Origin of the sequence: Microbispora sp. GKU 823 (genome assembly GCF_002027145.1) — a bacterium.
Lineage (GTDB): Bacteria > Actinomycetota > Actinomycetes > Streptosporangiales > Streptosporangiaceae > Microbispora > Microbispora siamensis.
On record NZ_MWJN01000049.1, the window covers coordinates 1 to 57546 of the forward strand.

The following is a 57546-nucleotide window of genomic DNA, read 5'->3' on the forward strand; positions in this document are numbered from 1 at the left end:
TGCCCCCTACCCGCCACCATGTGCCAGATCGACCACGCCGACAACTGGAGCACCGGCGGCCTCACCGACCTGAAACTGCTCGGACCCGCCTGCCAGTTCCACAACCGCGACCGCTACCGCCACCCCGACCGCTACACCCGCCGCAAGGAAGGCACCGACCGCTGGGCCTTCACCTACCACCGGACCCGCACGAGGCGGCTGCGGGAGTGAGGCGGCAGGGCGGCGCACGGACAGCCACGGCCCGCGCGCCGGGCTCTGCGCGGGCAGGTGCCAGGGCGGGAGCAGGTGCGGGGCGTGGGCAAGTGCTGGGGAGCGGGTGCGGGGGAGCTCAGATGTCGAGGCGGTGGTCGCTGACAAGGATGCCGTCCTCGTCGCTGTAGAGCCACTCCTCCGGGGCGAAGGTCACGTCCCCGAAGGTCACCGGGACGTCTACCTCCCCAAGGCCGGTCTTGGCGCTCTTTCTAGGGTTGGTGCCGAGCGCCTTGACGCCGAGGTCGAGCCCGGCCAGCGCGGCCGTGTCCCGTACCGCGCCGTGGATCACTACGCCGGCCCAGCCGTTCTCCACCGCCGAGGTCGCGATCATGTCGCCGAGTAGCGCCGTACGCAGCGATCCGCCGCCGTCGACCACCAGCACCCGGCCCTCGCCCGGCGTCGCGAGCACCTGCTTGACGAGCGCGTTGTCCTCCAGGCAGCGGATTGTGGAGATCTGACCGGAGAATCGCGCGCGTGAGCCGTACGAGCGGAACTGGGTGACACAACTGCGCAGCGCGTCGCCATGGGCGTCGTAGAGATCAGCGGTCGCGAAGCTCATACCCGCATTGTGTCAGGGCCGCCGAGACCGCTGCCGCCGCCCGAAAGCACGCGATTCGTCAGGCCCTGTGCGCGAGAAGGTCGTTCCGGCGGCATCTGCGGACGCGACTGGCCAATGCCGCGACGTGCTTGGAGAGCGACCGTAGCCGCCCTCCCGCAAGCGCACCATCCCGGCGCCATCCAGTTAGAGCAGCGTACGGCTCTCGCCCACGGCGAGGTCCCACAGGTCGGCGGGGTCGAGGCCGCGTGACTCCCACACGGCGCGGGCCTCGCGCACGGGCTCCAGCAGCGGTTCGCCCGACAGCACGAACGTCCCCCAGTGCATGGTGGCCATCCGCCGCGCACCCACGTCGAGGCAGCCCTGTACGGCCTGGGCGGGGTCGACGTGGGACACCTTCATGAACCAGCGCGGCTCGTAGGCGCCGACCGGCATGAGAGCGAGGTCGATGCCCGGGTAACGCTCGCCGATCTGGGCGAACCGTTCCCCGTAGGCCGTGTCACCGGCGAAGTAGACCCGGTGCTCCGGAGAGGTGAGCACCCATCCGCCCCACAGGGTGCGGCAGGTGTCCCAGAGCGTACGGCGGCTCCAGTGGTGGGCCGGGACGAAGTCGAACGTCACGTCGCCGAGGCGGGCCGACTCCCACCAGTCCAGTTCGGTCACGTCGCGGAAGCCGCGCCGCCGGAACCATCCTCCGAGCTTGGCCGGTACGAAGACGGCCGTGTCCCTCGGCAGACGGCGGATCGTCGGCGCGTCCAGGTGGTCGTAGTGGTTGTGGCTGATCACGACCGCGTCGACCTCGGGCAGGTCGGACCAGGCGACGCCGGGAGGGGTCAGCCGCTGGCGCACGCCGGGGATCTTGCGGGACCACACCGGATCGGTCAGCACGGTCAGTCCGCCGATCTGGAGAACGAACGTCGCATGGCCGACCCAGGTCACCACGGTCTCGGTGGCGGCGGCGCGGGGCAGGCCGACACGGTGGACGGGAATCTGGTCGCTGTCACCGATGTCGGGCCGCAGCTGCCCGTGCCACATGACACTGGTGACCTCGCGGAAGTCCGGGAGAGGGGCGGTCAGCCTGTCGGCGAAACTGGACGGCCACCGGCGGGGTCCGGTCGGCCGGACAGTCGGCGCACTCGGCGCCTTCGGAACGGGAGAAACGGGGATTTCTGGGGCCTCAGGGCTTTCCGGTTGAATCGTCTGCGACATGGGGAACTCCCTTCCGCTCTCCATGATCCCCGCAGAGCCGAAAATATTCCTCCTACGACCGGTCGATTCCCGCCATGTTTCCTCCGCCCTCAGGGGGAAGGCGACCTACTCCCCCTTCTCCTCCACCACGGATGCACCTGGGGATAACCGCCGTCGTCCAGGCCGGCCATGCGCTCGAAAAGGTTCCACGAGGCCGGATGGCCGCAGACGGCGTACGAGACGGCCGATGCGAGCACGTACAGCACCAGCATGGGCAGGCCGACGCAGAACGCGTACTGCGTGGCATGGCGGGACTCGTGGTCGAGCAGGCAGCCGGTGAGATAGCCCTCCCCGTGCTTGGTCAGGATCACGTTGCCCACGGTGAACGCCCCGGCGACCGGGAACGGGATGCGATACCCGTGCGCGTAGACGAGGCCCCGCTCCCCTCTGCGGGTGCGGGCTCCGCCGATCCGCGCGATCAGCAGCCCGAGGGGCGTGGAGAGGTTGACGTAGTTGATGACCTGCCGGACCCGGTGCGACCGCCGCATGTCCCCAGGATCCGCGACCACTCCCGCCCAGACAACCTCACAGACGGCCGTACGACCGCAGCAGCCACGAACCGGCGGACCGCGTGACGACCACGGCCGCCGCGACGGCGACGGCGCCGCCGTACAGGTACCAGTAGCCGGCGGAGTTGCCCGCGATGGCGAGGTCGCCGGCCCGCTGCGGCGTGGCCAGCAGGAACGACACGAGGAGCCAGCCGGCGGCGGGGACGAGCGCGCCCAGCTTGCCGCCCATCAGCCTGCCCATGGCGTACGGCACGGCGAACAGGACGGCCAGCCAGGCGATCGCGGCGACCGGCACCTGCCCGGCGTACCACCCGTGCTGGAAGCCCCCGACGACGCCGAGCACCGCGCCCAGCAGGAAGAGCACGCCGTATGCCGCGCCGGTCACGGCCCCGGCCAGCGGGCCGGGATCGTCCTCGGTCTCGACGGCGACGTGCGTCTCCTGGGTCATGCCACTCAACCTATCCGACGCCGGCGAACAGGTCGGTCTCGCGGTCGTACGGCTCGCCGAGGCCGCCGACCTCGGGCGGAGCGCCGATGCCGGGCCGGCCGGGGACCCCCGCGCGCAGGATGAAGTGCTCGACCCCGAGGGCCTGCTGGCCGACGTTGTTCGACAGCGCGAACCACGGCGCGTCCACGGCGATCTGCGTCGCGTGCGCCCGCATCGCGTCGAGCTTGGCCTCCACATAGGGCCGGGCGTCGATCTCCGTCGTCACGTCCTCGTCGGCACATCCCGGCATGTCGTCGATCGACTCCGGCACCCAGAAGTCGACGTCCGCCTCGCGCATGGTCTCGATGGTCCGCCGCAGCACCGACTTGGGCATGGCGGTGTGGTAGAACTTCGCGATCCGCCACGGCTCCCCGCCGGGGAACGCGGGGTCGGCGGCCAGTTCGAAGGCCCGCCAGGAGACGCGGTGCGCCTGGATGTGGTCGGGATGCCCGTAGAAGCCGTTCTCGTCGTAGGTCACCAGGACCTGGGGCCTGACCTCGCGGATCACCTTGACCAGCTCGCCCGCGGCCTCGTCGAGGTCGGCCCGCCAGAAGCAGCCGGGGCGGTCGTTGGTCGCCGCGCCCATCATGCCCGAGTCGCGCCAGCGGCCGGCCCCGCCGAGGAAGCGGTGATCGGTGACGCCGAGCGCCTTGCACGCGGAGGCCAGCTCGCCGATGCGGTACTGACCGAGCGTGTCGTCCCTGTCGGCCGCGTGGTGGGCCAGCTCCGGGGGGATGACCTCGCCTTCCTCTCCCAGTGTGCAGGTCACGAGCGTCACGTGCGCACCCTCGGCGGCGTACTTGGCCATGATCGCGCCGGTGCCGATGGACTCGTCGTCGGGGTGGGCGTGCACGAGCAGCAAGCGACGGTCAGTCATGCCTCCGAGGGTAGTGCCCTCGTGCTGGCAGTATGAGGAGCTATGACGGAGAGCTTCCCGCGGTTGCATGCCAGGACCCGGCGGTTCACCCTCGGGGTGCCGCGCAACTTCACGATCTCCCCTGACGGCGGTCGGGTGACCTTCCTCAGGACGAGGTCGGGCACCGATCCGGTGACCTGCCTGTGGGAGCTGGACGTCGCGTCCGGAGCCGAGCGGCTCGTCGTCGATCCCCTCGCCCTGGGCGCCGCCGACGAGGACCTGCCGCCGGAGGAGCGCGCCCGCCGCGAGCGGACGCGGGAGTCGGCGGGCGGCGTGGTGGCGTACGCCACCGACCGGGAGGTGCGGCAGGCGGTCTTCGCGCTGTCGGGCGACCTCTACCTGGCCGACCTCGCCTCGGGCGAGGTGCGGCGGCTCCCGGCGGCCGGGCCGGTCATCGACCCCCGGCTCGATCCCACCGGCGCGCGGGTCGCGTACGTCACGGGCGGCGCCCTGCACGTGCTGGAGCTCGCCACCGGCGCGGATGCCACACTCGCAGAGCCGGAAGGCGACCTGGTCACCTACGGCCTCGCGGAGTTCATCGCGGCCGAGGAGATGGACCGGATGCGCGGCTACTGGTGGTCGCCCTCCGGTGACCGCCTGCTCGTGTCCCGCGTGGACGAGTCGCCGGTGTCCCTGTGGCACATCGCCGACCCGGCCAACCCCGATCGTCAGCCCGTCCCGCAGCGCTACCCCGCCGCCGGCACGGCCAACGCCGAGGTCACGCTGCACGTCATCGGCCTGGACGGCGCGCGTACGGCGGTGCCGTTCGAGCAGGAGTACCTGGTGACGGCGGCCTGGGACGGCCACGGCCTCGCGATCGTCACGCTCTCGCGCGACCAGCGGACCATGCGCCTGCTGGCGGCCGACCCGGACACGGGCGAGACGACGCTCCTGCGCGAGGACACCGACCCCGCCTGGGTGGACATCGTCACCGGCGTCCCGGCCCGCCTGTCGGACGGGACGCTCGTGTGGGTGGCCGACGCCGACGGCGGCCACCGTCTCATAATCGGCGACGAGCCGGTCACGCCGCCGTCCCTGCAGGTTCGCGCGGTGCTCGACGTCGACGGCGACACCGTGCTCTTCCAGGCGAGCGGCGAGCCCACCGAGATCCACCTGTGGACCTACTCGGCGGGCACCATCAGCGCCGTCACGACCGAACCGGGCGTGCACTCGGGCCGCCGGGCGGGCGGGGTGACGCTCGTCGCCCGGCAGAGCCTCGACACCGAGGGCACGACGGTTTCCGTCGGGTCGGTGTCGATCAAGTCCCTCGCCGAGCGGCCCGGACTGGAGCCGCGCGTGTCGCTCGTCCGGGCGGGCTCGCGCGAGCTGTCCACGGCCGTCCTGCTGCCCTCGTGGCACGTGCCCGGCTCGGGCCCGCTGCCCGTCCTGATGGACCCGTACGGCGGCCCGCACGCCCAGCGGGTGCTGTCGGCCCGGCGGATGTTCCTGGAGTCCCAGTGGTGGGCCGAGCAGGGCTTCGCGGTGATCGTGGCCGACGGGCGGGGCACGCCGGGACGCGGCCCGGCCTTCGAACGCGAGATGCTGCACGACTTCACGATCTCGCTGCAGGACCAGGTGGACGCCCTGCAGGGCGTGGCGGCCCTGCACCCGGGCGACCTCGACCTGTCGCGGGTGGCGATCCGGGGCTGGTCGTTCGGCGGCTACCTCGCCGCGCTCGCCGTGCTGCGCCGCCCCGACGTGTTCCACGCCGCCGTCGCCGGGGCGCCGGTGACCGACTGGCGGCTGTACGACACCTGCTACACCGAGCGCTACCTCGGCCACCCCGACGAGGGGCACTACGAGCACTCGTCCCTCCTCGGCGATGCCGAGAAGGGAGACGCGGAGAAGCTGGAGCGACCGCTGCTGCTGATCCACGGCCTGGCCGACGACAACGTCGTCGCCGCGCACACGCTGCGGCTGTCGTCGGCCCTGCTCGCGGCCGGCCGCCCGCACACCGTGCTCCCGCTGTCGGGCGTCACCCACATGACGCCGCAGGAGGTCGTCGCGGAGAACCTGCTGCTCCTGCAGCTCGACTTCCTCAGGAAGTCGCTGAACATCACCGGCTGAACCGGCTGACGGGACTACCGGGCGGTGCCGTGCCAGCTGTCCCACAGCGCGGCATAGGCACCGCCCGCGGCCACCAGGTCGTCGTGGGAGCCCAGCTCGCTGATCCGGCCGTCCTCCACCACGGCCACCCGGTCGGCGTCGTGCGCCGTGTACAGCCGGTGGGCGATGGCGATCACCGTACGGCCCTCCAGCACGGCCGCGAGCGACCGCTCCAGATGGCGGGCGGCCCGCGGGTCGATCAGCGAGGTCGCCTCGTCCAGGACGAGCGTGTGCGGGTCGGCCAGCACCAGCCGGGCGAGCGCGAGCTGCTGCGCCTGGGCCGGGGAGATCGCCGCGCCGCCCGAGCCGACCGCGGTGTCCAGCGCCTCGTCGGATCCATGACTCAGCGCCGCCACCCACTCCCAGGCGTCCACGGCCTCCAGCGCGCGGCGCACGTCGGCGTCCGAGGCGTCGGGCCTGGCGATCAGGAGGTTGTCGCGCAGCGTCCCCCGGAACACGTGGTGCTCCTGGGTGACCAGGGCGACGTGCCCGCGCAGTTCGTCGAGCGGCAGCTCGACCAGCGGCACCCCGCCGACCGTGACCGACCCGCTCCCCGGCGCGTGCACCCCGGCGATGAGGCGGCCCAGCGTCGACTTGCCGGCCCCGGAGGGCCCGACCATGGCCAGGCGTTCTCCCTGGCGTACGTCGAGGTCGATGCCGTGCAGCACGTCGTGGCCCTCGCGGTAGGCGTACCGGACGCCGCTCACCTTCAGCTCGTCCCCCACCGGCCGGCCTCGCCCGCGACCCTGTCGTCGGGCACGTTGGCCACGCCCAGCAGCCGGGCCATCGAGGCCCCGCCGACCTGGAGCTCGTCCACCCACGACAGCAGCCGGTCGAGCGGGTCGATGAGCTGCTGGACGTAGAGCGTCGCGGTCGTCACCTGGGCCACCGTCACCCAGCCTTCGATGGAGAACAGCCCGCCGATGAGCAGGGTCGCCACGACCGGCACCACGTAGCCGAACTCGACGGCCGGGAACCACACCATGCGCAGGCCCAGGGTGTACCGCTCGGCGGCGAACGACCGGGCGATGTCCCGGTCCGTACGGTCCCTGCGGCGGTCCTCCAGCCCCAGCGCCTCGATCGTGCGCGCGCCCTCGACGGTCTCGGCCAGGCCCTCGGTCATGTCGGCGTACGCCGCGTTCTCCCGCAGGTAGCCGTCCCTGGCGCGGTTGAGGTACCACCGGGTGGCGCCCCACAGCAGCGGCACGGCGACCAGCGACGGCACCGCCATCACCGGGCCGACGAGGATCACCGCGCCGACGACGAAGGTTCCCGTCACGACCGCGATCAGCGTCTCGGGCACGGCGTGCCGCACGCTCCGGGACAGCGCGTCCACGTCCCTGGACGTACGGGTGATGAGGTCGCCGGAACCGGCCCGCTCGACCGTCGAGAGCGGCAGCGCGAGCACGCGGCCGACGAAGTCCTCCCTCAGCTCGGCCAGCACCTTCTCGCCCAGCCGTGACGACGCGTACACCGCGAACCTGACCAGCACGGCCTGCGCGGCCACGAAGGCGGCGATGGCCAGGGCGACGGCGTCCACGCGCAGGTCGGTCCGGCCCTTGGCCAGGCCCTCCACGAGGTCGCCGAGCATGCGGGGCGCGACAAGCCCGGCGACCGCCGCCAGCGCGTGCAGGGCCAGTGCGAGGCCGAGCTCACGCGGATACTTCAGCGTCAGCCGCCGTGCGTAGGCACGCACCTGCGCCCGGTCGGCGACCGGCAGGATCTCGCGGGCCATGGTCAGTCTTCTCCCCGAAGCAACTCGCGTGTCACGGTCGAGCGGTACGCCGGCACCGTCTCCAACAGCGCCCGGTGGGTGCCCTCGGCTCGCACCACGCCGCCCTCGACGTACAGCACGTGGTCGGCCCGGTCGAGCACGAGCGGGCTGGTCGTGCAGACCAGGGTCGCCCGGCCCGCCCGCGCCTTGCCCAGCCGCTCGGCGACGCGCGCCTCCGTGTGCGCGTCGACGGCGCTGGTGGGCTCGACCAGGATCAGAATCTCCGCGTCGGCGAGCAGCACCCGGGCCAGCCGCAGCCGCTGCTGCTGGCCGCCGGAGAACTCGCGGCCCGACTCGGCCACGTGCGCGTCCAGGCCCTCGGGCAGCGCCGCCACGATGTCCTCGGCGCACGAGGCGTGCAACGCCTGGCGTACGTCCTCGTCGGTGGCCGTGCCCCGCACGTCCAGCTCGTCGCGCAGCCGTCCGCTGAACAGCCGCGCGCCGTTGTCGGCCACCAGGATGTGCCGCCTGACCTCGGTGAGCGGCAGCTCCGCCAGCGGCGCGCCGCCGAGCGTGACGTCGCCGGGGGCGAACCTGCCCAGGCGGTCGGCGATGGCGATGGCGTCCTCCGGCGCGGCCGCCGCGAGCGCCGTGAACCGGCCGCGCCGGACCTCGACGCCCGACTCGCCGTCGCGGAGTGTTCCTGCTCCGGTGAACACGCGGCCGTCGCCGCCGGTGATCTCGGATTCCAGCGACAGGATGCGGCAGACGCGGCGCGCCGCCACGTGCCCCTTGGTGAGCTTGTCGGCGGCCTCGGTCAGCGTACGCAGGGGCGCGATCAGGAAGACCGCGTAGCCGTAGAACGCGACGAGCTGACCGGGCGTGATGCGCCCGTCGAGCGCGAAGTGCGCGCCGAGCCAGGTCACGCACGCGATCAGCACGCCGGGCAGCAGGATCTGGGCGCCCTCCAGCAGGGACTCCACCGAGGCCACCCGCACGCCCGCCTGCCGTACGCGTTGCGACTCCGCCCGGTAGCGCGCGGCGAAGACCTGCTCGCCGCCGACGCCGCGCAGCACCCGCAGACCGGCCACGATGTCGGCGGCCCGGGTGGCCAGGTCGCCCTGCAGGTCGCGCTGCTCGTGCTGGCGCCGGTGCAGCGGCTTGAGCAGAGGACCCACCGCGGCCGCCATCAGCGGCACCCCGATCAGCACCACCAGGCCCAGCGGGACCGAGGTGGCGAGGAGGATCACGGTCACCGCGACGATCGCGACGGCCGCGCCGCCGCCCCGCAGGAGGATGTCCATGGCGTTGCCGATGTGCGCGATGTCGGAGTTGCCCACGCTGACGACCTCGCCCGTCGAGAGGCGCTTCGGCAGCGTCGCCCCGAGTCTGGCCGCCTGCCGTACGGTGACCTGCACGGTGCGGTAGGCCGCCGACAGCCATGCGAAGGTCGCGAAGCGGTGACGTGTGACGCCCGCGACCGCCTGGACCACGCCGAGACCGAGCACCACCAGCGACCAATTGATCAGCGTGCCGGCGTCCGCCGCGGCCATCGCGTCGATCGCCTTGCCCAGGGCCGCCGGCACGAGCGCCTGTCCCAGCCACCACAGCACCGCCAGGCCGACTCCGGCCAGCATCGAGCCGGCCTGGCCGCGCGCCACCCACCACAGGTAGCGCAGCGGCCCGCGGGCGTCGGGAGTACCGGGATCGGCCACAGGAAGAGAGCGCATGGTCGTTCCAGGCTCGCAAAAACGCAGGTTGAGGGGCAAATCGTTTTCCGGCGTCAACCAAGGTTGACACGGACGGGTTTGTCAACCTATGTTGACGACATGAGCGATACGGCACAGCTGGCGAGCGACGCCGGCAGCCGCGATCCGGCCGTCGGCCTGCGGGCCGTACGGGCCCTGCGGCTCCTGGTGGAACGGCTCGAAGCGCTGCAGGTGGAGAACGCGCGCACCGCGGGGTGGTCGTGGCAGGACATCGCGCTCCTGCTCGGGGTGTCCCGGCAGGCGGTGCACAAGAAGTACGCCGGTGGGCGAGGACTGCTGAGACGGGAGAAGTAAATGTTCGAACGGTTCACCGACGACGCCCGGCAGGTCGTCAAGCACGCGGTGGAGCAGGCGCGGGAGCTCCGGCACGAGCAGGCGGGCACCGAGCACATCCTGCTCGGTCTGCTGACCCCGCAGACGCCGTCCGCGCGCCTTCTCGCGGCCCACGGGATCGACCACGCGGGGGTGCGCGCGGAGATTGTCCGCATGCGCGGCGACCTGACCGGCGAGGGCATCGACGCCGAGGCCCTGGAGTCGATCGGCATCGATCTGTCGGCCGTGCGGGAGAAGGTCGAGGGCGTCTTCGGGCCCGGCGCCCTGGACCGTGCCCCGCAGCGCGACCGCCGAGGGGTCCTCGTCAGCGGCTGGCGCGTTCCGTTCGGGCCACGGGCCAGGAAGGTGCTCGAACTCTCGCTGCGCGAGGCTCTCGCGATGAAGAGCAGGAGCATCCGGGACGGGCACATCCTCCTCGGCGTCATCCGGGAGGGCGAGGGCCTGGGCGTACGCATCCTGACCGACGCCGGGATCGACCTGTCCGAACTCCGGGAGGAGGTCAAGAGCGGCCTGTGACGGCCGTCAGTCGTGCAGGGCCGCCAGGGCGTCCGCGACGGTCTCGTAGATGGGGAACGCGGCGTGCAGCCCGGTCACCGTGAGGATCCTCCGGAAGACGCCCCGAACGCCGGCGAGCTTCATGAACCCGCCCGCCTCGACGGCGCGGTCGTGCGCCTCCAGCAGGAGCCGCAGGCCCATGGAGTCGCAGAAGGTCAGCTCGGAGGTGTCCACCACCAGCCGGGTGCCGCCCTCCTCACGCAGCTTGCCGAGCACGGTGCGCAGCCGCTCGCCGGAGATCACGTCCAGCTCGCCGGTCAGGGTGACGAGAGTGTGCGTCGCCTCATGGCTCACCGTGACGCCAAGTCTCGTCGTCATCGCCTGTCCTCATCCTGAGAGATCTTCCTCTTGAAAGATCTACAGAGAAGTTACACCTCTACTTACCCCGGCAGGCAGAGGGAGGCAAGGAGGACAGGGCGGCGGAGGCCGGCACCGCTCAGCGGTCCCCGGCGGTCTCGTACAACCCGCCGGAATCGGAGTCGGAGTCCGGCCGCCGGCGGCGGGGGTTGCGCGGACCGGCGTCGGCCGCGTGGCCGAGCGCCTCCGCGACGGTCGGGTGCTGCTCGAACACGTTCCGCAGGCCGGTGATCGTCAGCACCCGGCGCAACACGCCCTGTACGCCGCTCAGTATCAACCGGACGTTCAGGGCCTGGCCGCGCTGCAATGCGGAGATCAGCTCGCTCAGCCCCCGCGAGTCGCAGAACATGAGCTCGGCGACATCGAGCACGAGGACGGACGTCCCGGGCGACTCCCAGACCCGGTCCAACTCGTCATGGAGCAGGTGAACGGTCCCTGCGTCGAGATCGCCTTCCACACGTACGACGACGGCCGCGCCATGGACTGCGGACGCGACCTTCAAGGTGGAACGTGGACCGGTCACGGGCATGCTCACTCCCTCGCCTGCGGGGACACGGCAGGCGTGTTACGCCAACACAAATCACACGTTACCCGGGAGGAGAGGTGATTATGTTCCGGCTGACCGGTCCACGTCACTCGTCTGCTACTTCGAGGCGGCCTTGAGGTAGTCGGCGTTCATCTGAGCGATCGTGTCGAACGGGATGCCCTTCGGGCACACCGCCGTGCACTCGCCGGTGTTGGTGCAGCCGCCGAAGCCCTCGGCGTCCATCTGCTCGACCATCGCCCTGGCGCGCGACTCGCGCTCCGGCTGACCCTGCGGCAGCAGGCTCAGGTGGGTGATCTTCGCCGCGGTGAACAGCGAGGCCGAGCCGTTGGGGCAGGCCGCGACACAGGCGCCGCAGCCGATGCAGGTCGCGGCGTCGAAGGCGGCGTCGGCGTCGGCCTTCGGCACCGGGACGGAGTGCGCCTCCGGGGCGGACCCGGCGGGAACGGAGATGAAGCCGCCCGCCTGGATGATCCGGTCGAACGCCGACCTGTCCACGACGAGGTCCTTGATCACCGGGAACGCGGCGGCCCGCCACGGCTCGATCGTGATGACGTCGCCGTCCTTGAAGTGCCGCATGTGCAGCTGGCAGGTCGTGGTGAGCTTCTGCTCGCCGTGCGCGACGCCGTTGATGACCATGCCGCACATGCCGCAGATGCCCTCGCGGCAGTCGTGGTCGAAGGCGACCGGGTCGTCGCCCTCCAGGATCAGCCGCTCGTTGAGGACGTCGAGCATTTCCAGGAACGACATGTCGGGAGAGACGTCTTCGACCCGGTAGGTCACCATCCGTCCCTTGTCCGACGAGCCCTTCTGCCGCCAGATCTTGAGGGTCAGGTTCACTTGTAGCTCCGCTGGGTCATCTTGACGTACTCGTAGTTCAGCTCTTCCTTGTGCAGGACCGGGCCCTCCGGAGTCCACTCCCACGCGGCGACGTAGGCGAAGTGCTCGTCGTCGCGCAGCGCCTCGCCGTCCTCGTCCTGCGACTCGGCCCGGAAGTGGCCGCCGCACGACTCCGTACGGTGCAGCGCGTCGATGCACATCAGCTCGGCGAGCTCGAAGAAGTCGGCCACCCGGCCGGCGCGTTCGAGCGCCTGGTTGAGCCCCTCGGCGTCGCCCGGCACCTTGACGTTGTTCCAGAACTCCTCGCGCAGCTCGGGAATGCGCTCCAGCGCCTTGCGCAGCGATTCCTCGGTGCGCTCCATGCCGCAGTAGTCCCACATGATCCGGCCGAGCTCGCGGTGGTAGGAGTCGGCGGTGCGGTTTCCGTTCACGGACAGGAGCTTGTCGATCTTGTCCTGGACGGCCTTCCTGGCCTCCGCGACGTCCGCGTCCTCGACCGGCCCGAACGAGCCGGCCCCGGCGAGGTAGTCGCCGATCGTCGTCGGCAGCACGAAGTAGCCGTCCGCCAGGCCCTGCATGAGGGCCGAGGCGCCCAGGCGGTTCGCGCCGTGGTCGGAGAAGTTGGCCTCGCCGATCACGAACAGCCCGGGGATCGTGGACTGCAGGTCGTAGTCCACCCACAGCCCGCCCATCGTGTAGTGGACGGCCGGGTAGATGCGCATCGGCACCTCGTACGGGTTCTCGCCGGTGATGCGCTCGTACATCTCGAAGAGGTTGCCGTACTTCTTCTCGACGGCCTCCCGGCCCATGCGCCTGATGGCGTCGGCGAAGTCGAGGTAGACGCCGAGCCCGCCGGGACCGACGCCGCGGCCCTCGTCGCAGACGTTCTTGGCGGCGCGGCTGGCGATGTCACGCGGCACGAGGTTGCCGAACGCCGGGTAGATGCGCTCCAGGTAGTAGTCGCGCTCGTCCTCGGGGATGTCGCCCGGCGCGCGGTTGTCGCCCTTGCGCTTGGGCACCCAGACGCGGCCGTCGTTGCGCAGCGACTCCGACATCAGCGTCAGCTTCGACTGGTGGTCGCCGCTCTGCGGGATGCAGGTCGGGTGGATCTGCGTGTAGCAGGGGTTGCCGAAGTAGGCGCCCTTCTTGTGCGCCCGCCAGATCGCCGTGGTGTTGCAGCCCTTGGCGTTGGTGGACAGGTAGAACACGTTGCCGTAGCCGCCGCTGGCGAGCACGACCGCGTCGGCGAGGTGGGTCTCGATCTCGCCGGTGACCATGTCGCGGACCACGATGCCCCGGGCCCGGCCGCCGCTGACGATGAGCTCCAGCATCTCGTGGCGGGTGTGGACCTCCACGTTCCCCGCCGCGACCTGCCGCTCCAGGGCCTGGTACGCGCCGAGCAGGAGCTGCTGGCCCGTCTGGCCGCGGGCGTAGAAGGTGCGCGACACCTGGGTGCCGCCGAACGACCGGGTGTCGAGCAGGCCGCCGTACTCGCGGGCGAACGGCACGCCCTGCGCCACGGCCTGGTCGATGATGTTCACGCTGACCTGGGCGAGGCGGTAGACGTTCGACTCGCGGGCGCGGTAGTCGCCGCCCTTCACCGTGTCGTAGAACAGCCGGTAGACGCTGTCGCCGTCGCCGCGGTAGTTCTTGGCGGCGTTGATGCCGCCCTGCGCGGCGATGGAGTGGGCCCGCCGGGGCGAGTCCTGGTAGCAGAACGACTTGACCTTGTAGCCCAGCTCGCCGAGCGTGGCCGCGGCGGAGCCGCCGGCGAGGCCGGTGCCGACGACGATGACAGTGAGCTTGCGCTTGTTGACCGGGTTGACCAGCTTGGCCTGGAAACGGCGCTTGTCCCAGCGGTCCTCGATCGGGCCCGCCGGCGCCTTGGTGTCCTGGATGGGCTCACCCACCCGGTAATACCCGACGATGGCCGGCTCCGCTGTGCCCCGGCTCTCCTGCCGGCTCTCCTGCTGGTTCTCGTGCTGGTTCTCTTGCTGGGCGCGGCGACGGAACTTCACTTGACCACTCCGATCAGAATGCAGACGGGCGCGGCGACGAACCCGAGCACCAGCACCGCGGAGACCGCGACGGCGATCGTCTGCAGCGTGCTGCGGACGCGGGGGCGGCGGGTCAGACCGAGCGACTGGAACGCGCTCCACAGGCCGTGACGCAGGTGCAGGCCGACCATCACCATGGCGACCAGGTAGAACAGCGCCACCCACCAGCGGTCGGGCTGGAAGCCGGCGATCATCCGGTCGTACGGCGTGGCGTCGCCGCCCTTGGGGTTCACCGTGCCGAAGGTCATGTCCAGCAGGTGCCAGATCACGAACAACACGATGATCACGCCGCCGTACCGCATGGTGTGCGTGGCATACCCGTTGGCCTGTGACTTCCGCTTGGCCGCGTACTTCACGGGCCGCGCCTTGGCCGCCCTGCGGGCGAGCGACACCGCCGCCCACATGTGCAGCGCGACGCAGACCACGAGCACGATCTCGGTGATCGTCAACAACGTCCGGTTCGGCAGTGCGGGCGAGCCCACGGTGCGCAACCAGTCGGCATAGTGGTTGAAGGAGTCGGCACCCAGGAAGATCTTGAGGTTGCCCAGCATGTGGCCGATCAGGAAGAGCACGAGAACGGCGCCCGTGACGGCCATGACGGCCTTCCTGCCGGCCGAGGTGCCGAGCAGGCCGCGACGGGCGGGCGTACGCGGCGCGGGCCCGGCGGGCTTGTGAGGTGCGTTATGCGTGGGAACCGGAGCGGTCGCCGAGCCCCTGTCCACAGAAGCAGAGTCCACAGAGTGGTCAACAGTGGCAGTCACGAATGCACACGCTAGGTTCGCGCTGTTCAGACGTCCAAGTCATGACAGGTCTGGTTTCGATAGCCCCCGGCTATGTGCTCTGTCCCACACGGTTTCCCAGAGTCGAAGGTCCCTGGGGTGTGCGACGAAACTCACACCCCGTTCACACGGATCCACACCACGGGGGGCGCATCGAGCCGGTTTCGGCGATAGCCCTAGGCTATTGAGGTGTGCAGCTCCAGCAACTGGCCTACTTCATGGCCGTGGCCGAGACGCGGCACTTCACCCAGGCCGCGGAGCGTATGCGGGTCGCCCAGCCGTCGCTGAGCAAGCAGATCAAGAGCCTCGAGACCGAGCTGGGAGCGCCCCTGTTCAGCCGGGCCCGGGGCAACGTCACGCTCACCCCGGCGGGTGAGGCGCTGCTCCCGCTCGCGCGCCGCATGCTCGCCGACGCCGAGACCGCCCGGCGCGAGGTCGCCGAACTCGCCGGGCTGCGGCGGGGGCGGGTGCGCCTCGGCGCGACCCCGTCGCTGTGCGCCGGGCTGCTGGCCGACGTGCTGGCCCGCTTCCACCGCGACTATCCCGGGGTGGAGCTGAAGGTCGAGGAGGGCGGGTCCCGCGACCTCGTCCGCGACCTCGCCCGGGGCCAGCTCGACCTGGCGCTGATCATCCTGCCGCTGCAGAGCAGCGACCCGTCCCTGGTGACCCAGGAGATCCTGAGAGAGAACCTCGTCGTGGCCTCCACGTCGCCCCGGGGGCGTAGATCGTACCTGCGGATCGAGGACCTGCGCGGACGGCCCATGGTCATGTTCCGCAGGGGCTACGACGTGCGCGAGGCGACGCTGGCGGCCTGCCGGCAGGCGGGGTTCGAGCCGCGCTTCGCGGTGGAGGGCGGGGAGATGGACGCGGTGCTGCGGTTCGTCGAGGCGGGGCTGGGCATCGCGGTGGTGCCTTCGATGGTGCTGGAGAACCGGCCGAGGCTGACGGGCACGCCGTTGCTGCCCGGGCTGCGCCGTACGGTCGCCCTCGCCCACCGCAAGGACGTGGAGCCGACTCGGGCGGCTCAGGCCTTCCGTGGGACGCTGTTGTCGTTCCTCGGCGAGGCCGCGCGTGATGGGACGCTTCCCCAGGGAATAGAGGCGCTCGTTGACGTGTGAGCCCTAACCGAGCAATCCCCAGACGATAGGTTTGTGCACACGATGCTGCACGACGATGATGCCGACGCTGACGAGAGGCGTTCGTGACCCCGGTCTCCCCTGATCTGCCCGATCCGCTCACCCTCCTGCTGATCGAGGACGACGCCGGTGACGCGTTTCTCGTCGAGGAGTTGCTGGCGGGCGCAGAGAGGCCGCCGAAGATCACCTGGGCGCGGACGCTCGCCGAGGGACGCGCACGGCTCACCGACGACGTGCAGTGCGTGCTCGTCGACCTCTCCCTTCCCGACGCCTCCGGGCTCGAGGCGCTGCAGCAGGTCCTCGCCATGGCCACGGACACGGCGGTGCTCGTCCTCACCGGGCTCGGCGACGCGCACGTCGGCATCGAGGCGGTCGCCGCCGGAGCCCAGGATTTCCTGGTCAAGCAGGACGTCGACGCCCGGCTGCTGATCCGCGCCATCCGCTACGCCATCGAGCGCAAGCGCGCCGACCTCGCCATGCGCGAACTCCTGCAGGAACGCATCGTCAGCAAGGAGAACTCCCGGCTCGAACGCGGCCTGCTGCCCGTCCCCCTGCTCGACCCCACGCTCCTCCACCACCAGGCCCGCTACCTTCCCGGACGTTCGGGCGGGCTGCTGGCCGGTGACTTCTGGGACACCGTGCAGACCCCCGACGGCGCGGTGCACGTGCTGATCGGCGACGTGTGCGGGCACGGGCCCGACGAGGCCGCCCTCGGCACGGCGCTGCGCATCGCCTGGCGCACGCTGGTGCTGGCCGGGCAGACCGGCAACGACGTGCTGCGCACGCTCGACACGCTGCTGCGGCACGAGCGCAAGTCGCCCGAGATCTTCACCACGATGTGCACCGCGACCATCGCCCCCGACCTGACCAGCGCCCGCCTGCACGTGATCGGCCACCCACCGCCGCTGCTGCTGCGCGACGGCGTGCTCGGCGTGGTCACCGAGACGCCGTCGGGCCCGCCGCTCGGGATCTTCCCGGACATCGTGTGGACCCCCATCGACGTCACCCTGGGCGAGCGGTGGTCGCTGTTGCTCTACACCGACGGCCTGATCGAGGCGACGGTCGGCGAGAACCGCGACCTGCTCGGCACCGAGGGGCTCGCGAACCTGATCCGCGCCCAGGCGGGGATCGACCTCGACCGCATCATCGCCAGTCTCGACGGCGCCATGCACGACGACGTCGCGGCCGTCCTCGTGTCCCGTGGTGACGACCAGTGAGCTCGCCGGCCCCGCTGCCCCCGCTGCCGCCGTCCGCGCGGGGCTCCCGCCTGCGGCTCAGCCGGTGGTTCGTGCTCGCAGGAGCGGGCGTCCTGCTCATCTTCGTGATCGCGGTCAGCGCCATCCTGCTCGCGCTCTCCTCGACGCACGAGGCCAGGCAGACCCTCGTCGACGCGGTCGATCCCGCCGCCCTGCAGACGCTGCGCGTCGCCCGGGCGGTGCAGGCGCAGGAGGGCGCGATCCGCGGATACGGGCTCACCGGCGAGCAGCAGTACCTCGACACCTACCGGCAGGGGGTCTCCGAGGAGCGGTCGGCGACCGACGCGATCGCCAGGCTCGTCCCCGAGTTGCCCCAGGGGTACGGCGTCCGCCGCCAGATCCGCGCGATCAGCGATGCCACGACCGCGTGGCGGCGCGACTACGCCGAACCCGTGGTCGAGCGGACACTCAAGAGCGGCCCCGGCCCGCTCACCGACCTGGCCAAGAGCAACCTCCAGCGCTTCTCCGCGGTCAGGAGCGCGCTCGACACGCAGCAGGCCCTGCTGGGGCGGCTGCACGATGTCGCGAGGGATCGGCTCTACTCCGGCTGGAACACCATCTATATGGCGGTCGCGGCGCTGGTCGGCGTGATGGTGCTGGCGATCGTGTTCTGCGCGCTGATCGTGCGCCGCGCGGTCGTGAACCCGATCGCGCGGCTGACCCGGCAGGTGCGGGCGGTGGCGGCGGGCGACTTCGACCACGAGCTCGGGGTCGAGCGGCCGGCCGAGCTGTGGGAGCTGTCGGGCCACATCGACGGCATGCGCCGCCGGATCATGACCGAGTGGCAGTCGTCCGCCGAGGCCCGCCAGCAGCTCGCCGAGCAGGCCGAGGAGCTCAAGCGCTCCAACCGCGAGCTGGAGCAGTTCGCCTACGTGGCCAGCCACGACCTGCAGGAGCCGCTGCGCAAGGTGGCGAGCTTCACCCAGATGCTGGAGCAGCGCTACGCCGACCGGCTCGACGACCGCGCCCGGCAGTACATCGGCTTCGCGGTCGACGGCGCCCGCCGCATGCAGCTGCTCATCAACGACCTGCTCGACTTCTCGCGGGTGGGCCGGGTCGGCGGTGAACCGGAGGAGATGGACACGGGCGACGCGCTGGCCGGCGCGCTGCGCAACCTCGACGCCCGGCTGTCGGAGACCGGCGCGACGGTCACCCACGACGACCTGCCCAAGGTCGTCGGCAACCGCACGCTGCTGACCCAGCTCTTCCAGAACCTCGTCAGCAACGCGCTCAAGTTCCGGGGCGAGGAGCCTCCCCGCGTCCACATCGGCGTACGGCGGGACGGCGACATGTGGGAGTTCAGCTGCTCGGACAACGGGATCGGCGTCGATCCGAAGTACGCCGACCGCATCTTCCTGATCTTCCAGCGCCTGCACCCGAGGGACGTCTATCCCGGGACGGGCATCGGGCTGGCCCTGTGCCGCAAAATCGTGGAATATCATGGCGGCCGGATCTGGCTCGACACGAACGAGGACGCCGGAGCCACGTTCCGCTGGACCCTGCCGGCCCTGGGAGACCCCGATGAGTGAGCGCCGATGAACGAGTTCCGCCCCATCGAGGTCCTCCTGGTCGAGGACGATCCGGGCGACGTCCTGCTCTGCCAGGAGGCGTTCTCCTACAACAAGGTCGGCAACAACCTCCACGTGGTCAACGACGGCGAGCAGGCGCTGGCCTTCCTGCGGGCCGAGGGGCCGTACTCCTCGGCGGTCCGGCCCGACCTGGTGCTGCTCGACCTCAACCTGCCCCGTGTGAACGGTTTCGAGGTGCTGGAGGAGGTCAAGAAGGACCCCTCGCTGCGGACCATCCCCGTTGTGATCCTCACCACATCGGAGGCCGAGCAGGATATCCTGCGGGGATACAACCTGCACGCCAACGCGTACATCACCAAACCCGTGGATTTCGACCAGTTCACCCGGGTAGTACGGCAGATCGATGAATTCTTCGTGACCGTGGTCAAACTGCCGGGGAAGTGACCGAGATCACAGCGGGGAGGAGTGACGCTCCTCACACTTCGTGATGTGCTCGTCGTAATGTGTGCCCCACCAATAACGCGCACGGCCTGAGCAGTACGGCGCGGTCGCTCCGGCGTGCGCGGAGTCAGTGAGGGTGGAAGGTCTCCGATGACCCAGACAACGGCCGAGAGCGCGGCAAGGAAACAACGCGCACAGATCAGGGTGCGCACTCTACGAACCGACCGATGGTGGCTGGCTCCGGCGTTCACGTTCGCCGGACTCCTGTTGTTCTTGATTTACGGACTTTGGGCGATCTTCGACAAGAGCTACTTCGTCGACCCGTACATCGCGCCCTTCTCGTCGCCGTGTCTGGCGACGTCCTGTCCCGAGGGGGCCCGGTTGTTCGGGCTCGCCCCGTTCGGCGACTGGTACACGTTGCCGCCCGGGATACTGATCCTCGGCCTGCCGGGTGGTTTCCGGCTCACCTGCTACTACTACCGCAAGGCTTACTACCGGTCGTTCTGGCTGTCGCCGCCGGCGTGCGCCGTGGCCGAGCCGCACGGGAAGTACACCGGTGAGACGCGTCTGCCGCTGATCCTGCAGAACATCCACCGCTACTTCTTCTACTTCGCCATCGTCATCGGCCTGATCCTGACGTACGACGCGGTGCTCGCGCTGGTGCACAAGCCCGCCGGGCTGGGCAGCTGGATTCTGCTCGCGAACGCGGTCCTGATTCTCTGCTACACCTTCGGCTGCCACTCGTGCCGTCACATCACCGCCGGGCGCCTGAACCACTTCTCCAGGCACCCGCTGCGCTACAAGGCGTGGACCCTGGTCTCGAAGCTCAACGCCAGGCACCAGCAGTTCGCCTGGGCCTCGCTGTTCTCGGTCATGATCGCCGACCTGTACGTCCGGCTCGTCGCCATGGGCGTCATCAACTTCCCGTTCGCATAAGGATTTCAAGTGGAGCGTCACGAATACGACGTCGTCGTCATCGGAGCCGGTGGAGCGGGGCTCCGTGCGGCGATCGAGGCGCGGCAGCAGGGCAAGCGGACGGCGATCGTCTGCAAGTCGTTGTTCGGCAAGGCCCACACGGTCATGGCCGAGGGCGGTGCCGCCGCCGCGATGGGCAACGTCAACCCGAGCGACAACTGGATGGTGCACTTCCGCGACACCATGCGCGGAGGCAAGTTCCTCAACAACTGGCGCATGGCGGAGTTGCACGCCAAGGAGGCCCCGGACCGTGTCTGGGAGCTGGAGGCCTGGGGCGCGCTGTTCGACCGCACCAAGGACGGCAAGATCAGCCAGCGCAACTTCGGCGGCCACGAATACCCGCGCCTCGCGCACGTCGGCGACCGTACCGGCCTGGAGCTGATCCGCACCCTCCAGCAGCGCGTCGTCGCCCTGCAGCAGGAGGACGAGAAGCTGCACGGCGACCCCGAGGCGTACATCAAGGTCTTCGCCGAGTGCACGATCACCCGGCTGCTGAAGGACGGGGACGCCATCTCCGGGGCCTTCGGCTACTGGCGCGAGACGGGCGACTTCATCGTCTTCGACGCCCCCGCCGTGGTCCTGGCCACCGGCGGCATCGGCAAGTCGTACGTCGTCACGTCGAACTCCTGGGAGTACACCGGTGACGGTCACGCGCTGGCCCTGCTCGCCGGCGCGAAGCTCATCAACATGGAGTTCATCCAGTTCCACCCGACGGGCATGGTCTGGCCTCCGTCGGTGCGCGGCATCCTGGTGACCGAGTCGGTGCGCGGCGACGGCGGCGTCCTGCGCAACTCCGAGGGCCGCCGCTTCATGTTCGACTACATCCCGGACGTGTTCAAGGACAAGTACGCCACGACCGAGGAGGAGGCGGACCGCTGGTACAACGACCAGGCCAACAACCGACGTCCGCCGGAGCTGCTGCCCCGTGACGAGGTGGCCAGGGCGATCAACGCCGAGGTGAAGGCCGGGCGCGGCTCACCGCAGGGCGGCGTGTTCCTCGACGTGTCCAGCCGCCTGCCCGCCGCCGAGATCATCAAGCGGCTGCCGTCGATGCACCACCAGTTCAAGGAGCTGGCGGACGTCGACATCACCAAGGAGCCCATGCAGGTCGGCCCGACCTGCCACTACATCATGGGCGGCGTCGAGGTGGACGCCGACACCGGCGCGGCGTCGGTCCCCGGCCTGTTCGCGGCCGGCGAGGTCTCCGGCGGCATGCACGGCTCCAACCGCCTCGGCGGCAACTCGCTGTCCGACCTGCTGGTGTTCGGCCGGCGGGCCGGCGCCGGAGCCGCGGCGTACGTGGACGGGCTGCCCAAGCGGCCGACCGTGACCGGCGTCGAGGAGGCCAAGGCCGAGGCCCTGGCCCCGCTGGAGCGGACCGGCGGGGAGAACCCGTACGAGGTCCACCACGAGCTGCAGCGCACGATGAACGACCTGGTCGGCATCATCCGCAAGTCCGAGGAGATCAGCGAGGCCCTCGAAGTCATCGAGAAGCTCAAGGAGCGGGCCAGGAACACCGCCTCCTCGGGCAGCCGGATCTACAACCCCGGCTGGCACCTCGCGCTCGACCTGCGCAACATGCTGCTGGTCAGCGAGTGCGTGGCGAAGGCCGCGCTGATGCGGGAGGAGAGCCGCGGCGGCCACACCCGCGACGACTTCCCCGGGATGTCGGCCGAGTGGCGGCGCAAGCTGCTGGTCTGCTCCGCCGAGCCGGACGGTACGTCCATCACGGTCGAGGAGAGGGTCCAGCAGTCCATGCGGGGCGACCTCATCAGCCTGTTCGAGCGCTCCGAGCTGGAGAAGTACCTCACCGAGGAAGAGCTGGCGGAATACGACGCCGCGGTCAAGGAGTCGTGATGGGATACAAGGCGAAGTTCCGCGTCTGGCGCGGTGAGGGCGGCGAGGGCCGCCTGGAGGACTTCACCGTCGAGGTGAACGAGGGCGAGGTCGTCCTCGACGTCATCCACCGGCTCCAGGCCACGCAGGCCCCCGACCTCGCGGTCCGCTGGAACTGCAAGGCCGGCAAGTGCGGCTCGTGCTCGATGGAGATCAACGGCAAGCCCCGGCTGGGCTGCATGACCCGGATGTCCACCTTCGAGGAGAGCGAGACCATCACGGTCACGCCGCTGCGGACGTTCCCGGTCATCAAGGACCTGGTGACGGACGTGTCGTTCAACTACCAGAAGGCCCGCGAGATCCCGTCCTTCACGCCGCCCGCCGACGTGAAGCCGGGCGAGTACCGCATGCAGCAGGTCGACGTCGAGCGCTCGCAGGAGTTCCGCAAGTGCATCGAGTGCTTCATGTGCCAGAACGTCTGCCACGTGATCCGCGACCATGAGGAGAACAAGCCGAACTTCGCCGGCCCGCGCTACCTCATGCGGATCGCCGAGCTCGACATGCACCCGTACGACGTGGCGGAGCGCAAGGAGTCGGCGCAGGAGGAGCACGGCCTGGGCTACTGCAACATCACCAAGTGTTGCACCGAGGTCTGCCCGGAGCACATCAAGATCACCGACAACGCGCTGATCCCGATGAAGGAGCGCGTGGTCGACCGGAAGTACGACCCGCTGGTCTGGCTGGGCTCGAAGATCTTCAAGCGCCAGCGCTGAGCCCATGGAAAGGCGCCGATCGGTCCGTCCGATCGGCGCCTTTCTGTTCGTCTCCGTGTCTCTGTTCGTCAGCGCCGGGTGGTCGGGTCCTCGCCCGGGGGCTGCTGCGGGAGATGGCCGGGCCGGGTGGCCTCGGTCCAGACCCCGGCCTGGGCCTCGCCGACCGCCTGGCTCCAGGGGTCGGCCACTCCCTGCTGCGTCTGCATCTGGGCGGGGTCGGCCACCGGGTATCCGTACGGCTGGGGCTGGGCGTAGCCGTACGGCACCGGATAGCCGTAGGGCTGCTGCGGATAGCCCATGGTGTAGGGCTGCATGGGCACGAAGCCGACCATCGGGGCGTAGCCGGGGGTGGCCGCCGGGTATGCCGCCGCCTCGGGAGCCGGCGTCCGCGCCGCGGCCGGGCCGCCCCGCCGTATGGCGGCGGCGTGCGCCATCCTCCGCAGCCGTCCCTCGAAGACCAGCCAGGCGATCAGCGCGATGCCCACGAGCACCGCCGCGGGGATCGCGAGCCGGTGGGCCAGCGTCGGCTTGTCGTACTCGGGGGACGCGTTGCGGATCTCGATCGGCACCGTCTGGGGATCGGGCTGCTCGAACGACACGCCCGCGCTGGGGGTCTGCTGCGCCACGTCGGGCGACGGCTCGGTCGACGCGGTGGGCAGGACCACCTGCCCGTTGTCCTCCGGGGTCGGGCTGGGACTCGTCGTGGGGAGCTCGGGCGTGGGGATCGTCTGCGTGTTCTGCGGCGGCGGGTTCTGCTCCGTCGTGGACGCGGGCGGAGCGGTCGTCGTCGTGGCCGGCTTGGGCGCCTTGGTCTTGGTCTGCTTCGGCGTCGGCGTGATGGTGACGGTCTTGGTCACCACGGGCTCGGCGCTGGGGCTCGCGTCCCCCGAGGAGGAGGCCGGCGGCGTCTGCGTGACGGTGACCGTGACGACCGCGCACTGGGGGTCCGTAACGGGGTCGCACGGCTCCACCGGGTCGGCGCTGGCGCCGATCACCGGGCCCACGGCCAAAATCGCCAGCGTGGCGATGGCCACCGACGCGACAGCCGAGGACGCGGCTCTCATGTACGCGCGTCCGATCACCGCTCGCCTCCCGTCGGCCCGGCTTCGAGGTCAGAACCGATTGTAGTTTGGTAAAAGCAGGAGCAAAGCCCGATCTTGCGAACGATTCGGCGACTATCCGCCCGATTTATGTGCCGGAGGAGCCGGGCAGCAGCTTCTCGATCGCGGCGACGACCGGCAGGTCCGCCGGAAGCCACGGGACGTCGTACAACTCGTGCGGCTCCAGCCAGCGCAGCGCGAGGTGCTCCAGCGGGCGGGGCACCCCCGCTACGACGGTGGCGAGCCACACGCGCATCATGTAGCCGCTCTGCAGGGGCCAGTCCCCGCCGACGCGGTCTCCGAGGACGACCCGGACGCCGAGCTCCTCGGCGCACTCGCGCACCAGCGCCGCGCGCTCGTCCTCCCCCGGGTCGACCTTCCCGCCGGGGAACTCCCAGCCGCCGCGCAGCGCCGGAGGTCCGGACCGCTGGGCGGCCAGGAGGCGGCCGCCCTCGACGATCGCGGCCCCGACGACGAGCTGCGTGTCCGTCATGTCTGTGCCCGCTTCAGTTGCTCGATGACGGCCTCGTTCTCCAGTGGCCGCGTGAAACCCACGATGTTCGGCCGGTCGCGGTACGTCGTGACCTTGATGGGCCCGCACAGGGTGCACCGCGCCTCGATCATCTTTCCGGGCGACACGATCATCCCGACATGCCCCGGACTGTCCTTGGACGTGCCGGGGCCGGCGTTGAAGAAGACGAGGTCACCGGGTTGCTCCTTGCCTTCCTCGATCTTCACTCCGAAGGGCCACTGGCCGAAGGTCGTGCGGGGAATGGTCAGACCCGCGTTGCGGTAGGCCATGTAGATGATCCCCGAGCAGTCGAAGGCGTCCGGGCCCGTGCCGCCCCACCGGTACGGCTTGCCCCGCTGTGCCAGAGCGTACTCGAGGATCTTGCGTACGACGTCGTCGGGGGCACTGTCGACGTAGCCGGAGTCGCAGGCCGGGTCGGCCTCGGGCGGCACGACGATGTCCCCGGTCGCCGCGTAGCGCTTGGCGATCTCCAGCACCTGGTCGACATACCAGGTGGCCCGGTTGTAGACGAAGATCGCCCTTCTGAGGTCGTCGGGGGCGCCGTTGCGCTTGAGCATCTTGGCCGCGCCGAGGATGGCGTCCGCCGGGTTGTAGACGTCGCCGTAGCCGTCCCCGTCGCCGTCGGAGGCGTAGCCGTTGATGCCCGGCTCGATCTTCATCCTGGCCTGGCCGCCCCAGGTGCTGATGAGGAACTGCATCGGCCCGGCGGCCCCCGCGTAGTTGGTGCCGCTGCGCACCCCCGGCAGCGTCGAGCGGCCGTGGTTCGTCTCCCGCTTGCCGATGGCGGCCAGGACGTTCCACTGCACGCCGATCTGCTTGCCGAACTTCTTGTAGAGCTCCAGGTAGTCGGCCGGGATGTCGCCCTGGGCGGTCTGGGACACGTCGGCGGCGCCGGCGGCGGACTCCCCCGTCGCCGCCTCGGCGCAGTTCTCGGCCGCGCCGCCGCCGAAGAGGATCGACGGGCTGGGGGTCATCAGGATGATCGAGCCGAACAGCGTGGCCGGCACGATCAGGACGAGGGCCACGGCGATCACCCGCCAGTCCCGCCCCGCCGACGCGAGCCCGCGTACGACGCGCGTCGAGACGGTCATGGCGAGGTGTCCCCGTCCTGACCGGCGTCGGCCAGTTGCAGGTCGTACACCCGCCAGTCGGTCCCCGCCTTGACCACGGTCACGGCGAACTGCTCGGGCACGTCCTTCTGGCCGTTCTTGTCCGTCACGTGGCGGACCGAGCCCACGACGAACACCACCTGGTCGGCCGTCATGTCGCGAATCGTCGTCACCTTGGCCGACCCCTTGGAGGTCACCTGGTCGGCCTCGTTCTGCTGCACCACCGCGGGGTCGGTGACGGTCCTGGTGAGCTGGCCGGCGAACTCGTCGGTCGCGAACCGCTTCAGCCGGTCGGCCCGCGCCGCCGGCTCCTCACCCGGAGAGAAGGTGCCGTACGCCTCGGTGAAGCGGCGTGCAAGGTCGGCCGCCGCGCCGATCTCCTCCCTCGACAACGGCAGGTACGCGTACACGTCGAAGGCGCCGGGAGTCGTGGCCACCGGGCTGGGCTCCCGGACCGCTGCCGTCGCCCGCGGGGTGGCCACGACGGACTGCTCCCTCGTCTGCTCGTCGCCCCCGGAGGAGGAACCCGGGCTCATCGTGAGGTAGACGCCGACGGCGGCGAGCACCACGACGGCCGCCGCGAAGGCGAGGCCCTTCCCCCGATCACTGTTCCGGCTTCTCATCAGTCGCCGGAGTCGCGGTCGGCGGGCTTGGCCCAGAACGGGGTCGGCGCGTCGCCGTCACGGCGCGTGCCCTCTCCCCTGCTCGGCAGCCAGAGCGGGGGCGGCTCGGCCGAACGGGAACGGCTGGACGACGAGCCGCCGGACGAACCGGAGTCACGCGGCGGGGCGGGCCGGGAACGGCCGCCGTCGCCCCGACGGGACGAACCGCCGAACAGGCCGCCGGACGAACCACCGGACGACCTGTTGGAGGACCTGCCGGAGGAGCCGCCGAACAGGCCACCCGAGCCGCCCGAGCCGCCCGACCTGCTCGACCCGCCCGACGAGCCGCGCGAACCGCCGAAGAACCCGCCCGAGCTCCCGCCGGACGGCCGGGTGGACGACGGCCGGGAGGCCCAGCCACCACCGGACCTGCCGCCGAACCAGCCGCCGCCGGATCCTCCGCTGGAACCACTGCCGGAACCGCCGCTCGATCCGCCGCTCGGGCGGCCGCGGGACGGTGCGGGCTGTGCAGGCTGTGCAGGCTGTGTGGCAGACGGCGCGGGCGCGGCGGAGGCGCCGGTGACCCGCTGCGGCGGAGCCGCCGGGCTCCCCGCCGACGACGCCCCCGGCCTTCGCAATGGACTGTGCGGTGGACGCCATGGACGCCCGTACGGACCCGGCGGGCCGCACGCCCGACAGGTTGAGCGGCGGGGCCGTTCCCGGGCGTGAGGCGGTGACCCCGGCCTTACGGCGACCGGCCCCCTGCGCGTCGGCGTCGAGCGGCGCGGGTTGGGCCCCCCGCACGCGCTCCGGCCTGGGCGGGGACGTTGCCCGCGCCCTCCTCGCCGCGCACGCGGCCCTGCGCCACACCCGCCGCGGCGGCCGCCGCCGTGCCCGCGCCGGACGCCATCGCGGCCGCGCTGATGACGGCTCGGCCTTGCGCAGGCCCCACCGGCCCGCCCGGGCCGCCGCCACCGGCGGCAGCACGTTGGCCGCCCGCGAGAGAGTCGGCGCGGTGGCGGCCTCGCCGAGCATCCGGGTGGTGATCGTGTGCCCGTCCATCGAGGCGAACAGGTGCTGGAACGGCCGTCTGTAGAAGAAGACCGCGATCGTCAGCAGCGCCATGAACAGGATCTGCATACCCCAGGGCAGGCTGGTCGAGATGATCAGCGCGTAGCCGTACACGAGGACGCCGAGCACCAGAGCCAGCACGGCCTGGCGCAGCAGGGTGCCGACCAGCATCTCCACCCAGCGCATGGCGATGATGCGGCCGGACCCCGGATGCACGCCGATCAACAGGAAGATCGGCCCGAGCATCAGCAGCAGCAGGAAGCCGACCTTCAGGACGAGCAGCGACACCGCGACGAGGAAGATGAGCAGACCGGCGACCATCGCCGCGATGAACGCGCCGATCGCGATGCCCAGGCGGCTGGTCCAGTCCTTGCCCTGGAACAGGAAGTACGCCGGGGTGCTCTGCATCGGCTTGGCGACCTCCTCCTCGAACCGCTGCTGGTGCGAGTCGGAGGCCGGCGTCTGATCGGCGGCCTGCTCCGCGGCGTCGATCGCCTGGAGGTTGAGCAGCTTGGCGCCCAGGCCCTTCACGAGACCGGAGTCGGGGTCGGCCGTGCCGAACTCGCCCATCAGCCACGGCTTGCAGACCAGGACCGACCACAGGGCATCGGCGTTCTGCTCCACGCCGGGCGTGCCCTGGCGGCCGTAGCCGCCGGCCGTGGGCGCGCTCGGCACCTCGCCCGGCGCGGTCTCCTTCATCGGCAGGCAGGACGCGCCGCCCGCCCCCGGCAGCCCGGAGAACGCCGAGTTCACGATCTCGCCGGTCTTGTCGGTCACGGTCTTGCCGAGGCTCGTGAAGTCGCCAGGGCGGCTGAAGAACCAGATCGCGACCGTGACCGCGAGGACCATCCAGATGACGCCCTCGGTGGTCGTCGTCGCGCGCTTGCGGATCAGGCCGTACCACGCCAGCCAGATCGCGCCGAGGATGACGATCGGCCGCAGGTAGGGCCAGTACATCGCGTTGGCGAGGTTGGTGACGATCTCGTCGGCGACGTCCTTGATGGGCTGCAGCGGGCCCTCGGTGGCCGCCGCCTGGTAGGTGCTGATCGTCAGCCGGTCGACGGCCTTGGCCCACGAGAAGACCGTGTTGGCCCACGCGTTGCCCAGCACGGCCGTGACGTCGGAACATCCGAGGTCGTAGGTGTGCCAGAACTGGCCGGCCATGCCGTACCGCTCGTAGTTGGTCTGCGGCTCCTTCGGCGCCTGGGTGGTGTTCTGCCCGGTGTTCTGCCCAGCGGCCTGACCGGTCGCCGCCTCTTCGGTCGACGGCGGCTGGACCAGCCCGTCGACACCGCCGCCCACGATCTCGGGGGCGAGGGCGGGCGACAGGTCACAGGGCCCGACCGCGCTCGCCGTACCGGTGGGGAAGACCAGCGGCAACGTCACGAACGCCGCGAACGCGACGAACAGCAGTGCCAGGCTCCGGCGAATCCTCCTGCCGCGTCTGGCACCCTCCCTGGTGCGACCCTTCGGACCGTTCCTGCGCACGCTCACGATCGCACCTCCTGCGCGACCCCCGACCGACCGGAGCCCCCGTCAAGAAGATCATGCACGTTCTCGTTGGGTTTGTCGTGTGTCGGATTGGTGTCAAGCCAGCGCAGCAGCTCCTCCGAGATAAGGTCCACCCCGATACGGCCGGCCCGGCCGTCCAGATCCCGGAAGACGCACTCCCCGTTGCCCAGGGAGCGCAGCACCGCCTTGTGCTCCTCCGACGGGTCCACGCCGAGGAGCTCCATCACGTGCTCGACCTCCACGCGTTCCGTCGAACGGAACGCGAAGACCGACGACAGACAGTTGGTCACCTGTTCGTTGAGCAGGTCACCGGCGTTCTGCGAGACCAGGACGAGCGCCGTGTTGCGTGAGCGGCCCATCCGGGAGACCTCCGGCACGAGCTTGGCGCCCTCGGGGGTGGACGTGATCGCCCACGCCTCGTCGAGGAAGATCGCCTTCGGCGTACGCCGGTCGAGCCCGTTCATGAGGCGGCGCGCGAACTGCGACACGAGGTAGAGCAACGCGACCGACAGCCGCTGCTCGTAGGAGTAGTCGTCCCTGACCGTCATCACGTCGGGCAGCGTGAGGCCGCCGAGCGTGAAGACTGTCGTCCAGCCCTCGGTGTCGATCTGCTCGCCGCCCGAGGCGTCGAAGCACAGCCGGGCCAGGTGCATCTCCGACATCGACCGCAGCACGGCGCCGAGGTTCTTGGACGCCGGGTCGGTGGACTGCTCCAGGTGGTCCACCACCTTGCCCAGTGAGGGATCGGGCTCGTTGGAGACCGCGGCGACCGCCTGGATCATGGCGGACTCGCGCTCCTCCGACATCCTCGGCAGCAGCAGCCGCAGGGTCTCGGTCGCCATCGTCTTCTTCGTCGCGATGTCGTCGCCGAACGAGAACGGGTCGAGCAGCCCCGGCGCGGCCGACCCCAGCGGGATGACCCGCGCCTTGCGGCCCCGGTTGCGCAGCAGCCGTACGAGCGACTCGGCGTCGCCCTTGGGGTCGATGACCGCGATCGTGACGCCCCGCAGCGCCATCTGGTAGATCAGCAGCAGCGCGAGCGTCGTCTTGCCGCCGCCCGGCTCGCCGGTGATCGCGATGGCCGTCGGGCGGTTGCGCGCCGCCGCGACGAGCGGGTCGAAGTGCACGATGCTGCGCGCCCGTCCCAGGGTCTCCCCGACGTACGGCCCGATCCAGCCGGCGTTCGACTCGTCCACCCGGTCGCCGAGTTCGACGGTCGCGGTGGCCATGCCGCCCGCGATCGTGCGCAGCGGCTGCCGCTGGGCGTACGCGTTGACACGCAGCCGCTCCCCCGGAAGGGCCTCGCAGAACAGCGAGAACTGGTCACCGGTGGAGTTGACGACGTCGATGCCGATGTCACGGTAGTGCTCCACGACGGCCTCGACCCGCTGGATGCACATCTCCTCGGTCGGCGCGCTGACGCTCAGCCGGTGCCAGCCGTACACGAACGGCAGGCGTTCCTTGGTGATGCCGTGCTCCAGCATGCGGGCGGCGTCGATCTGCTCGGCCAGCGCGAGCGGCGCCTCGGCGCCCGCCTCACGGATGTGGATGTCCATGTCGCGGGCGTGGGCCAGCTTGCGCGCCACGTCCTTGCTCGCCCTGACCGGGGGGATCAGCCGCATCCGGCTGGAGACCTCCACCGGGAACGGCAACTGGTCGGCGAAGTGCAGCCACGGCTCGCCGTCGGGGAACGGCATGAGGTCGGGGAACCGGGCGAACGACAGGTGCGCGGTGTAGGAGTCCCCGGCCGGCTGCACGATCCGCAGCAGCGACCTGCCGTTGTGGATCTGCCCCTCGACCAGCGCCTCGATCTCGCCCTTGCCCCACCTGCGGCGCGGCGTGGCCGAGGCCAGCGGCTCGCCGAGGCCGCCCGCCGCCGCGTGCTGGAACAGCCAGGCGATCTCCGTGGAGGTGGCGTGGCGAGCGTACAGCGCGCTGGAGGCCAGGGCCCGGCCGAGCCGCTCGGCGGCCTCGGTCCACCGGGCGATCTCCTTGTCCGGCACGTGGTCGTCCTCGATGCCGAGCGCCTTCTCGCTGCGCTGGTAGAAGCCGAAGAGCTGGGCCAGCACGCCGGTGCCGAGCTGCGCGCCGCGCGGCCCGAGCCGCACGCCGAGGTAGACCTCCTTGCTCCAGAAGTCCTTGGCCCAGACGTGGCGGTACATCTCCTCCAGGTACTCCCGCCAGCCCGGGCCCTCGTCGGAGGTCGAGTTGAGCGCCATCGCCCAATCCGCCGCCGGGTAGGCCCGGTGCGCGATCCGCAGGTGCACCTCGGCGTCGGGCATCCTGATCGCGGCCAGCGCGATCGTGATGTTGGTGGCCAGCGCCTCGCGCTCCTCGGGGGTGAGGAACTCGTAGCTCACCGTCGGCAGCCGGAAGTAGGCCCAGGCCGCCGAGTCGGTGAGGAGAACGCGATCGTCGAAGTAACGCACCGCGAGGCGACTGCGCGCCCTGCTCATCGACCTCTCACCAGCTTCCTCGCTCGCCCCTCATCTGGCCACCTCCTGCTTGGCCTGGACAGCCGCCAGGCCGCTCACGATCACACCCGCAAGCGCAACGTACGCCCTGCGGCCGCCCATTCGGAGGTGATTGACGTCGACCGGTCCCGGCCGCCCGGGGGCCAGCTCGTCCTCCCACGGCACCCGGACGATCGCCCTGCAGCGGCCGCTGGCCACCGCCTCGGCCTGCTCCACGTCGGGGAGGCTGCGGCGGCTCACGCCGTTGATCACCATCACGGCGCGACGCCGCAGGTCGGAGCAGCCGTGCCCGTCGAGCCACTCGTAGGTCATCGCCACCGCCTCGGAGGCGTCCTCGCTCGCGGGGGCGACCAGCACGAGCTGGTCGGCGTACGGCAGGAGCCGGGCCGCCAGCGCGGCCGCGGGGTCGATCACGGTAAGCCGGTAGTGCCGGTCGAGCGCGGCGAGCGTCCTGCGCCAGTCGGCCAGGAACGCGCGTTCCGCCAGGCGCTGCGTCACCCGGTCGTCGGTGTCCGCCCCGACGACCTCCAGTCCCGATTCGCAGCGCGTCGTGTACGCCCGCATGCCGAGGTAGCCGGTCACCTCTTCCGAGCCCTCGATGAGCGAGCTCAGCGTCTCGGGGGACTCGGCGGCGATCCTCGTCGTGAGCGTGTCCTCTCCGGTGTTCGCGTCGAGCGCGAGCACGCGGTCGTCTCGGTAACGGGCCAGTGTGTGGCCCAGCATTAACGCCGTGGTCGTCTGCCCGGCGCCGCCCGTGCAGCCGAGCACCATGATCCGCCTGCTCGTGGTCAGCGGGATGCGGGTGCGGGCCTCGTCCACCTCCATGCCGTCCGTACGGCTGCCGCCCACGACGACCTGTGCCAGCCGCCGCCAGCCGCCCGAGGTGTCACGCCCGACGACGGCCTCGACGCGGCGCAGCCGCGGCGGCTCCTCGTGCGCCGGCCTGCCGGGGGTGGTCGTCCCCGGGGTGGGCAGCGACGGCCGGGCGGGACCTGCCGGGCCGACCGCGCGGGGCCCCGCGGGCACGGCCCGGATCGACACTGCCGCCGGACCCGCCGGAGGCGGCGTCACGTCCCCCTTGCCCGTGGCACTCTCGTACGGCCTGGACCCCGGCGCATGCGCCCCCTCCCGCGCGGGGTGAGCGGCAGAGTGCGCGCCGGAACCGGCGTCGTCCGGAACCTCCTGCGGCGTATGGGACGGCCTGATCCAGGTGGGCGTGTCCTGCGTGACCTCCGCGACCTCCGCGACCTCCGCGGCCTCGGCGGCCTTCACGGGAGCCGCTGCCGGAGGAGCCGCCGCGGACGCCACCTCCTCCGTCGCGGCCCGCCCGGCCGCAACGTCCTCGTCCGGCACGCGGGGGCGCACGAGCCGCGGCGGACGGCCCTTGCGATGCTGCTCAAGCGCCTCGGCGTCCCGATGCGCCGGGTTCTCCCGGCCCGTGTCATCGCCGGGCGAGGTGCCCACGCCCACGGGGGGCGCGGACTCCGCCTCGGGCCCCTGCGGCGCCGCTGCGGCATCGGCGGTGTGGGCAGTGTCGTCGGAGTCGGCGGTGTCGGCGGTGTCGGTGTCGGTGTCGGCGGGAGGGACCGGGCCAGGGACGCTCAGGTCGTCGGTGCCCTCCCCATCAGCCTCGGCGTCGTGCGCGCGCTCGTCGCGAGGCCGCTCCTCGTGCACCGGCTCGTGCAACGGCTCCTGCACCGGCTCTCCCGTGGCCGGCTCGGTGAAGGAGGCCACACCGGACTGCCGTACGGGGCGGGGTTCGGCCGAGGCGGCGAGCCTGCGCAGGCGGCGCAGCGTCTCGGTGCCGATGGGCGGGACGGCCGGCGCCTCCGAAGCCTCGGCGGGAGCGGCAGGGGGCGCCTGCCGGCCAGAGCCCTGCTCATGCCCCTCATCGCTCCGGTGACTCTCGTGGCTCTCGTGGCTCTCGTGGACGTCATGTCCCTCGCCGTGTCCCTCATGCGGGTCGCGTTCGCGTTCGCGATCCGGGCCGGCGACGTGGCCGGTCTGCGGCTGCGCCGGAAGCGCGGGCGGTTCCGCGAGGTAGAAGACGCGGTCACCGGTGGCACCGGCCCGGGCGGCGGCACCGCTGCGGGAGGGGGGCGGCCGGGGGGTGCGTCGGTGACCGGTACGGCGGCGGCGGCCGCGGCCGCCACGGCCGGGCGTACGACACGCGAGGGGTCCACCTGGTGCGCGCCCACTCGCGCGGCGGCGCCCGAGGCCGCCCGTGCGCCGTCCTGGGAACCTTCGGGACGGGCACCTTGACCGAGACCCCGCGGCGCGCCTTGCGGGCCGCCTTCGCGTGCGCCGCCGCGACCGGCGGCGTGGTCCGCCAGACACGCGCCGTGAAGGCGACCTCGTCCGGCTCGTCGAACGGGGCCATGCGGCACCACGTGCGGGGCTCGCTCATGTAGCGGAGCTGCGACTGGAGCAACTCGGTGAGGCGCTTGCTCTCGATGACGGGACGGGTGGAGAGCCAGGTGAGCACGCCCGGGGGAACGAGGTAGATGACGTGCCAGGGGGCCGCGAACGGCAGTCCGATCAGGTAGAGGAAGACCCACCACGGCACGGACACACCCACGAACACACCGATCCAGACGACCGGAAGCGGCATTGGCAGCCGTAGGTCGTACAGCTTGTACAGCCGCTTCTCAATGCGCCAGATATTGGTATATGTGGGCAGATCCACCCCGAACCTCCTCTCCGCCCGATCACTTGATGCCGAGCGCGCCCGCGATCGCCTTCGCCGTCACCTCGATGATGTTGGGAACGTAGAAGATCACTCCGATCGCGATCGCCAGGATGATGAACTGGACGAACCTGGTGATCTCGCGGGTGAAGAGGAAGAAGATCGCCACGACGGAGACGACCGCGAGGAAGAGCGGAGCGAAGAACTTCCGGAGGAATTCGGCGAGACCTTCGGTGTTGATGCCCGTCGTCGGCGCCGGGGACGGCGCTGCCAGATCAAGGACGTGGTCCGCGATGGTCTTCAGTATCAACTCTCGCCCTCCCGGGGGTATGGATCAGCGATGTCTTTGCTGGGCATGCGCTACCCCACGGACCGGTTCGCACCCTGGATGTCCCTGACGAACCACTTGCCGCCCTGCTTTTCGATCGTCAACTGATAGGCCTGCTCGAGACCGGCCGGCTGCGCCGCCGGATCCTGCGACGGGCTCGCCACCGCCGTCGACTGTCCGGACGCCACCGCCCACACGACCACCGCCGTGACCTTCCTGCTGTCGGCGCCGCCCGGCGGGACCACCACGTCCTTCAACTCGGCGAGGGTGAACTCGCCGTTGAACCCGTTGACGGTCACCCCGCTCGTGACGTACCGCTGGAGGTCGACCTGGTTGCCCGCGGCGTACGCCTTGAAGAAGCCTTCGAGCTGGGGACGCAGTTCGGCCTCGGTGGCGGAGTCGCGGTCGGGGTCGGGAAGCTGCGGCAGTCCCGCCGGGCCCGGCGCGGGCAGCAGAGCCGGCTGGGCCGAGACCACGAACCTGCCGTTGTCGTAGTAGACCGGCACGGACAGCAGACCCCGGCTGCCCCCGGACTGGTACGTCACGGTCACGCGGGCGTTGTGGTCGTCGACCACGTCGATCCCGGCGAACTGGAAGGCCCCCGCCGACATGCGTCCGTAGCCGTTCCAGCCGAACTGCTCGTCGGCGCCTTCCGGCAGGAACGACTTCAGCCGTTCCGCGCGCTGCTGGGGGTTGGCCGCGTCGTAGTTGAGGTAGACCGCCGCGAACTGGTTGGCGAAGGCCGCGGCCTCGGTCGCCGGGAACCCGGACGTGGCCGTGCCGGTGGGGGTCACACCGGCCGGGTCGTCCTGCGTCAGCCGTTCGAACGGGGCGCGGACGCCGTTGACCACGATGACGACGATCAGTGCCCAGAGGATGACCCGGCCGGTCCAGACGAGCCAGCGGCCGCCACCGCCGCTCCAGCCTCTGCGGCGGGGGCCGTGCCGTGCGCGGCACTCGCCGCCTCGAAGCCTTCCAGTGGGTACGGGTCAGGGTCGCCAGCGATCCGAGGATCCTGCTGGACGTCTGACCTGCGAGCCATCACGCCTCCGCTCGCGCCGATCCCTCCGGCTGGCGCGGTTTCCTCTTGCTCTCGATCCGGTTAACCGCATTGAAGTATTCACCCTAGCGGTCTCGCCAATTCTTCCAGGTAAGCCACGCCCATGGTGCAAGCATCGCCGCGACCGAGCAAACCGGGTCTACATCCCGTAGAGACGCCCCACAGCTATCCACTCCGCGGAAAAGCACGTTACGCCTGGCCAGCGGGGGCATCGATTACCTAAGCGCCACCTATTGCTGTCTTCGCAGCTCGCAGGCATAACGAAAGCGACCGTGCGCTCCGCCCCGGTCCCCCGCCGCCGGACATCGGACGGCCCCGCGCGGAGCGGGGCCGCCGTGTCGCGAACTACGCCCGCGCCCTCACTGGCACGCCTCGGAGGAGGACGAGGAGGACGACTCACTCGAAGCCGGCGGGATGCCCGCCGGCGGGACGCTCTCCGGACCCGAGATCGCGGGCGGGACGTTCTCCGGAGCACTGCCCAGAGCGCTACCCGGAGCGCTCTCCGGCAGCGAGGAGCTCTGCGACTGGCTCGCGGACGACTGCGACTGCGCCTGCTCCGACACCCGCTGCTGCGCGCTCTGGGACATCTGCTCGATGCGCTGCTGCGCGCTCGCCGCGTCCCGCATGATCTGCTGTGTGGCGCGGCTCGCCTCGTCCCTGATGCTCTGCCGGGCCTCCTCCGCCGACTGCTCCATCGGCGCACCCGCGGCCGGGAACTCCGCCTCCGTGACCAGGCCGGTGACCGGACCCGCCAGGGGTAGGTCCTCGGTCGCCAGCAGCGGCTCGCGGATGGTCGTGTACGACGTCACGCGCACCGAACCGCCGGGCTCGCTCGCCTGCGGCGCCCACGCCGCTCCCGGAGTGCCGGTGGCCGCGGAGGCGGTGCCGCCGAGCAGCGCGACCGCGCCTGCCGTGAGCGTCGAGGCGAAAATCGCCGCGAGAGCCGGCTGTCTGGATTTCCGATGCATGGTCCCCTCCTTGGGCCCGATCGGGCCTCGCCAGGTCAGGCCACCTGGGCTTTCCGGTGCCCGAATTCGGCCGCCTCCCCTTCCGCCATGCCGGATTACGGCAGCGAAGAGATTTGTCACGAAAAGGGATTCATACGGCGACTATGCGCCAAACGGCCTCATCTCGATGCTTCAACGAGCCTCACGAATGCGTCTAGGGCAGTTGGCCCAAGCGTTTCCGCTGGCCATGGAGGATCTGACCGGAGGGAGGGCTGCGGCGGGTGATGCCGGGCAGGCTGTTTGCGGCCCCTTGTACGGCGGAGCAACCTGGGATTGTCCGCAGTGATCGTCGGGGTCCCGGCCCTGAGACCGGCCGTCTCAGGGCCGTTCGAGGTCGTAGGTGACGTCCGCCACACGGACCGTCCGGACCAGCGGATCCTCGATGATCTTCCGCAGTTCCCCGATCGTGGCCAACGAGTCCACGTAGGCGTACGCCAGGCCGTCGTTCGCGGCCTTGCGCAGCCGGGCCAGACTCAGATCGAAGTCGTGCAGGTTGTCGTCGTCGTAGTCCTTGAGGATGCCGACCCAACGGCGGAAGTTCGCGAGGTCCGACATGATCGGCTCGTCGGGCTCTCTCGGCATCGGCGCCCTGTCCCACGTCGTCTCCCCTCCCCAGGTGATGGGCATCGATCCGGGACGCCGCTCGAAAACCACCTTGTCGGCATACGACTTGTACGTGGCGGTGAAGGCGACCAGCTCATCGGTGGTGAGCGGCCTGGCGAACTCGACCACCGCCAGCGCGCTGAGCCCCTCCGGGATCCTGGCCAGCACCTTGCGGCTGTCCTCCTTGCGCTGGAGGGTCGTCCCCACGTTCATCAACGCCCTGCTCAGCGTGGTGCCGGCGTAGTTGCCGAGCGGCAGCCTGCGCACACGAGCGCCCAGTGCTCGCGGTACAGCTCCTCGATGATGATGCCCCCCGCGTTCTTGTGTCTGTCACAACAGACCAGACGCGGCCGGGGCGGGAATGGTCACCGCCTCTTCCCCGGATGCTCGAAAATAGCGTGCAGTCCGCCGGGCAGAGCAGGAAGGTTGCAGAGGTGGCCATACCGCAGCAAGAGCATCTGGTACGGCAGGCGACGACGTCCGACGCCGCTGTCGTCGCGGAATTGCTGGACGCTTTCAACCGTGAGTTCGACGCGCCGTCACCGGGAACGGACGTGCTCACGGCACGCCTCCGCCGGCTGGTCGCCGGGGACCACCTCGTCGCCCTTCTCACCGGCGAACCGGCCGTCGGCGTCGCGGTTCTGTCCTTCCGGCCCAACGTGTGGCAGGAGGGTCCGGCCGCGACCCTGGACGAGCTGTACGTACGGCCCGACATGCGCGGACAGCGGTTCGGGCACGCCCTGCTGGAAGAGGCGTGCCGCCTCGCACGGGAACGCGGCGCGGAGACGCTCGAGATAAACGTCGACGGCGAGGACACCGACACCCGCCGCTTCTACGAGGCGCACGGCTTCGCCAACAGCGAGCCCGGGGCGGCCGAGCCGATGTTCTACTACTACCGCGACCTCGTCTGACGTTCAGACGTTGAAACGGAACTCCACGACGTCGCCGTCGCGCATCACGTAGTCCTTGCCCTCGATGCGAGCCTTGCCCGCCGCCCTGGCGGCGGTCATCGAACCCGCCTCCACCAGGTCGTCGAACGAGATGACCTCGGCCTTGATGAAACCGCGCTGGAAGTCGGTGTGGATGACCCCGGCGGCCTCGGGAGCGGTCGCGCCCTTGCGGATCGTCCAGGCCCGGGCCTCCTTGGGCCCGGCCGTCAGGTACGTCTGCAGGCCCAGCGTCTCGAAGCCGACCCGGGCGAGCTGGGAGAGGCCCGACTCCTCCTGGCCGACCGACTGCAGCAGCTCCAGCGCCTCGTCGTCGGGCAGCTCCACCAGCTCGGACTCGATCTTGGCGTCGAGGAACACGGCCTCCGCCGGCGCCACGATCGCCGAGAGCTTGGCCCGCAGGTCGGCGTCGGTCAGCTCGTCGGCGTCGAGGTTGAAGACGTACAGGAACGGCTTGGCCGTGAGGAGGTGGAGCTCGCGCAGGTCGGCGAGGTCGATCCCGGCCGCCTTGCCCCCGGCGTACAGGGTCGTGCCGGTGTCGAGCAGCTTCGCCGCGGCCTCGGCGGCCTCCAGGAGGACCTTGCGGTCCTTGTTGTTGCGCGCCTCCTTCTGCAGGCGGGGCAGCGCCTTCTCGATCGTCTGCAGGTCGGCGAGGATCAGCTCGGTGTTGATCGTCTCGATGTCGCGCTCCGGCGCGACCTCGCCGTCCACGTGCGTGACGTCGGGGTCGGAGAAGACCCGGATGACCTGGCAGATCGCGTCGGTCTCGCGGATGTTGGCGAGGAACTGGTTGCCCCTGCCCTGGCCCTCCGACGCGCCCTTCACCAGGCCCGCGATGTCGACGAACTCGACCTTGGCCGGGAGGACGCGCGCGGAGTTGTAGATCTCCGCCAGCTTGTCCAGACGGGAGTCCGGCACGCCGACGATACCCACGTTCGGCTCGATCGTGGCGAACGGGTAGTTGGCCGCCAGGGCGTTCCCGCTCTTGGTCAGGGCGTTGAAAAGCGTGGACTTGCCAACGTTGGGCAGGCCGACGATGCCGATGCTCAGGCTCACGTACCACGAGTTTAGGGGCCTCGGGGGGTGCGCCGGACATCGGCGGCTCGGCCCGCTCCCAGGCGCGCCTCCCTGTTTGGCACGCCAATGCCTGAAATCATCCAGACCGTGGATGTCGTGGCTCTCGCATTGGGACTGGTGATCGGCGTGGTGGTCGGCGCGGCGCTGGCCGGGATGCGGACCGCCGGCCGCACCGCCCAGGCGGCCGCCAGGGTGGCCGAGGCCGAGGCGCGGACGCGGGCGGCCGAGGACAAGGTGGCCTACATGGAGAACCAGCTCACCGAGCGGTTCCAGGCCATCTCCGCGCACGCCCTCGACGTGGCCAACCTGCGCTTCCTCGAACTCGCCGAGAACCGGCTGAACACCACGAGGGCCGAGGCGGCCGGGGACCTCGACCAGCGCAGGCAGGCGGTCGAGAACCTGGTCGCGCCGCTGCGGGAGACGCTCGCCAAGGTGGAGAGCCAGCTCAGGGAGAGCGAGTCGGGCGCCCGCGCCGCCCGCGCCGAGCTGAGCAAGCAGATGGACTTCGTACGGGAGAGCTCCGATCGGCTCAAGGCCCAGACGGACGCGCTGGTGCGGGCGCTCCAGCGGCCGGAGGCCCGGGGACGCTGGGGGGAGCTGCAGCTGCGCCGGGTGGCGGAGATCGCCGGGATGGCCCGCTTCTGCGACTTCGACGAGCAGGTGAGCGCCGTCACCCGCGACGGCGTGGTCCGGCCCGACATGGTCGTACGGCTCAGCGGCGGCAAGAACGTCGTCGTGGACGCGAAGGTCTCGCTCGCGGCCTACCTGGAGGCGGCCGAGGCCGCCGATCCCGAGTTCGCCTCGGCCCGGCTGGACGCCCACGCGCGGCACGTGCGCGAGCACGTGGACCGGTTGGCCGCCAAGTCCTACTGGCAGGCGTTCAACCCGTCGCCCGAGTTCGTGGTCCTGTTCATCCCCGGCGAGGCGTTCCTCGCGCCCGCTCTGGAGCGCGACCCGGGGCTGCTGGAGTACGCGATGCGCAGGCGCGTCCACATCGCCACTCCCACGACGCTCGTCACGATGCTCCGCACCGCGCAGTACGCCTGGCAGCAGACCGCGGTCAGCGAGAACGCCAAGGCCGTCTTCGATCTCGGCAAGGAACTGTACGAGCGGCTCGGCGGCCTCGGACGGCACGTGGACGGCCTGGGCAAGGCGCTCACGAGAGCGGTCACCGCGTACAACCAGACGGTCGGCTCGCTGGAGAGCCGGGTCCTGGTCAGCGCGCGGAGAATGAACGACCTCGGTCTCGTGGACTACTCGCTCGACACCCCGTCGGCGGTCGAGGAGGTCCCCCGTCCGGTCGCCATCCCCGAACTCGAAGGTGAAGAGCGGGTAAGCCCCCCTCCCCCGCATCGTCAGAACGGTAAATTGACGCGAGACTTGTCGTAAGGGGGGCCCGATGACAGGCACCGGTCGAGCGGGGCTGCGGCTGACCGCTCGGGGGGCGATCGTCATGCTCTTCGTGATCACTGTGGTGGGCATGCCGTTCCTGCCCGGGCCCGCGTTCGTGGCCGGTTGCCTCGCGGCGGCGCTGCTGGTGCGTCCCCGGGACCTGCTGCCGCTGGTGGTGACGCCTCCGCTGGTCTTCTTCGTCGCGGCACTGCTGGTGGAACTCGTGCGGGCGCTCAGGTCCGCTTCGATGCTCCAGACGTTCGGGCTCGGCATGTTCACCGCGCTGTCGTCCGGCGCGCCGTGGCTGTTCCTCGGGTCCGCGCTGGCGCTGGGGATCGCGTGGGTGCGCGGCCTGCCCGCCAACCTGAAGGAGTTGCGCGGCGCGCCGGCGCCCGCGCCGACGCCCGCCTCCCGCTCCCGTTCGCGCCGTGGCCGCGTCCGCACGTTCGACCCGGAGCCTGAGGGCTACTTCGAGCCCCGCGTGTACGGCAGGGCCGCCGACGAGTGAACCCGAATTACCGCTGGACCGATTACCGCTGCGCCGATTACCGCTGGGCCTAGGCCGTGCGGAGGTCCTTGCGGAGTTCGTGGGGCAGGGCGAACCGCATGCTCTCCTGCACCGACTCGACCTCCTCGACCTCGGTGAAACCGTGGTCGGCCAGCTTGGCGAGCACGCCCCGCACGAGGTCCTCCGGGACGGAGGCGCCGCTGGTCAGGCCGACCGTGCGCACGCCCTCCAGCCACTCGTCCCGTACGAACGAGGCGTCGTCGACGAGGTAGGACGCGGCGGCGCCGTAGTCCTTGGCGACCTCGACCAGCCGCTTGGAGTTGGAGGAGTTGGCGGAGCCGACGACGATGACCAGGTCCGACTCGGCGGCGATCTGCTTGACGGCCGTCTGCCTGTTGGAGGTGGCGTAGCAGATGTCGTCGCTCGGCGGGTCGATGAGGTTCGGGAACCGCGACCGCAGCCGGGCGACCGTCTCGGTCGTCTCGTCCACAGACAGGGTCGTCTGGGAGAGCCAGACCACCTTCTCCGGGTCCCGTACGGACACGCCGTCGACGCCGTCGAGCCCGTCCACGAGCTGGATGTGCTCGGGCGCCTCACCGGCGGTGCCCTCGACCTCCTCGTGCCCCTCGTGCCCGATGAGCAGGATGTCGTAGTCCTTGGCCGCGAACCTCTTGGCCTCGTTGTGCACCTTGGTCACGAGCGGGCACGTCGCGTCGATCGTCCGGAGACTACGGCTCGCGGCCTCCTCGTGCACGGCGGGCGAGACGCCGTGAGCGGAGAAGACCACGATGGCGCCCTCGGGGACCTCCTCGGTCTCCTCCACGAAGACGGCGCCGCGCTCCTCCAGCGTCTTCACGACGTGGGTGTTGTGCACGATCTGCTTGCGCACGTAGATGGGCGCGCCATACTGCTCCAGCGCCCGCTCGACCGCCTGCACCGCTCGGTCGACACCCGCGCAGTAGCCGCGGGGCTTGGCGACCAGGACACGGCGGGTCGCTGAGGTCTGCACGTCCATGTTCCTATGCTATGTGGAACGCGAGCCGCCTCTTGACCCTGGTCTTGCAAGACTGGGGGTACCAGATACGCATCTCCCCGGGAGCCAATATGTCCGTCCTTAAGGCAATAACGAAACCTCTGCGTGATTTGCCGGTCTTCGTACTTCAGACCGCTCTCAACGGGGTCGGACAGGCACTGCTGGTCGGTGACAAGATCAAGACCACCATCAAGGAGCGCTTCGCCGGTGGCGAGGCACAGGACGGCGAACGTCCCGAGACCGCCGAGGCGCCGCGGCCCGAGCAGGCCGCCGGGGAGCGTCCCGCGCGCCGGGAGCCCGTCATCTTCGCCCCCCGCCCGAGCAAGGCCGAGCAGGCCGAGGCGGTGACGACCGAGGCGCAGGCCCCGGAGACGCCGGCCGCGGAAGCACCGGCGGCGGAGACGGCCCCGGCCGAGGCGGCGCCCGCCGAGCCCGCGGAGGCCGTGGAGCCTGCCGAGGCCGTGGAGGCCGTGAGCGAGCCGAAGCCCGTGGCCGCGCCTGCCGCCGAGCCTGCCGAGGCCGCGGAGGCCGTGAGCGAGGCCGAACCCCCGGCCGCCCCCGAGGTCGCGGACCGGACCGCCGCGCCCAAGAAGCCGCGCACCCGCCGCAAGGCCACCACCGAAACCACCGAGGCCGCCGAAACCCAGGCCGTCGAGACCACCGAGGCCGCGACCACGGAAGAGGCCGCACCCGCCGAGGTCAAGAAGCCGCGCACCCGCCGCAAGGCCGCCGCCGAACCCGCCGAGGCCACGACCGGAACCACCGAGAGCGGCGCCGAGAGCACGGCCACCGCCGCGCCGAAGGCCACCAGGACCCGCAGGAAGGCCACCGCCGCCGCTCAGGCGCCGGAAAGCCCTGCCGAGGCGCCGGCGGAGCAGCCCGCCGCGGAAGCGGCCGAGCCGGCGGAGCAGCCCGTGGAGCAGCCGGCGGCCGAGGAGACGACCGCCGAGACGGCGGAGCCGATGCCGGGCTACGCGAACCTCTCCGTGGCGTCGCTGCGGGCGCGGATGCGCGGCAAGTCGGCCGAGCAGGTGCACGCGCTGCTGGACTACGAGCAGGCGCACCTGAACCGCCCCGAGGTGGTCCGGATGTTCCAGAACCGGCTGTCCAAGCTCCAGTCCGAGTCCTGATCCCGAGCCGCGCCCGCCCGGCCGTACGCCGGGCGGGTGACGGTGCCCTCCGCCCGGTCGCCTGTGGATTGTCGGACGGTGCGGCTAGCCTGCAGGTGCGAGCCGGGCCAGGCGAGGAGGGCATTTGAGCGCGAAGACGTCCCCTGAGGCGCCGCTGCCGATCAGGTCGGTGCTGCAGATGGTCGCCCAGTGGATCGGCAAGCTGGGCACCGTCTGGGTCGAAGGGCAGATCACCGAGCTGACCGCCCGGGGCGGCACCGTCTTCCTGACGCTGCGCGATCCCGTGGCCAACGTCTCCGCGCGGATCACCTGCGCGCGGGCGGTGTACGAGGCGAGCGTGCCGCGCCCCGTCGACGGCGCGCGCGTCGTGATGCACGTCAAACCGGACTTCTGGGTCAACAAGGGCTCGTTCGCGTTCACGGCCCTGGAGATCCGGCCGGTCGGCATCGGCGAACTGCTGGCCCGGCTCGAACGGCTCCGCCAGGTGCTCGCGGGCGAGGGCCTGTTCAACGTCGACAGGAAGAGGCGGCTGCCGTTCCTGCCGGGCACGGTCGGGCTCATCTGCGGGCGCGACTCGGCGGCGGAGCGTGACGTGCTGGAGAACTCCCGCCGCCGCTGGCCCGCCGTCCGGTTCAAGGTGGAGCAGGTCGCCGTCCAAGGGTCGTACGCCGTGGGCGAGGTGACCGAGGCGCTGCGCAGGCTCGACGCCGACCGCGAGGTCGACGTGATCATCGTCGCCAGGGGCGGCGGCTCCCTCGAAGACCTGTTGCCGTTCTCCGACGAGTCGCTGGTGCGGGCCGTCGCGGCCTGCCGTACGCCGGTGGTGAGCGCGATCGGCCACGAGCAGGACAGTCCGCTGCTCGATCTCGTGGCGACGTGCGCGCCTCGACCCCGACGGACGCGGCCAAGAAGGTCGTGCCCGACGTGGGCGAGCAGCTCACGCTCGTCCACCAGCTCAGGGACCGGGGCCGCCGGGTGCTGCGGGGCTGGGTCGAGCGCGAGATCTCCTGGCTCGAATCCGTACGCTCCCGGCCGTCGCTCGCCGATCCCGTCCGTGAGCTCGACCGGCGGGCCGAGCAGGTCGACGCGCTGCGCGAGCGGTCCAGGCGCTGCCTTTCTGCGTCCCTGGACCGCTCGGCCGACTCGCTGGAACATCTCCGGGCCCGGCTCGTGGCCCTGTCCCCCGCCGCCACGCTGGAGCGCGGCTACGCCATCGCGCAGCGTCCTTCCGGAGAGGTCGTCCGCCTGGCGGCGGACGTCAAGCCGGGCGACGAGCTCACGATCCGCTTCTCCGACGACCGTGTGACGGTGACCGCCCAGGACGCGTGACCCGGGCGCACCGGGTCGCGGAGGGTCAGATCGCGAGGCGCACGTCGTAGGCGCCCAGCCAGGCGTTCATCTGCAGGATGCCCTCCAGCGACGTCCGGGCGCCCTGCAGGCTGACCGCGCCCATGGGCTGGTCGAGCATCGTGCGCACCTTGCCCGCGTCCACCAGGCAGCCGATGGCCGGGGCTCCGTCGAGCACGCGGGTCACCTCGGCGCGCAGCGCACGCTCGTACGCCGGGTCCTGCGTCGAGGGGTACGGCACCTTGCGGCGCTCGACCACCGACCGGGGCAGCACGTCGGCCGTCGCCGCGCGCAGCAGGCTCTTCTCGTGACCGTCGAAGGTCTTCATCGCCCAGGGGGCGTTGAAGACGTACTCGACCAGGCGGTGGTCGCAGAACGGCACCCGGACCTCCAGGCCGACGGCCATGCTCATGCGGTCCTTGCGGTCGAGCAGGATCTGCACGAACCGGGTCAGGTGCAGGTAGCTGATCTCCCGCATCCGCTTCTGCAGCCCCGTCTCCCCCGGCACGCGGGGCACCTCGGCCAGCGCCCGCTGGTAGCTGTCCGCACGGTAGGCGGGGATGTCGAGCTTGCGCAGCAGTTCCTCGTTCAGGAACTCGCCCCGGGTGGACAGGCCCGTCTGGGTGTGGGTGGCGAGCCACGGGAAGGTGCCGGAGTTGACCGCCTCGGGATCGTGGAACCACCGGTAGCCGCCGAACACCTCGTCGGCGGACTCCCCCGACAGCGCCACCGTCGAGTGCCCCCTGATCGCCTTGAAGAGCAGGTAGAGCGAGGTGTCCATGTCGCCGATGCCGAGCGGGAGGTCCCGCGCCCGCAGGACGGCCGCGCGTACGGCGGGGTCCATGAGGTCGGCGGAGTCAAGCACGATGTCCGTGTGGTCGGAGCCGACGTGCCGCACGACGTCGTGGACGTACGGCGTGTCCGGGGTGTCGCGCATGTCGTCGGCCTGGAAGTTCTCGCTGTAGCCGGCGAAGTCGACGGAGAACGACCGCACCCCGCCCTGGCCGGCGAGCGCGCGGGCCGCCAGCGCGGTCACGGCACTGGAGTCGAGACCGCCGGACAGCAGCGTGCACAGCGGCACGTCGGAGATGAGCTGCCGCTCGATGATGTCGTCGAGCAGCTCCCGCACGGTCCTGATGGTCGTCTGCAGGTCGTCGGTGTGCTCGCGGGCCTCCAGCTGCCAGTAGCGGCGCTTGCTCAGACCCTCGCGCCGCACCTTCACCACCTGGCCGGGGCGCACCTCGTACATCCCCCGGAAGACGGCGCTCTCCGGCGTCTTGACGAAGGCCAGGATCTCGCGCAGGCCATCGGCGTCGATCACCCGCTCGGCGAGCGGGTTGGCCAGGATGGCCTTGGGCTCGGAGCCGAACAGCACTCCGTCCCGCGTCGGGTAGTAGTACAGGGGCTTGATCCCCATGCGGTCGCGCACGAGCAGCAGTTCCTCGCGGCGGGCGTCCCAGATGGCGAAGGCGTACATGCCGTTGAGGCGGGAGACGAAGTCCTCGCCCCATTCGAGGTACGCCTCCAGGACGACCTCGGTGTCGCTCTGGGTCCGGAACCGGTGGCCGCGCCGGGTCAGCTCCGCGCGCAGTTCCCTGAAGTTGTAGACCTCGCCGCTGTAGGTGAGCGCGGCGACGACGTCGCCGCCGGCGTCGGCGGTCATGGGCTGGCGCCCGCCCTCGATGTCGATGATGGCCAGCCGCCGGTGGCCGAACGCGGCGTGCGGAGTGAGCCACATCCCCTCGGCGTCGGGCCCCCGGCACGCCATCGTGTCCGTCATGGCCTGCACGGTCTCCCGTTCGCGACGAAGGTCGCGTCCGTAGTCCACCCAGCCGCTGATTCCACACATGAAGATGACCCCCCGATCATCGCCCCCGAAGATGGTTAGTACATCTAAGTAACGGACAAACCACCCGATTTATGCCCAAATGGGACAGCGCCTAAGAGGCCGCGGAGTGTCGGTCGCGGCCTCTAAGGTGGGGACGTGGCTGAGGACAAGCAGACCCCGTCGGACAAGCAGACCCCGTCGTACGAGCAGGCCCGCGAGGAGCTGACCGAGGTGGTGCGCCGTCTGGAGACCGGCGGGCTCACGCTGGAGCAGTCGATAGAGCTGTGGGAGCGGGGAGAGCGGCTGGCGGCGATCTGCGAGGAATGGCTCCAGGGCGCCCGCGCCAAGCTGGCCGCCGCGATGGCCCAGCGCCAGGAGCCCCAGCCGAACGGCCCCGAGGAGGCCCCCTTCTGACGGCGCCCGGCCTCGGCATGAGCGGCGATCACGGCTCAGCCGTAAGGCACACGGGACGATAGGGCGCCCCGGCCGCGTACATGGCCCACTCCGCTCGGGTGAGCGCCCGCCCGGCATGTGCGCACACGTTCCCGGCGGCGTCCAGGACGTCGGACAGGTCCCACCTCCGCACGGTTCCGTCGTCGTGCGCGGTGAGAAGTGCCCGGCCGCCCGGCAGGAAGGCCAGCGCGTTCACCGGCCCCGCGCCGGCGAGCATCGGCGTGCCGAGCGGCCGGCCACTCGGCACATCCCACAGCCGCACGGCGCCGTCCTGCCCCGCTGTCGCGAGCGCCCGACCGTCCGGCGTGAACGCGATGGACCGGACAGCGGCGGTGTGGGCGTCGATGAACGGACCGGTGGGCCTGCGGGCGGCGGCCGACCACAACCGGATCCTGCCGCTTTCGCCCGCGACGGCCAGCAGCGAGCCGTCGGGGCTGTAGGCGAGGGACGTCACCCGGCTGTCGTGGGTGAGGGAGGCGCCCTTCACCGGCGTCCAGCCGCGCACGTCCCAGAACCGGACCTCGCCGAGATCGCTCCCGCCCGCCAGAGTCCGGCCGTCCGGGCTGAAGGCCAGCGAGCGATAGTGGGTCGGGCCTCCGCCGCTCGTGTACCCGATCTGACGCAGGCTATGGGCGCTGTACAGGTTTGGGCCGGAGCCGGCGGTCGCGAAGACCCTGCCGTCCCGGCTGCCCGCGAGCACCGTGCCGTAGTCGTAGGTGCTGATCAGGAAGCCTCCGGTGGCGACGTCCCACAACTGGCTGCCCAGTTCGCGGCCGGTCACCGCCAGCGTCGAGCCCGTTCCCACGAAGGCGACCCCGGCCGCCCCGATCTTCTCTCCTATCCCGTTCCGCGGGATCATGGGCTCACCCATCCGATGCCCGTCCGCCGTACGCCAGAGCCGGGCGGCTCCGTCGGCCGCGCCGGTCGCGACCATCGTCCCGTCGGGTGAGACGGCGACGGACAGGACCGCGGACGCCTGCCGGATCAGCACGCGGCCGCGCTGGTAACCGTCCCACCGCCATCGGCGCACCTCGTCCCAACCGCAGGTCACCAGCTGACCCCGGAAGCGGAGGCAGTCCGCCCAGAGGAAGTGCCCGGCCAGGGTGGGCCCGACGGGGCTGCCGGAGACCGCGTCCCAGAGCTGGACCGGTCCGTCCTGCCGGCCCGTCGCGATCACCGTTCCATCGGGAGACCAGGCGATGGCGCACACGGCGAGGGCCTCGCTCCGCTTCAGCGGCCTTCTCGACCTCCCGGACGGCACGTCCCACAGCGTCAACCGGCTCCCCGGCGCGCCCGTGGCCACCGTACGGCCGTCTGGAGAGAACGCCAGCGCGACTGCCCACGCCAACACGTCGATTCCCGTAGGAGCGCGGACCACCTCCCGGTTACGCGCGAGGTCGTAGACGACGAGTTCGCGGCCGGCGGCCGCGACGTAGCGGCCGTCGGCGCTGACGGCGACCCGCTGCGCGCCGGGGGTCCGGGCGAGTGGACCCCCGAGCGGCCTCCCGGTGGTCGCGCCCCATCTCCGCAGCTCCCCGCCGATGTCGAGGGTGAAGACGGTCGCGCTGTCCGGACCGAACGCGGCGCGGCTCGTGCCCGACAGCGGCCCGGCGACGAAACCGCCCGACGCGGCGTCCCACACATACGCGTTGTGAAGATTGTCGATCGTGAGCAGTCGTCTGCCGTCCATGCCGTAGACCACGCCGTCGCATCCGGGCCCCGCCGACGGCGCCGGCGACGGCCCGCCCGAAGCCCGGCGTAGCGGCCGTCCGGTGCGGGCGTCCCAGAAGGAGGGGCGTCCGCCCGCGCATACCGCCACTTCATCGCCGTCGGGACTCAGAGTTTTGTCGTTGCCGGAGGCGGGGAAGGCGACCACTCCCAGGAGCGGGTCCAACTCGGCGGAGATCATGGCGAGCCGGTTGGCCGGAGAGGGAGCCAGCTCCCACGCGGCCACAGCGAGCAGGCGGGACAGGTCGGGCCGTGTGGTTCGCACCGCCGCCCCGCGCTCCAGCAGCCTGCCCGCGATCGCCGCCTCGTCCGGCGGACACGTGTCCGAGGCGAGCGGAAGGACGGCGACGGCGAGCAGGAGCGCGAAAACCAGGCGGCCACGCGGTAATGCCATGAAGAACTGATTACCATTGCGCACCCGATCCGGAAATGCCCTTACGCTCGCCCAGCGCGCCCGGCTTTACTGTGCGCGTGCCGGATGAGAGTCGCGCGAACGCGCCGGGCAAGGGATTCGCGAACGTCGAACGCGGCAGCGCCGTCCTCGGGTTCGTCAGCGGCGCCCTCGGGTTCGTCGTCTTCCTGGTCGCGGAACGCCCGGTCTCCGCTGTGGCGTTCTGCGCCGGGGCCGTCGGCGCCGCGATATCCGGCACCGTCTACGTGTGGCGCGCTCGAGACTCCTCCGGCACGCGCCGGTTTACCCGGCGGGCTCGGGCGGCGACCCTCGGCACGCTCGCCGCCGCCGCCGTCGGCGCCTCTGCCGCGGTGGCCGTGCCGGCGACCCGGCCGGTGCTGACGCACGATCTTTTCGGATTCCCAGACATTCGAAAAGACGTGTCAATAGAGCAGATAACAGTCGCCGAAACCAGCACGGCTCGGATCGCCCGGGTAACAATCACCAATTCCGGTACCACCGATTATCTGGTGACCATGCTCGGGGTGAAAACAAGTTTCAACTCGAACGTCGACCTCCATGGATGCGACCTCGAGCCCGAGCGTTTCCGCATCGGCGAGCGCCTCCGGGTCGGGTCGGACCGCGCGGGGCAGCGGGCGGTCGTGGGAACCGCCAACGACGCGCGGCTGGGAGATGCCGCGGCCGTGCCCGTCACGGGGACCCTGTCGCATCACTGCGAGACGGGAGTTCTCGACCTCGCCTTCCCCGCAGCGGTGCGGCTGCCCGCGGGAGACTCCGCGACCGTGCTCCTGGAGATCCCGCTGACGCTCAACGTCACCGACGTCACCGGCCGCACCACCGCGGTCGAAATCGTCCTGCCTGCGGACGACCCCCTCTCGACCGCGAGCATGCGCGCGGCGGCCACGTTCGCGATCACGGTGCGGGTCGGGAAGGACCGGGTGCCCGTCACCCGGGAGCACACGCTTCCGGCCCGGCTCGATCTGCTGCCGCCGCCCTCTCCCGTGGCGACCCCGTGACCTACTGGGCAGGCGCCGACGTGGCCGCGGTGGGACGGGGCTGGGGGGGCGAGGGTCCGCACGAGGGCGGTCAGCTCGTCCCAGTCGGCCGTTCCGGTGACGACCACCGCGTGATCGGGGAAGACGCGGACCAGCGTCCGCTGGTTCTTGTCCTGGCGGAACCGCTCCTCCCAGGTCACGCCGTCGATCTGGCGGCTCCCGCCGGGCTTGTCGGTGTTGGCCATGCGGTTCACGAAGTCCGCGGACGGCCTCTCGTCGCTCTGGGCGAGCATGGCGTGCTGCCGCTTGGCGGTAGCGAACCCCAGCCGCCACGTCACAACGCCGTTCTTCTGGGTCAGCGACGAGCTGTTGGGCACCCAGTCGGGCAGCACCCGGCTCGGGGCGACGACCTCGTACGGCGCCGTGCGCGCCGCGTTGACCCGGTCGATGGAGAAGTCCACCCGGGGGATGTGCTCCGTGCGGCTCTGCGGCGTGATGAGCAGGAACGCTCCGACGGCGGCGAGGCAGACGAGGAGCGCGAACGCGTAGCCGTAGAGTCCCTGGGTGAATCGTCCCACGTAATGCGAGATTAGTCGGTGGAGCGGGCGGTGGCCGTACCGGCCTTCACGGGTGCCGAATATCGCCGATGATGCGAAGAGCGTCCTCGGCCATCCTCCGGGCCTGCTCCGGGTCGTCGGACAGCGTGACCTCCTGCACGACGGCCGCCAGGGCGCCGGTGACGACGACGACCAGGGCGTCCTCGTGCTCGAACAGCGCCGCGGTGCGCCTGGCCCACTGCCGGAGCCGGTCGCGCATGATGACCTCGAACCCGGGCGGCGCGTCGCCGCGCAGGAAGAGCGCGGCGAGATCGCGCTCGGCGAGGCAGCCCTCCAGGTAGGCCCGCGCGGCGGCGAGGAACTGGGGCATCGGGTCGGTCTCCCCGGCCGCCCGGGCCTCCTGCACGGCCTGCCGGGTGCGCTGGGTCTGCCGCTTCTGGAACTCCTCGAACAGCGTCAGGTAGAGGTCGGCCTTGCCGGAGAAGTGGTGGTACAGGCTGCCGACGCTGGCGCCGGCCCTGGCCACGACGTCGGTGACGCCCGCCTCGGCGAAGCCGCTCGTGATGAACGTCTCCTTGGCGGCGTCCAGGAGGGCTCCCCGGGTCGCCGCTCCGCGCTCCGACGTGCGCATCGTCACTGGTCGTTCGGTGTCGCCGCTCATGCGGCGACGATATCTCCGAGCCGTCCGTTCCGGGGGTCCGCGACCGCAAATGGCCTCCTACCTGGCCCAACAGGTTCAGACCAATCGGACAAGAACGGCTTCGCGAACTACGATCGCTAGAAGGGCACCTACCTAAAAGGGGATCAATGGCTGATCATGTACCGGCCGCTCTGGCGACGGGGGAACGCGCACCCGACCGCAACCTGGCTCTGGAACTGGTCAGGGTGACCGAGGCGGCGGCGATGGCGGCCGCCCGCTGGGTGGGACGCGGCGACAAGAACGGGGCGGACGGCGCCGCCGTGAACGCCATGCGCCAACTGATCAACACGGTCTCGATGAAGGGCGTCGTGGTGATCGGCGAGGGCGAGAAGGACAACGCCCCGATGCTGTACAACGGCGAGGAGGTCGGCGACGGGACCGGCCCCGAGTGCGACGTCGCCGTGGACCCGATCGACGGCACCCGGCTGTGCGCGCTCGGCATGAACAACGCGATCTCGGTGATCGCGGTCAGCGAGCGCGGCTCGATGTACGACCCGTCCGCGGTGTTCTACATGGAGAAGCTCGTCACGGGCCCGCAGGCGGCCGATCATGTGGACATCGACGCCCCGGTGGCCGACAACATCCGCGCCGTGGCGAGGGCCAAGGGCGCCAAGCCGTCCGACGTCACCGTGGTGATCCTGGACCGGCCGCGGCACGAGCGGATCGTCAAGGAGATCCGGGAGACCGGCGCCCGGATCCGTTTCATCACCGACGGCGACGTGGCCGGCGCGATCATGGCGGCGCGCAACGGCACTGGTGTCGACCTGATGCTCGGCATCGGCGGCACGCCCGAGGGCATCGTCGCCGCCTGCGCGCTCAAGTGCATGGGCGGCGTCATCCAGGGCAAGCTGTGGCCGCGCGACGAGGAGGAGCGCCGCAAGGCCCTCGACGCCGGGCTCGACCTCGGCCAGGTGCTCACCACCGACGACCTCGTACGCTCCGACGACGTGTTCTTCGCCGCGACGGGCATCACCGACGGCGAACTGATGCACGGCGTGCGGTTCCAGGGCGGCGCGGCGGTGACGCACTCCCTCGTCATGCGGGGACGGTCGGGCACAATCCGCAAGATCGAGAGCGAGCACCAGCTCTGGAAGCTCGGCGCCTACAGCGCCATCAACTTCGACACCGCCGTCTGAGACACCGCCGTCTGAGACACCGCCGTCTGAGACACCGGCGTGTGGGACACCGCCGTCTGAGACCTCAACGGCCGAACAGGCGGCGGCGGGGGCGCTTCGGCGAGCGGGCGACGACCTTTCCGCCGAAGACGAACCCGGCGAGCTCGATCACGGGCGCGTCCGGCGCGAAGTCGGCCGCGCCCGGCGGGAGCCGCACCTCGTTCCTGAGCGACCGCACGCGGGCGTCCGGGGCGGTCACGATTCGCACGCCCTCGGGGACCGTCAGGTTGACCGTGCCGGCCATGACCGCGAGCTGCACCACCACGTGCCGCGACTGGAGCAGCGCCTCGCACAGGTCCATCGTGACCGTGCCGCCCAGGGACGTCACCGGCACCTGGGAGGGCACGACCCACCGGCCGCCACGGGTCTCCGTACGGAAGAAGGCGGTGACGGGACGGCTGTCCATCCGGAACGGCTGGCTCTCCGGCGGCAGCAGGTCCACGGTCAGCTCGGCCAGCTCGCCGAGGGTCCGCGCGGCCCAGACGCGCTCCACCCGTTCCTCGTGCTCCAGCGGCGTGAGCCGCCCGTCGGTGACGGCGTCCGCGAGCACCTCGACGATCCGCTCCCGATCGGCGTCGGAGGCCCGCAGCACGGAGGGGTCGGGCGTGTCCGGGGTGCGCGGCGAGAGGAAGGCGGAGATCCACTTCACGGCTGAGGACTCGCTGCTGCTCACACCATCGAGAGTATGCGCTCCCCGCACGACGGTCACCATGCGACGCGACACGCGACGTCCACCCCACGTTGACCGGGGACTTCGTGGCCGCTTAGCGTGAGGAGGTGGTCGCGGGGGCGGTGACACGGCAGGTCGGCAACCTTCCGGCCGACCTGACGAGTTTCGTCGGCCGGCGGCGTGAGCTGGCCGAGATCAGGCGGCTGCTTTCGGCGTCGCGCCTGGTGACCCTCACGGGAGTGGGCGGCGTCGGCAAGACCCGGCTGGCCCTGCGGGCGGCCGCCGAGCAGCGCCGCGCGTTCGACAGCGTCTGGCTGGTGGACCTGAGCACCGTCGCCGATCCCACGCTCGTGGCGGAGACGGTGGCGTCGACCATGGGCGTACGGGGCGAGTCGGCGGCCGGCCCGGTGGACGCGCTGGAGCAGGTGCTGTCCACGCAGCGGACCCTGCTCGTGTTGGACAACTGCGAGCACCTGCGGGACGCCTGCGCCGTGCTCGCCGACCGGCTCCTGCGCGCGGCTCCCGAGCTGCGCATCCTCGCGACGAGCCGGCAGTCGCTCGGCATCACCGGCGAGCATCAGATGAAGATCTCGCCGCTGCCCGTCCCCGAGCCGGGCCGGCCGCTCACCCGCAGGTCGCTGGAGTTGTACGACGGGATCAGCCTGCTGACGGAACGGGCGGCGGCGGTCCTGCCCGGCTTCACCGTCACCGAGGACAACCACGCGGCCGTCGCCGAGCTGTGCCGCCAGCTCGACGGCATCCCCCTGGCCATCGAGCTCGCCGCGGTGCGGCTGCGGGCCCTGTCGGTGAACGCGCTCGTCGAGCGCCTGCGCGACCGCTACCGCCTGCTCACCGGAGGCAGCAGTACGGCGGTGCCGCGTCAGCAGACCCTGCACGCGCTGGTCGACTGGAGTTTCCAGTTGCTGCCCGGCGCCGAGCGGACGCTGTGGACCCGGTTGTCGATCTTCCCCTCGCACTTCGATCTGGACGCCGTCGAGGCGGTGTGCACCGGCGGCGGCATCGAACGCGACGACGTGCTCGACCTGCTCGACGCGCTGCTGGACAAGTCGCTGCTGCTGCGGGAGGAGCACGCGGGCGCGGTCCGCTACCGCATGCTCGACACCCTGCGCGAGTTCGGCCGCAAGCGGCTCGGCGGGCCGGCGGAGCGCCGGTCGCTCCAGCGGCGGCACCGGGACCACTATCTCCTGCTGGTGCAGCAGGCCGCCGCCGAGTGGTTCGGCCCCGACCAGTTCTCCTGGTCCAGGCGGCTGAACCTGGAGCAGGCGAACCTGCGTGCCGCGATGGACTTCTGCCTGCAGGAGCCCTGCGAGGCGGAGGCCGGGCTGCGCATGGCGACCCTGCTCACCGAGCCCTACTGGATAACCAACGCCTTCTACAACGAGGGTCGCCACTGGCTCGACCGCATGCTGGCGGCGGCGCCGGAACGCACGGAGTTGCGCGCCCGCGCGCTGCTCTCCGACGCCTTCATGACGCTCACGCAGGGGGACGCCGCGGCGGGCCTGCCCCTTCTCGACGAGGGCCGGGCGCTGGCCGAGGAACTGGGCGATCCGGAGATCCTGGCGCACGCGTCCCTGATCGCCGGGCTGGCGGCGCACTACAGGGGCGACTACCCGAGCTGCGCCGAACTGCTGAACCTGGCCCTCGTCGAACAGGAGGCCGCGGGGCACAAGAGCGGGATACTGATCTCCCTGACCACGCTGGCGGCGACATTGGGCCAGCTCGGCGACCGCGAGCGCGCGACGGAGCTGTTCGAGCGCAGCATCGAGCTGACCAGCAGCCACGGGGAGCGAGTCGGCCGGGCCTGGGCCCTGACGATCTTCGCGATCTACCTGTGGCAGTGCGGCGACGATGAGCGGGCGACCGCACTGGCGCGCGAGGGGCTGGCTCTGGGCCGCGACTTCGGCGACCGGCTGAACGCCGCGACGAACCTGCAGACGCTCGCCTGGGTCCTCACGGGGAAAGGCCGTGACGCGGACGCCGCGCGGCTCCTGGGAGCCGTCGAGGAGCTCGGACGCACGATGGGCCTGACCCCGACCAGGGTCAAGCGGTTCGCCGAGTTCCACGAGAGGTGCCTGGCCACACTCCGGAACAGGATGGGCGACAAGGCCCTCGGCCAGGAGCTGCGCCGGGGCCGCCGGATGACGCCGGACGAGGCGATCGAGGAGGCGCTCGGCGACCGGGCCGAGGGTGGGCGCACGCGCCAGGACGAGACGGTCGTGGAGGCCGAGCCCACGCCGCCCGGGCGCCCCGCGACGACGGTCTCCGCGGCCGAGCCGTCCCCGCTCACCCGGCGGGAGCGGGAGATCGCCGAGCTGATCGCCCGGGGACGGAGCAACAAGGAGATCGCATCCTCCCTCGTCATCTCGCAGCGCACCGTGGAGGGTCACGTCGAGCACATCCTGGACAAGCTCGGCTTCGCCTCCCGGGCCCAGATCGCCGCCTGGATGGCCGCACGCGAGGCAGGCGGCCGGTCCTGACCGGCGCACCCCATTGACCGGGCGGGTGACGGCTCCTACGCTGACGAAAACTTGAACCCCCCTCATGTTCCTGGAGGCGTGCGATGCCGGCAGAGGACACGGTGCCTACTTCTCGCGACCGGCAGGCGCGACTCGCCACGTTCGCGGTGTTCTTCGTCCAGGGCCTCACCTTCGCCACGCTGCTCACCCAGGTGGCGGCGCTGCAGAAGAAGCACGGCCTGTCGGACGGCGAGCTGACCATCCTGCTCCTCGTCGTTCCGGTGATCGCGGGGGCCGGGAGCGCGCTCGCCGGGGCCGCCGCGTCCCGGTGGGGCAGCCGCCTGATCCTCCGCCTGGTGCAGCCGCTCGCCTGCGCCGCCGTCGTGCTCGCGGGCCTCGCCCCGAACGTCCCCATGCTGGTGGCGGCCAACGTCCTGTTCGGCCTCGGCCTCGGCGGGGTGGACGCGGGCATGAACATGCAGGGCGTCGCGGTCGAACGCGAGTACGGCCGGGCGGTGCTCACCGGGTTCCACGCGTTGTGGAGCGTGGCGGCGGTCGTCGGGTCGCTGTGGGCCTCCGCGGCGGCCACGCTCGGCCTCGGTCTGCCCGTCACGTTCGCCATCGCCCTGGTCCCGGCCGCCGCTCTCGCCGTCCTCTCCTCGCTCTGGCTCTACCGGCCGGAGGAGGAGCACCGGGCATCCACGGTCAGGGACGCGGGCGCGGGGGCAGGCGCGGGCAGGCCGGCCGGGGCCGCGTGGCGGCCGATCATCCCCCTCTGCCTGGCGATGGCGTTCCTCTACGTCGGCGACTCGTCGGTCTCCAACTTCGGCACCGTCTTCATGGACAAGGTCCTGCACGCCTCGGCGACCGTGATCCCGCTGGCCCTGGGGGCCTACCAGCTCACCACGTTCCTGGTGCGGGTCGGCGGCGACTTCGCGGTGCGCAGGTGGGGCCCGGCGGCCATCGTGCGCGCCGGGGGCTCCGTCGCGACGCTGGGCTTCGTCGCGATCGTGGCGGCGCCGACGGTGCCGCTGGCGATCGCGGGCTTCGCGCTCACCGGGATCGGCCTGTCCGTCGTCGCCCCGCAGTCGTTCTCCGCGGCCGGCCGCCTCGACCCGGCGGGCACGGGCGTGGCGATCGCCCGGGTCAACATGTTCAACTACGTGGGGTTCATCGTCGGAGCCGCGCTCGTCGGCGGCCTCGCCGACGCCTCCGGCTTCCGCGTAGCCTTCGCCGCGCCGCTCGTCCTCGCCGCCGCGATCATCCTGCTCGCGCGCGGGTTCCAGCCGCGTACGGCCGACCCGGCCACCGCGACCACCGTCGTCACCCCCTGACATCCCTCCCGACGTTCCCCGCCAGGGCGCGTACGGCCTCGGTGACGCGGTGGGCGGGCAGGCGGGCGAAGCCGATCACCAGACCCGGCGAACCGTGAGCCGGTGTCACGGCCTCCGCGGACAGGCCGGCGGCGCGGGCGGCCTCGGCCAGGCCCGACGGGTCGCCCCCGTCGTCCGTCTCCGCGTAGAGGTGCAGTCCCGCCGAGATGCCGCGCACGGTGATCCAGGGCAGGTGCTCGGCCAGGGCGCCGACGAGGGCGTCCCTGCGCCGCCGGTACTCCCGGCGCATCCGGCGCAGGTGCCGGTCATACGCCCCGGTTGCGATGAGATGGGCGAGCGCGTACTGGTCGATGACCGGCGAGCCGAGGTCGAGTTCCCCGCGCGCGACCCGTACGGCACGGGCGACGCGCGGAGGCGCCGCGATCCAGCCGAGACGCAGCCCCGGAACGAGGGACTTGCTCACGCTGCCCGCGAGCACGACCCGGTCGGGGGCGAGGCCCTGCAGGCACCCGACCGGGTCGCAGTCGAAGCGGAACTCGGCGTCGTAGTCGTCCTCGAGCACGAGGGCGCCCGTGCGGGCCGCCCACTCGACCAGGGCGGCGCGGCGGGCCGGGGACAGGACGACGCCGGTCGGGTACTGGTGCGCCGGGGTCACCAGCACGGCGTCGGCGTCGCCGGGCAGGGCACCGACGACGATCCCCTCCCGGTCGACGGGTACGGGGACGGTGTCC

General features: G+C 71.1%; 51 protein-coding genes and 2 pseudogenes (1 of these 53 only partly in view). 20 read left to right on the forward strand and 33 right to left on the reverse strand.

Going from position 1 to position 57546, the window contains the following annotated elements; all coding sequences use genetic code 11:
- Nucleotides 1-210 (forward strand): annotated as a pseudogene (locus B1L11_RS24470) (hypothetical protein); the annotation flags it as partial.
- A 118-nt stretch (nt 211-328) separates the two neighbouring features.
- On the opposite strand, the gene rraA reads toward B1L11_RS24470, so the two are convergent.
- The 5 genes from rraA to mshB all read right to left on the reverse strand — a co-directional run bounded on the left by rraA (nt 329) and on the right by mshB (nt 3929).
- On the reverse strand, nt 329-811 hold the full coding sequence (rraA, locus tag B1L11_RS24475; RefSeq protein WP_079316653.1) for a ribonuclease E activity regulator RraA: 483 nt from the start codon (nt 809-811) through the stop codon (nt 329-331).
- Between the two features lie 183 nt (nt 812-994).
- A complete protein-coding gene (locus tag B1L11_RS24480; protein ID WP_239108552.1) occupies nt 995-1843 on the reverse strand; it encodes an MBL fold metallo-hydrolase in 849 nt (282 codons plus the stop codon).
- A gap of 263 nt (nt 1844-2106) precedes the next feature.
- Nucleotides 2107-2544 (reverse strand): hypothetical protein, encoded by a 438-nt coding sequence (locus B1L11_RS24485; RefSeq protein ID WP_079316654.1) that lies wholly within the window; start codon nt 2542-2544, stop codon nt 2107-2109.
- A gap of 37 nt (nt 2545-2581) precedes the next feature.
- Nucleotides 2582-3013: a DUF6113 family protein gene (locus tag B1L11_RS24490; RefSeq protein ID WP_079316655.1), complete on the reverse strand. Its 432-nt coding sequence runs from the start codon at nt 3011-3013 to the stop codon at nt 2582-2584.
- A 10-nt stretch (nt 3014-3023) separates the two neighbouring features.
- Complete coding sequence (mshB, locus tag B1L11_RS24495; protein ID WP_079316656.1) at nt 3024-3929, reverse strand: N-acetyl-1-D-myo-inositol-2-amino-2-deoxy-alpha-D-glucopyranoside deacetylase; 906 nt, start codon at nt 3927-3929, stop codon at nt 3024-3026.
- Between the two features lie 42 nt (nt 3930-3971).
- Between mshB and B1L11_RS24500 the strand changes: the two genes are divergently transcribed.
- Nucleotides 3972-6035 carry a DPP IV N-terminal domain-containing protein gene (locus tag B1L11_RS24500; protein ID WP_079316657.1) on the forward strand — a complete coding sequence of 688 codons (2064 nt, stop codon included), beginning with the start codon at nt 3972-3974 and terminating at the stop codon, nt 6033-6035.
- 14 nt (nt 6036-6049) lie between these two features.
- Here B1L11_RS24500 and B1L11_RS51795 read toward each other — a convergent pair whose 3' ends face one another.
- From B1L11_RS51795 to B1L11_RS24510, 3 genes are read right to left on the reverse strand one after another with little or no spacing between them, the layout of a single operon-like run.
- A complete protein-coding gene (locus B1L11_RS51795) occupies nt 6050-6799 on the reverse strand; it encodes an ABC transporter ATP-binding protein (protein ID WP_256862846.1) in 750 nt (249 codons plus the stop codon).
- Nucleotides 6784-7809, reverse strand: a complete 1026-nt coding sequence (locus B1L11_RS51800; RefSeq protein WP_256862847.1) for an ABC transporter ATP-binding protein — start codon at nt 7807-7809, stop codon at nt 6784-6786. The genes B1L11_RS51795 and B1L11_RS51800 overlap by 16 nt, the downstream gene beginning before the upstream one ends.
- A 2-nt stretch (nt 7810-7811) precedes the next feature.
- Entirely contained in the window at nt 7812-9518 is a 1707-nt protein-coding gene (locus B1L11_RS24510) for an ABC transporter ATP-binding protein (RefSeq protein ID WP_079316658.1), read from the reverse strand.
- Nucleotides 9519-9617: 99 nt separating this feature from the next.
- Here B1L11_RS24510 and B1L11_RS24515 point away from each other — a divergent pair, with 99 nt between their 5' ends.
- Together B1L11_RS24515 and B1L11_RS24520 are read left to right on the forward strand one after the other, a co-directional pair.
- A complete protein-coding gene (locus tag B1L11_RS24515) occupies nt 9618-9851 on the forward strand; it encodes an RNA polymerase subunit sigma-70 (protein WP_079316659.1) in 234 nt (77 codons plus the stop codon).
- The gene (locus B1L11_RS24520; RefSeq protein ID WP_079316660.1) at nt 9852-10406 is read left to right on the forward strand and encodes a Clp protease N-terminal domain-containing protein; all 555 of its coding nucleotides are present in this window, start codon (nt 9852-9854) and stop codon (nt 10404-10406) included.
- Between the two features lie 6 nt (nt 10407-10412).
- On the opposite strand, the gene B1L11_RS24525 is transcribed toward B1L11_RS24520, so the two are convergent.
- From B1L11_RS24525 to B1L11_RS24545, 5 genes are all read right to left on the reverse strand, one after another.
- A complete protein-coding gene (locus B1L11_RS24525; RefSeq protein ID WP_079316661.1) occupies nt 10413-10763 on the reverse strand; it encodes an STAS domain-containing protein in 351 nt (116 codons plus the stop codon).
- A gap of 118 nt (nt 10764-10881) precedes the next feature.
- Nucleotides 10882-11331 (reverse strand): anti-sigma factor antagonist, encoded by a 450-nt coding sequence (locus B1L11_RS24530; protein WP_079316662.1) that lies wholly within the window; start codon nt 11329-11331, stop codon nt 10882-10884.
- Between the two features lie 114 nt (nt 11332-11445).
- The gene (locus B1L11_RS24535; protein WP_079316663.1) at nt 11446-12186 is read right to left on the reverse strand and encodes a succinate dehydrogenase/fumarate reductase iron-sulfur subunit; all 741 of its coding nucleotides are present in this window, start codon (nt 12184-12186) and stop codon (nt 11446-11448) included.
- Nucleotides 12183-14114 (reverse strand): fumarate reductase/succinate dehydrogenase flavoprotein subunit, encoded by a 1932-nt coding sequence (locus B1L11_RS24540; protein WP_079316700.1) that lies wholly within the window; start codon nt 14112-14114, stop codon nt 12183-12185. The genes B1L11_RS24535 and B1L11_RS24540 overlap by 4 nt, the downstream gene beginning before the upstream one ends.
- 86 nt (nt 14115-14200) lie before the next feature.
- Nucleotides 14201-15004 (reverse strand): succinate dehydrogenase cytochrome b subunit, encoded by an 804-nt coding sequence (locus tag B1L11_RS24545; RefSeq protein WP_306291702.1) that lies wholly within the window; start codon nt 15002-15004, stop codon nt 14201-14203.
- Between the two features lie 209 nt (nt 15005-15213).
- On the opposite strand from B1L11_RS24545, the gene B1L11_RS24550 reads away from it, so the two are divergent.
- The 7 genes from B1L11_RS24550 to B1L11_RS24580 all read left to right on the forward strand — a co-directional run bounded on the left by B1L11_RS24550 (nt 15214) and on the right by B1L11_RS24580 (nt 22968).
- A complete protein-coding gene (locus tag B1L11_RS24550; protein WP_079316665.1) occupies nt 15214-16140 on the forward strand; it encodes a LysR family transcriptional regulator in 927 nt (308 codons plus the stop codon).
- An 83-nt stretch (nt 16141-16223) separates the two neighbouring features.
- Entirely contained in the window at nt 16224-17375 is a 1152-nt protein-coding gene (locus tag B1L11_RS24555; RefSeq protein ID WP_079316666.1) for a PP2C family protein-serine/threonine phosphatase, read from the forward strand.
- Complete coding sequence (locus tag B1L11_RS24560) at nt 17372-18943, forward strand: ATP-binding protein (protein WP_079316667.1); 1572 nt, start codon at nt 17372-17374, stop codon at nt 18941-18943. Before B1L11_RS24555 ends, B1L11_RS24560 begins: the two co-directional genes overlap by 4 nt.
- A 6-nt stretch (nt 18944-18949) precedes the next feature.
- Nucleotides 18950-19387, forward strand: coding sequence for a response regulator (locus B1L11_RS24565; protein WP_079316668.1), 438 nt, complete (start codon nt 18950-18952; stop codon nt 19385-19387).
- A 147-nt stretch (nt 19388-19534) separates the two neighbouring features.
- Nucleotides 19535-20320 (forward strand): hypothetical protein, encoded by a 786-nt coding sequence (locus tag B1L11_RS24570; protein WP_079316669.1) that lies wholly within the window; start codon nt 19535-19537, stop codon nt 20318-20320.
- A gap of 9 nt (nt 20321-20329) precedes the next feature.
- The gene (locus B1L11_RS24575) at nt 20330-22216 is read left to right on the forward strand and encodes a fumarate reductase/succinate dehydrogenase flavoprotein subunit (RefSeq protein WP_079316670.1); all 1887 of its coding nucleotides are present in this window, start codon (nt 20330-20332) and stop codon (nt 22214-22216) included.
- Nucleotides 22216-22968, forward strand: coding sequence for a succinate dehydrogenase/fumarate reductase iron-sulfur subunit (locus B1L11_RS24580; protein WP_079316671.1), 753 nt, complete (start codon nt 22216-22218; stop codon nt 22966-22968). The genes B1L11_RS24575 and B1L11_RS24580 overlap by 1 nt, the downstream gene beginning before the upstream one ends.
- A gap of 68 nt (nt 22969-23036) precedes the next feature.
- On the opposite strand, the gene B1L11_RS24585 is transcribed toward B1L11_RS24580, so the two are convergent.
- The 12 genes from B1L11_RS24585 to B1L11_RS24640 form a co-directional block, all read right to left on the reverse strand.
- A complete protein-coding gene (locus B1L11_RS24585) occupies nt 23037-24050 on the reverse strand; it encodes a hypothetical protein (protein ID WP_143737510.1) in 1014 nt (337 codons plus the stop codon).
- A gap of 106 nt (nt 24051-24156) precedes the next feature.
- Nucleotides 24157-24561 (reverse strand): (deoxy)nucleoside triphosphate pyrophosphohydrolase, encoded by a 405-nt coding sequence (locus B1L11_RS24590; protein WP_079316673.1) that lies wholly within the window; start codon nt 24559-24561, stop codon nt 24157-24159.
- Entirely contained in the window at nt 24558-25691 is a 1134-nt protein-coding gene (locus B1L11_RS24595) for a bifunctional lytic transglycosylase/C40 family peptidase (RefSeq protein WP_079316674.1), read from the reverse strand. Before B1L11_RS24595 ends, B1L11_RS24590 begins: the two co-directional genes overlap by 4 nt.
- The gene (locus B1L11_RS24600) at nt 25688-26332 is read right to left on the reverse strand and encodes a hypothetical protein (RefSeq protein ID WP_079316675.1); all 645 of its coding nucleotides are present in this window, start codon (nt 26330-26332) and stop codon (nt 25688-25690) included. The genes B1L11_RS24595 and B1L11_RS24600 overlap by 4 nt, the downstream gene beginning before the upstream one ends.
- Before the next feature lie 153 nt (nt 26333-26485).
- Nucleotides 26486-28876 (reverse strand): type IV secretion system protein, encoded by a 2391-nt coding sequence (locus B1L11_RS24605; RefSeq protein WP_079316676.1) that lies wholly within the window; start codon nt 28874-28876, stop codon nt 26486-26488.
- The gene (locus B1L11_RS24610) at nt 28873-31350 is read right to left on the reverse strand and encodes an ATP-binding protein (protein WP_079316677.1); all 2478 of its coding nucleotides are present in this window, start codon (nt 31348-31350) and stop codon (nt 28873-28875) included. The genes B1L11_RS24605 and B1L11_RS24610 overlap by 4 nt, the downstream gene beginning before the upstream one ends.
- Nucleotides 31351-31380: 30 nt before the next feature.
- Nucleotides 31381-33102 (reverse strand): hypothetical protein, encoded by a 1722-nt coding sequence (locus tag B1L11_RS47090; RefSeq protein ID WP_079316678.1) that lies wholly within the window; start codon nt 33100-33102, stop codon nt 31381-31383.
- 319 nt (nt 33103-33421) lie between these two features.
- A complete protein-coding gene (locus B1L11_RS24620) occupies nt 33422-34054 on the reverse strand; it encodes a conjugal transfer protein (RefSeq protein ID WP_079316679.1) in 633 nt (210 codons plus the stop codon).
- Between the two features lie 22 nt (nt 34055-34076).
- Nucleotides 34077-34364, reverse strand: a complete 288-nt coding sequence (locus tag B1L11_RS24625) for a hypothetical protein (protein ID WP_079316680.1) — start codon at nt 34362-34364, stop codon at nt 34077-34079.
- Between the two features lie 50 nt (nt 34365-34414).
- The gene (locus B1L11_RS24630) at nt 34415-35233 is read right to left on the reverse strand and encodes a conjugal transfer protein (RefSeq protein WP_179155306.1); all 819 of its coding nucleotides are present in this window, start codon (nt 35231-35233) and stop codon (nt 34415-34417) included.
- 568 nt (nt 35234-35801) lie between these two features.
- The gene (locus tag B1L11_RS24635) at nt 35802-36410 is read right to left on the reverse strand and encodes a hypothetical protein (protein WP_079316682.1); all 609 of its coding nucleotides are present in this window, start codon (nt 36408-36410) and stop codon (nt 35802-35804) included.
- A gap of 357 nt (nt 36411-36767) precedes the next feature.
- Entirely contained in the window at nt 36768-37319 is a 552-nt protein-coding gene (locus tag B1L11_RS24640) for a hypothetical protein (RefSeq protein WP_079316683.1), read from the reverse strand.
- Nucleotides 37320-37486: 167 nt separating this feature from the next.
- Between B1L11_RS24640 and B1L11_RS24645 the strand changes: the two genes are divergently transcribed.
- Nucleotides 37487-37963, forward strand: coding sequence for a GNAT family N-acetyltransferase (locus B1L11_RS24645; RefSeq protein ID WP_218671277.1), 477 nt, complete (start codon nt 37487-37489; stop codon nt 37961-37963).
- A 3-nt stretch (nt 37964-37966) separates the two neighbouring features.
- On the opposite strand, the gene ychF is transcribed toward B1L11_RS24645, so the two are convergent.
- Nucleotides 37967-39055, reverse strand: coding sequence for a redox-regulated ATPase YchF (gene ychF / locus B1L11_RS24650; protein WP_079316685.1), 1089 nt, complete (start codon nt 39053-39055; stop codon nt 37967-37969).
- Nucleotides 39056-39163: 108 nt separating this feature from the next.
- Between ychF and B1L11_RS24655 the strand changes: the two genes are divergently transcribed.
- Both B1L11_RS24655 and B1L11_RS24660 read left to right on the forward strand, forming a co-directional pair.
- Complete coding sequence (locus B1L11_RS24655) at nt 39164-40465, forward strand: DNA recombination protein RmuC (protein WP_079316686.1); 1302 nt, start codon at nt 39164-39166, stop codon at nt 40463-40465.
- A gap of 10 nt (nt 40466-40475) precedes the next feature.
- Complete coding sequence (locus tag B1L11_RS24660; RefSeq protein WP_079316687.1) at nt 40476-40976, forward strand: DUF6542 domain-containing protein; 501 nt, start codon at nt 40476-40478, stop codon at nt 40974-40976.
- A gap of 49 nt (nt 40977-41025) precedes the next feature.
- On the opposite strand, the gene B1L11_RS24665 is transcribed toward B1L11_RS24660, so the two are convergent.
- Complete coding sequence (locus B1L11_RS24665; protein ID WP_079316688.1) at nt 41026-41991, reverse strand: 4-hydroxy-3-methylbut-2-enyl diphosphate reductase; 966 nt, start codon at nt 41989-41991, stop codon at nt 41026-41028.
- A gap of 128 nt (nt 41992-42119) precedes the next feature.
- Here B1L11_RS24665 and B1L11_RS47095 point away from each other — a divergent pair, with 128 nt between their 5' ends.
- Both B1L11_RS47095 and xseA read left to right on the forward strand, forming a co-directional pair.
- Nucleotides 42120-43139 (forward strand): hypothetical protein, encoded by a 1020-nt coding sequence (locus B1L11_RS47095; RefSeq protein WP_079316689.1) that lies wholly within the window; start codon nt 42120-42122, stop codon nt 43137-43139.
- A 124-nt stretch (nt 43140-43263) separates the two neighbouring features.
- Nucleotides 43264-44468: pseudogene (gene xseA / locus B1L11_RS24675) on the forward strand (exodeoxyribonuclease VII large subunit).
- 25 nt (nt 44469-44493) lie between these two features.
- Here the strand turns inward: xseA and asnB are convergent.
- On the reverse strand, nt 44494-46335 hold the full coding sequence (gene asnB / locus B1L11_RS24680) for an asparagine synthase (glutamine-hydrolyzing) (RefSeq protein ID WP_079316690.1): 1842 nt from the start codon (nt 46333-46335) through the stop codon (nt 44494-44496).
- A 135-nt stretch (nt 46336-46470) separates the two neighbouring features.
- On the opposite strand from asnB, the gene B1L11_RS24685 reads away from it, so the two are divergent.
- Nucleotides 46471-46728, forward strand: a complete 258-nt coding sequence (locus B1L11_RS24685; protein ID WP_079316691.1) for an exodeoxyribonuclease VII small subunit — start codon at nt 46471-46473, stop codon at nt 46726-46728.
- Between the two features lie 28 nt (nt 46729-46756).
- On the opposite strand, the gene B1L11_RS24690 is transcribed toward B1L11_RS24685, so the two are convergent.
- From B1L11_RS24690 to B1L11_RS24700, 3 genes are all read right to left on the reverse strand, one after another.
- Nucleotides 46757-48889, reverse strand: a complete 2133-nt coding sequence (locus tag B1L11_RS24690; protein WP_079316692.1) for a WD40 repeat domain-containing protein — start codon at nt 48887-48889, stop codon at nt 46757-46759.
- Nucleotides 48890-49616: 727 nt separating this feature from the next.
- The gene (locus tag B1L11_RS24695; protein WP_079316693.1) at nt 49617-50480 is read right to left on the reverse strand and encodes a DUF4245 domain-containing protein; all 864 of its coding nucleotides are present in this window, start codon (nt 50478-50480) and stop codon (nt 49617-49619) included.
- 46 nt (nt 50481-50526) lie between these two features.
- Nucleotides 50527-51120, reverse strand: coding sequence for a TetR/AcrR family transcriptional regulator (locus tag B1L11_RS24700; RefSeq protein WP_079316694.1), 594 nt, complete (start codon nt 51118-51120; stop codon nt 50527-50529).
- A 146-nt stretch (nt 51121-51266) separates the two neighbouring features.
- Here B1L11_RS24700 and glpX point away from each other — a divergent pair, with 146 nt between their 5' ends.
- Nucleotides 51267-52295 carry a class II fructose-bisphosphatase gene (gene glpX / locus B1L11_RS24705; RefSeq protein ID WP_079316695.1) on the forward strand — a complete coding sequence of 343 codons (1029 nt, stop codon included), beginning with the start codon at nt 51267-51269 and terminating at the stop codon, nt 52293-52295.
- 64 nt (nt 52296-52359) lie between these two features.
- On the opposite strand, the gene B1L11_RS24710 is transcribed toward glpX, so the two are convergent.
- Nucleotides 52360-53007 carry a DUF1707 domain-containing protein gene (locus B1L11_RS24710; protein ID WP_239108547.1) on the reverse strand — a complete coding sequence of 216 codons (648 nt, stop codon included), beginning with the start codon at nt 53005-53007 and terminating at the stop codon, nt 52360-52362.
- A gap of 119 nt (nt 53008-53126) precedes the next feature.
- Between B1L11_RS24710 and B1L11_RS24715 the strand changes: the two genes are divergently transcribed.
- A complete protein-coding gene (locus tag B1L11_RS24715; RefSeq protein WP_179155307.1) occupies nt 53127-55502 on the forward strand; it encodes a LuxR C-terminal-related transcriptional regulator in 2376 nt (791 codons plus the stop codon).
- An 83-nt stretch (nt 55503-55585) separates the two neighbouring features.
- Nucleotides 55586-56815 (forward strand): MFS transporter, encoded by a 1230-nt coding sequence (locus B1L11_RS24720; RefSeq protein WP_256862848.1) that lies wholly within the window; start codon nt 55586-55588, stop codon nt 56813-56815.
- Here the strand turns inward: B1L11_RS24720 and B1L11_RS24725 are convergent.
- A protein-coding gene (locus B1L11_RS24725) for a PLP-dependent aminotransferase family protein (RefSeq protein ID WP_256862852.1) crosses the window boundary here: on the reverse strand, nt 56805-57546 show its 3' portion. 203 nt of this gene lie beyond the right edge of the window; only the last 742 of its 945 coding nucleotides appear in the window; the start codon falls outside the window, past its right edge; its stop codon occupies nt 56805-56807. The two genes, B1L11_RS24720 and B1L11_RS24725, sit on opposite strands and share 11 nt — an antisense overlap.

Bases quoted from the DNA above. Each gene is read 5' to 3' on its own strand.
- B1L11_RS24700 (WP_079316694.1), bottom strand. From the start codon at position 51,120: ATGAGCGGCGACACCGAACGACCAGTGACGATGCGCACGTCGGAGCGC.
- B1L11_RS24485 (WP_079316654.1), bottom strand. From the start codon at position 2,544: ATGCGGCGGTCGCACCGGGTCCGGCAGGTCATCAACTACGTCAACCTC.
- B1L11_RS24510 (WP_079316658.1), bottom strand. From the start codon at position 9,518: ATGCGCTCTCTTCCTGTGGCCGATCCCGGTACTCCCGACGCCCGCGGG.
- B1L11_RS24610 (WP_079316677.1), bottom strand. From the start codon at position 31,350: ATGAGCAGGGCGCGCAGTCGCCTCGCGGTGCGTTACTTCGACGATCGC.
- B1L11_RS24665 (WP_079316688.1), bottom strand. From the start codon at position 41,991: ATGGACGTGCAGACCTCAGCGACCCGCCGTGTCCTGGTCGCCAAGCCC.
- B1L11_RS24520 (WP_079316660.1), top strand. From the start codon at position 9,852: ATGTTCGAACGGTTCACCGACGACGCCCGGCAGGTCGTCAAGCACGCG.
- B1L11_RS24525 (WP_079316661.1), bottom strand. From the start codon at position 10,763: ATGACGACGAGACTTGGCGTCACGGTGAGCCATGAGGCGACGCACACT.
- mshB (WP_079316656.1), bottom strand. From the start codon at position 3,929: ATGACTGACCGTCGCTTGCTGCTCGTGCACGCCCACCCCGACGACGAG.
- rraA (WP_079316653.1), bottom strand. From the start codon at position 811: ATGAGCTTCGCGACCGCTGATCTCTACGACGCCCATGGCGACGCGCTG.
- B1L11_RS24480 (WP_239108552.1), bottom strand. From the start codon at position 1,843: ATGTGGCACGGGCAGCTGCGGCCCGACATCGGTGACAGCGACCAGATT.
- B1L11_RS24490 (WP_079316655.1), bottom strand. From the start codon at position 3,013: ATGACCCAGGAGACGCACGTCGCCGTCGAGACCGAGGACGATCCCGGC.
- B1L11_RS24635 (WP_079316682.1), bottom strand. From the start codon at position 36,410: ATGCATCGGAAATCCAGACAGCCGGCTCTCGCGGCGATTTTCGCCTCG.
- B1L11_RS24500 (WP_079316657.1), top strand. From the start codon at position 3,972: ATGACGGAGAGCTTCCCGCGGTTGCATGCCAGGACCCGGCGGTTCACC.
- asnB (WP_079316690.1), bottom strand. From the start codon at position 46,335: ATGTGTGGAATCAGCGGCTGGGTGGACTACGGACGCGACCTTCGTCGC.
- B1L11_RS24565 (WP_079316668.1), top strand. From the start codon at position 18,950: ATGAACGAGTTCCGCCCCATCGAGGTCCTCCTGGTCGAGGACGATCCG.
- B1L11_RS51800 (WP_256862847.1), bottom strand. From the start codon at position 7,809: ATGGCCCGCGAGATCCTGCCGGTCGCCGACCGGGCGCAGGTGCGTGCC.
- B1L11_RS24660 (WP_079316687.1), top strand. From the start codon at position 40,476: ATGACAGGCACCGGTCGAGCGGGGCTGCGGCTGACCGCTCGGGGGGCG.
- B1L11_RS24600 (WP_079316675.1), bottom strand. From the start codon at position 26,332: ATGAGAAGCCGGAACAGTGATCGGGGGAAGGGCCTCGCCTTCGCGGCG.
- B1L11_RS24590 (WP_079316673.1), bottom strand. From the start codon at position 24,561: ATGACGGACACGCAGCTCGTCGTCGGGGCCGCGATCGTCGAGGGCGGC.
- B1L11_RS24720 (WP_256862848.1), top strand. From the start codon at position 55,586: ATGCCGGCAGAGGACACGGTGCCTACTTCTCGCGACCGGCAGGCGCGA.
- B1L11_RS24580 (WP_079316671.1), top strand. From the start codon at position 22,216: ATGGGATACAAGGCGAAGTTCCGCGTCTGGCGCGGTGAGGGCGGCGAG.
- glpX (WP_079316695.1), top strand. From the start codon at position 51,267: ATGGCTGATCATGTACCGGCCGCTCTGGCGACGGGGGAACGCGCACCC.
- B1L11_RS24515 (WP_079316659.1), top strand. From the start codon at position 9,618: ATGAGCGATACGGCACAGCTGGCGAGCGACGCCGGCAGCCGCGATCCG.
- B1L11_RS24530 (WP_079316662.1), bottom strand. From the start codon at position 11,331: ATGCCCGTGACCGGTCCACGTTCCACCTTGAAGGTCGCGTCCGCAGTC.
- B1L11_RS24595 (WP_079316674.1), bottom strand. From the start codon at position 25,691: ATGACCGTCTCGACGCGCGTCGTACGCGGGCTCGCGTCGGCGGGGCGG.
- B1L11_RS24570 (WP_079316669.1), top strand. From the start codon at position 19,535: ATGACCCAGACAACGGCCGAGAGCGCGGCAAGGAAACAACGCGCACAG.
- B1L11_RS24690 (WP_079316692.1), bottom strand. From the start codon at position 48,889: ATGGCATTACCGCGTGGCCGCCTGGTTTTCGCGCTCCTGCTCGCCGTC.